This window comes from Shewanella sp. AC34-MNA-CIBAN-0136, assembly GCF_040309945.1.
Lineage (GTDB): Bacteria > Pseudomonadota > Gammaproteobacteria > Enterobacterales > Shewanellaceae > Shewanella.
This window is the reverse complement of sequence record NZ_JBEOPJ010000025.1, coordinates 1-53423: the sequence shown is the minus strand read 5'-3', so window position 1 is coordinate 53423 and position 53423 is coordinate 1. Positions and strand designations below refer to the sequence as shown.

Genomic DNA, 53423 nt, shown 5'->3' with positions numbered 1-53423 from the left:
CTCAAGATACTCTTTGATCATTGCTGCGAGACGTTCATCGTCGTCGATTAGCAAAATGTTGTCAGTCGTTTTGGTCATAGGCATGCCCATATTATGCCACATTTTTTAAAACTCTCTAGCTTTACATTACTTTACGTCGCAGAAAAATCAGAGCACTGCAGTCGTGTTGTTATGACGATAGACAAGTGGGGCAACTGCCAATACCGCGATGTGCGGCCACACAAACACTATTAAGTGAGAAAGTGCGAAGTGCTGTTGGGGATTCATTCCCAATAGGTATTAAGATTAATTCCACCGATCAATTAGAAGGTGGTTTAACGCAGGAAGATCCATTAGCCGCTATCCGAATATTTGATCAAACTTCATTAGACTTGATAGAAATAAGCGGTGGATCTTATTTCCCCGGAGCAAAATATAGCTCTGATTCATCTACAAAAGACCCTTATTTTGCAGAATTTGCAGCCACAGCAAAACGCGTAACAAATGTGCCTATAGCCGTTACTGGAGGGTTTAAAACCTATACTCAGGCATTAAAAGTAATAGAATGTGGCGCTGTTGATTTTGTTGGATTAGCGCGTGCGTTAGTTATAGCCCCTGAACTTGCGAAAGACTGGTTAATTGGGACGGCAACTGACCCTAGTTTTCCTCGATTAAAGGCGTCACCTCAAGGTGGAATAACGGCTTGGTTTACCATGCTGTTAACCGCGATAGCTAATGATAGCGAGGAAAGTTTTGAGCTTGAATTATTACCTGCACTGCATCTTTATGAAGAGCTTGATGACGCTCGTTGTGATAAATGGATGCAAAAATTTGAGATTAAATAATAGTTAATTAATTTACATTATTGATATTGATACATTTTCATCACGTAATATAAATGACGCTTTTAATGGTTTGATAAGTCGCCGAGATAGGTGTTTCTCAGACGCTCAAACTACTTACCCTAACGGTTACCGACAATGTTATCGACAATGTTACCGACAATGTTATCGGTATTGAGCCAGGCAATTTGTTCGATAATTCGTTAGGGAGTTAGATAATTAGTTAGATTATTTGTTATAAAAATTCGTTAAAGAATAAATTCTAAAGCCTGATTATGCAGAACATTGTTCCAGTTGAGCCTTTTTCTTATTCATTTGCAGATAACTTAACAGCCACATCATTAAGCCGCCGGCAAATAACACTGCCGCTACATAACCTGTCTCGTTAGGCATTGCGCCTTGTGCGATAAACATGCCGCCCACCCAAGGACCGATAGCATTGGCGGTGTTAAATGAACATTGTACTAATGCCCCTATCATCGCGTGACCATTTGGCGATACGTCCATCAGTAAGGTTTGAATCAGTGTCGCTAAACCCACACTGCAGCCAATAAAGAAAATTACCGCATACAATAGCCAAATATTATGGCTGGCACTGACGTAAGCAAGCGAAAATATAATCGTACACACTAAGGCAATACCAGTGGTTTTTAAGGCTGCGCGATCGGCTGCTTTGCCTAATACGTAATTGCCTAAGGTACAACCAATGCCAAACATTACCATCGCGATTGAAATGGTGTATGCCGGCGTTTCCGTCACCACTAAAATGGTATCGGCGATGTAAGTGTAAATACAAAATACACCACCAAAACCAATAATCACAATGCCAAGAATTGACCAGACCAACTTATTCTTTAATACGCTAAACTCATTGATTAAATTTGATGGTTGGTTGTTTTCAATTTTAGGGATCACCACATATACGCACACTAATGCAATTAAGGCGAGGACAGATGCACCCGCTAAACAATAGCGCCAGCTTAAGTTTTGGCCGACTAAAGTGACAATGGGAACCCCTACAATGGTGGCTATGGTTAGGCCCATAAACACTTTAGACATGTAACTTGCACGTTTATTTTGAGGAGCAATATCGGCAGCCAATAAAATAGCGGCACCAAAATAAGCGCCATGGGGTAGGCCACTTAAAAAGCGAAATACAATAAGCTGTTCAAGTGAGGTTGCCATGGCACTTAAGCCATTAGAGATAAACATTAATGTCAGAAATATTGCCAAGGCATGGCGTTTTTTCATGTTGGCTGTGGTCAGCATTAAAATAGGGGCGCCGACAACAACGCCTATCGCGTAAGCACTAATCGCATAACCACTTTGTGACGGTGTTGAGGAAAATGTTTCACTAATTAATGGCAGCATTGGCATCATTGAAAACTCTGATAATCCCAATATAAATGTGCCTAAGGCTAACACTAACAAAATGGCGGTAGTATTCAGTTGGCTTGGTAATGCTGCAGCCGGTGTCATAAAAAATCCTAGTGGTGATAATAAAATACGGTGAATTTAACAATTGATGTCGGGCTAAACCACTGAGCTAAGCCCGTTTGTGCATGACAAAAACTAACGTGCTAATTACGGCATATTAGTCTTGCCAGCGCTGCTTAATGTATAAAATACTGGGTAAAGATTGCTGAAATAATGTCACTAATTGCGGGTCAAAATGTATGCCGCTTTGGTCATGTAAAAATGCCATGGCTTTGTCGACAGTCCATGCTTCTTTGTAAGGGCGTTTACTGGTGAGAGCATCAAATACGTCGGCAATTGCCACAATACGTCCTTCAATAGGAATATTTTCACCTTTAAGTCCATGAGGGTAGCCGCTGCCATCCCACTTTTCGTGGTGAGTCATGGCGACGACTTTGGCTAAGGCGATCAAATCTGAATCTGATTCACCTAGAATTTCGGCGCCGATTTCAGGGTGCTTTTTCATGATGGCAAATTCTTCATCGGTGAGCTTACCCGGTTTAAGCATAATGCTGTCGGGAATACCAATTTTACCAATATCGTGCATTGGTGCTGCATGGAGTAAATTGTCGGCGGCCGATTTTGATAAACCATAGGCGAGGGCAATGATTTTAGAAAAATGGCTCATGCGCATCACATGCATACCGGTTTCGTTGTCTTTGTATTCTGATGCTCGGCCCAAGCGTTGAATGACTTGTAAACGAGTACGGCGCAAATCGTCTGCCTGCACTAAAGACAAATGAGTACGAACACGTGCTTTAACCACCGCTGGGGACACGGGTTTAGTGATGTAGTCTACCGCGCCAACATCAAAGCCTTTGGCTTCATCTACTTCGTCACTTAACGCCGTAACAAAAATGACCGGTACTGCTTTGGTGCGTTGCTCTGTTTTTAGTTGCTGACAGACTTCAAAACCAGTCATACCTGGCATCATCACGTCGAGTAAAATCAAATCAGGCAGGTCGCGTTCAATTAAACGCAGAGCTTCTTCGCCACTTTTAGCAAATATCAGCCTGTACTGATCCTCAAGCATTTTCTTTAATACTCTGAGGTTAGCGGGCTCGTCGTCGACAACTAAAATTGTCGGCATACGGTCTTGGTTGTTATATATCATTCAATTCAGTCTTTTTACTGTGCAGTAACATCGGACTCAAGAGTATTGAGTTGTGTTATTGCTTGTTCGAATTCAAAGTCGTCTAGAGCATGTTGTATGTTGATACATTGCTGTCGGTATGCCGCCGGAGTGGCTGCAATTAGTGTGTCTACATCGTGCTCATTGTATTGGTTTTCTTTTGCAGCTAAGCGAATAAGGTTAATGATTTGGATGAACTCATCGACGCTCATAGGATCTTTTTCTGCGGCTTTATCTGGGTGTTGACTGATATCTTGAGTGCTAAGATAGGCTGCGATGCGCGCAAAAGCCTGTTCAATCTTTGGCAACAAGGTCAGTAATTCTGTGCTGGATTTTGTCATGGCTGAGCGTTCAGCATCGCTAAATAACCGTGTCAGTTGCATTAGAGCTAAATTGCCAGACAGCCCTTTGAGTCCATGCAGTTGTTGACTAATAGCTGGCCAGTCGGCAGTTTGTATTAATTGTTTAAGCTGTTGGTTGCTATCGTGTTGTTTAGTCATAAATAGGCTGATTTCTTTCACGAGAGTCATTTGATCTCCCCACATCGAAGCGCCTTTTTTCTCATTAACCACTTGCCTGTTGTCGATATCAACAGCGGGGTTATCGACGGCCACATTGCTTTGTTCAAGTTTCAATACATGGGCAATTTCATGATTAAGCAGCATCATATCGATAGGTTTGTTGGCAAAACCATCCATGCCGGCATCCAAGGCTGCTTTTTTGTCTTCAGGCAATACGCTGGCCGTTAATGCAATAATTGGCATATGCGGTAACTGTTCATTTTGCTCTTGTTCACGACGAGTACGCGAGGCGGTTAATCCGTCCATGATAGGCATTTGCACGTCCATCAATACAATATCAATTTTGTCGCTGCGCATCCGCAGTAGGGCTTGTTTACCGTCGCGGGCAGTAATGATGCTATGACCTTGGCGCTTCATCATAATGGTGAGCAAATCAATATTTTGCTGAATGTCATCAACAATCAAAATGGCCAATGGTTTAATGTGACTATTTGTTAACGGGGTCAACGTGCTGTTGATGTGTTTGGGCGCGGTTAATGGCAAGGCAAAACCAAAACAACTGCCTTGGCCAAATGTGCTTTTGGCGGTAATTTTGCCACCCATTAATTCAACCAATTGTTTGCTGATGGTCGTACCAAGACCTGTGCCACCAAAACGACGATTCATGCTGGCATCTGCTTGAGCGAAGGCATCAAACACTAAGGTTAATTGTTCTGGCGTCATGCCAATACCGGTATCGTTAATGGCAAATTCAATGCAACCGCTTGGTTTAACGCTCACATCGATACTGACACCCCCTTCGGCGGTAAATTTAATCGCATTGCCAATTAAATTAGTCAATACCTGACGAATTCGGTCTGGAGCACCATGATAGGACATTGCCACATCTGCTGATACATTCACATTTAAGAACAGACCTTTAGAGCTAGCTTGTAACCATAAAGTCGATACCACCGAATCAATTTCTTCAATAACAGAGAAATCGCGTAATTCGAGATCGAACTTGCCTTTATCTAACTTAGCACTATCGAGAACATCGTTTAATAGGTGCAATAAAGACTTAGCAGACTGATTAATGGTACGTAAATGCTTTTGCTGTTCAGCGGGTAGCGAATCGTCGAGTAAAATGTCGCTAAAGCCAATAATGGCGTTCATTGGGGTGCGAATTTCGTGGCTCATGTTCGCTAGGAATGCCGAACGAGCTGATGCTGCTTGTTCCGCTTTGTCTTTGGCAATTAATAAAGATTGCTCCATTTCTTTGCGATCGGTGATGTCCATAATAAAGCCGTCGAGCCATTTATCTTGTACATCTATCCCGTCAACATGAGCACCATAACCGAGCAACCAGCGAATATCGCCGTTGGCATTATAGATACGGTATTCCAGCTTAAACACTTGCTCTGTGACGACTTGATTACCTATTTGCTCAAGGTCATCTGGGTGTACGTGTTGGTAAAAATGACGTTTTGGTGTTGCGCCTATATAGTCGCTTGCTGGATAACCGGTGATCTTTTCAACCGCGTCGCTAATAAATACCATCGGCCAGTTTTCAGTATTTAAACAGCGATAGGCGATACCGGGAATATTGGCGATAAGTGAGCGAAACTGGGCTTCGCTTTTAATTAGTGCACGTTGCATTTCAATACGGTGACGTAAGTCGCTTATGTACATCACAAACAGGCTTTTACCTTCAATACATGCATGACCAATAGATACCCTAACCGGAATGACCGTACCGTTAACATGTAGCGCTTCTACATCGCGGCCAGTACTTTTTTGCTGCGCTATGTTGTGGTTAAAAAAACTGTCTAAACGGGCGTTAAATTCTTCGATAAATGGGCCTGGTATAAAGTCACGAATATTTTGGTGACACACATCTTCAAGTCGCCAGCCCAGGAGTAATTCTACCGCTTGGTTGCCGCTTTCAATACGCCCTTTAGCGTTAAAGGTAATGATACCGTCAACGGCGGTACTAATGGTCGCGCGGTAGCGTGCTTCAGATAATTTGGCTTGGTGTAACGAGGTTTGGTATTTAATCAGCATGTTGACGCCTAACACCAATAAAATAATCACCACCGTAATCGTGGCAACGGCAATGCCTAAATACAGTGACATTTTTGTGGTTTGTTCAGAAAATTCAAATCCTGGTGGGCGGACAAAACGAGCCGCAGCCATACCGATGTAATGCATGCCGGAAATAGCGCAACCCATCACCATCGCCGCAATCGCATTTTTATGTAATTCACTTAAGGTAAAGCGACCTAGATGGTTCAAGCTAAAACGTATCCACAGTGCGACAATGGCCAAAATAATGGCAATAACTATTGATAAGCCAAAATAGAATAAGTCGTAACGTAGTAGGGGAGCCATTTCCATAGCCGCCATGCCGACGTAATGCATGGTGCCAATACCTGCACCGGTCAATATACCGCCCACCACAAACTGGCTTAGTTTTGGTTTGGCTGTTGATATGACATTTAAGGCTACCCAAGATGCGGCAATACTCGGAATAAACGATAACGCGGTTAAGCCGATGTCATAGCTCACCGGAGTGCATAAACTGAACGCTAACATGCCAATAAAATGCATCGACCACACACCGCCACCAAGTGCAATACTGCCGCAGCTGGTGAGTAAGTATCGTTTATATTTATTGAGCGTTAATACCGCTTGCGACGCGACTTGTAATGCCATAAACGAGGCGAAAACCGCGATAGCGATAGAGATGAAAACGACTATAGGTTGAAAGTCACCAACGACTAAAAGGCTTTCATCTGTAACGGAAAAGAGTGTGCGAATTGTCTCAAGCATAATAATTAGATGAATGTCACTTTTAGATAAGTATAAGGAAGCTATCGGCTTGGAATTAAAAAACATCAGTATTTGTTCGATTTTTAACTAAAGCTTGCGCTAGATCAACGTTTAAATGATTTAGTGCGGGTTGTGGTTAATAGTTTTGTGTTTTTCAATTCCATTCTGTAGTTAACTTACACGATATTGTTGTAATAATGTTAATAGTTGGTGTTTAGGTGTTTAGGTGTTTAGGTGTTTAGGTATTTAGTTTGGGCTATGGTTAATTTTTCGATTTCGTCTATCGTTTTAATTATTGCTCCGGTTATCACTCCAGTTCGTCGTTCACTTTTGTTTATTGTTTTTAGGGGGCGTTAAAAAGTCGTTTTAATAAGGTTGTTTAGACATCATCATCAAACCGTTACTGACAAAAATGAATGCGTTACTGTCAATATTAGCCTTTGCTGTAAACATTACTCACCATGCCTCTTTAGTCTAATGTAGTGCTTTTTTACTTGTGAGTCAGGCCGTTAATTGGTTAGCTTGAGCATGACGAAGCACATGCAAGGAGGCTTTAATGGTCAATCAACATCAAGCACAACTACCGCTTACTCAAAGTGAATATCATGGTGTCACTTCAACGACGCTTACCGATAAAACCATTGGTCAATATTTTGATGATATTGCCAGTGCTTACCCAGACAATCTTGCGGTAGTCGTTCATCATCAACAAATCCGCTGGAATTACCGTGAGTTTCAAGCAAAGGTTGATGCACTTGCCACCGGCTTATTAACGCTAGGTATTCAGCCCGGGGATAGAGTCGGAATTTGGTCTCCTAACAACATTGAGTGGTGTTTAACCCAATTTGCTACGGCTAAAATTGGTGCCATTATGGTGTGTATTAATCCGGCTTATCGGCCTGAAGAGCTGGAATACTCTTTGAGTAATGTGGGCTGTCGAGCAGTGATTTGTGCCGATAAATTTAAGTCCAGTGATTACTTACAGATGTTAAATGAGTTGCTGCCAGAGTTAAGCACCAGCACTGCAGGTAAGCTCACTACACTCGCACTGCCTGAACTCGAGTATGTTATTCGAATGGGCACCGACCGTACACCCGGCATGCTCAACTTTAATGATTTGCTGCTGGAGGTTAACGACGAAGCTCAACATGTGTTGGCCACCATTGCTGACGCTCTCAATACTCATGATGCGATTAATATTCAATTTACCTCAGGTACTACAGGTAGCCCTAAAGGCGCGACGTTATCACATCACAATATTTTAAATAACGCTTATTTAGTGGCTGACGCCATGGGCTTTACCTCAACTGACAAGTTATGCATGCCGGTTCCTTTATATCATTGCTTCGGCATGGTGTTAGGCAGTTTAGCCTGTGTTATTCATGCTTCAGCAGCTGTGTATCCCGGTGAGTCTTTTGATCCTCTTACCACGTTACAAGTAATTGCAAATGAGCGCTGCACAGCTCTACATGGCGTACCAACCATGTTTATTGCCGAATTAGAACATCCACAATTTAACCAGTTTGATCTTAGCTCATTGCGCACAGGCATTATGGCGGGCGCCACATGCCCCGAAGAAGTCATGCGCCGAGTACAAGAGTTAATGTATATGAAAGAAGTGCTAATTGGTTACGGACAAACCGAATGCAGCCCGTTAAATCACATTACTGAAATTGACTCCCCAATCGAAAAACAAGTGCTCACCGTTGGCAGAGCATTGCCGCATACCGAAGTGAAAATCATCAATGAGTTTGGCGACGTGGTTGCTATTGGTCAACCCGGTGAAGTGTGCAGTCGAGGTTACTGCATCATGCAAGGGTATTGGAATGATGCAGTCAAAACGGCTGCAACCATCGACAGCGCAGGCTGGTTACATTCGGGCGATATCGGCCAAATGGATGAATTAGGCTATGTGCAAATTGTTGGCCGTATAAAAGACATGATTATCCGCGGCGGTGAGAATATATATCCGCGTGAAATTGAAGAAAAACTTTATAGCCATAAGGACGTGCAGGATGCTGCCGTGTTTGGCGTGCAGAGTGACAAATACGGCGAGGAGGTATGCGCGTGGATTAAGGTCCGTGCCAATGCCGACATCACCGAAGACGATATTCGTCACTTTTTAACCGAAAAGTTTGCCTATTTTAAAGTACCGCGCTACATCAAGTTTGTTGACCAATACCCAATGACAGTGACGGGGAAAATTCAAAAATTTAAGATGCGTGAGTTGATGTATCAAGAGTTACATGAAGCCATAAATTGATATTTTGCGTGTAGTCATTAAAGCCCAGTGTTGAGTTATCGCACTGGGCTTTAATATTGATGGGCAATCTATTTGCAAGTGAAGTTGATATTACACGCACAGACAAGTAACGCATTAAATAGCTGTGTCATAAGCATTGGCAGAATTGAAACAGCCTTACTTTCGATAAATACTTTAGTTTTAGTTTTAGTTTTAGTTTTAGCTTTAAGTTTAAGTTTAAGTTTAAGTTTAAGTTTGAGTTTAGATTTGAGTTCAAGTTCAAGTTCAAGTTCAAGTTCAAGTTAGACACAGTTGCAAACAAATGATGTTTTCTCGATAGCATATGGTGAGTGATATCATTGCCGGCTTATATTTTTATCGGCTGAGTTCGTCAGCTTTTCCGCTTTTTCAGCTGGATACAATCGACCCATTGTTGGAGTTATTTTGAATAATACTAAAGGTAGTCTTTTTATGGTTGCCGCGATGGCAGCATTTTCTATTGAAGACATGCTGATTAAATCGGCAGCCGAAACCACTTCTATTGGTCTGATTTTAGCGTTATTTGGATTGGGCGGAATGTTGATTTTTATGCTGCTGACTTGGCGTAAAGGGCAAACAATTTTACACCCAGCGATATTGTCTACGCCAATACTCATCCGTGCGGTGTGCGAAGTTATTGGTCGTTTCTGTTTTGCATTGGCTATCACGCTAACGCCTTTATCAAGTGCATCGGCCATTTTGCAGGCCACCCCGTTAATCGCAATGATAGGTGCCGCTTTATTGTTTGGTGAACAGGTTGGTTTTAAACGCTGGATTGCCGTATTGATTGGTTTTTGTGGCGTGTTGATGATTATTCGCCCTGGTCTTGATGGCTTTGAAGCAACGTCTTTATTTGCGGTTGTCGCGACCTTAGGTTTTGCGGGTCGTGATTTAGCAACTCGCGCAGCTTCACCAGTGTTGTCTAATATGCAACTTGGGGTGTATGGTTTTTTTGTGCTAATTCCAGCAGGCATTGCCATACAATTATACCAAAACGAGCCATTACAACTTGGTTCCACTGCAGCAGCGCAAATTATCGGTGCAATTGTGTTTGGGGTGATGGCGTATAATGCCCTCACAATCGCTATGCGCGCGGGCGATGTATCGGTTATTTCTCCTTTTCGTTATACCCGTTTATTATTTGCCTTAGGTTTGGGGATATTTATATTTGGAGAATCGCCAGATTTAGCAACCCTACTTGGAAGTCTGCTGGTGGTATTAAGTGGTGGATATACCCTAATTCAAACCCGTAAAACAGTCTCAGCAAGTTTGATAAAAAATAGCGCATGAGCAGAGTGAATTGATTCACTCTGCTGTAAGGCATAGCAAAGTTAAACACTATAAGATTAGAGATGACCAGGTTAGAGATTATTAGATTAGAGATGACTAGGTTAGATATTAACGATAGACATTAATGATAGATAAGATGTTTCGCATAAGCTTGATGACGGATAAAAAGCGACTAACGTTAAATTAACGGTGCAAGGTTCATTTTTGTAAATCGGAGGTTTTTGATCTAAAGCTCATACTCTGTAGCGTGAAATTTCATACTTTGTTGCGAGACAACGGTAGCAAATAAAAGTGGCTACTCACTAAATACTTTCATTTATTAAACGATAAAAATCAATAACAAAGACCTAAGCTTATTTTCCGTTATACTGCCTTACCCGCTACAACCCCATATTTAAGAGGTATCAAAAATACCATGGATATCAAAGGAACCTGCATTTCATCTACAGCAGATGAGCACGGCCCCATTTATGTTTATCAAACAAGAAACAGCCGCATTCTCAGTTTTGATGGAAAAATCTATCAAAGTTGCATGAAAATCAATGATATTAATGGATTACATCTAGGCTACACCCAAGCCATGATGGCAGGTTTATTTTTTATTCCCGCAGTAACAACAGCCACAATCATGGGGCTGGGTGCAGGTTCAATGACTAAAATATTGCTCAGTAGCTTCGCCGATTTGAAGGTACACGCGGTTGAATACCGTGAAGCCGTCGCGAAGGCCGCGAAAGAGTTTTTTTACTTACCTGAAACTGATCGTCTTGCTATTCATATAGACGATGCGGTGAATTACATTAAAAATACCGACATAAAAAGCGATATTATCTTTTCAGATCTATACAACTCACAAGGTATGGAGCCGAAACAAGTACAATCATCCTACTTACACGATTGTAAAAATGCGCTTAATCAACAGGGGGTTTTGGTGCTCAATATCTGGCATACGTCAGCTGAATTACGCCAAGAGTTAGATGAATTACTCGCGCTCGAATTTGAAAATCGATTACTCAGTTTTGACGTCGAAAGCGGCAATACCATCGTGCTCGCATTCAAAAGCGACATTCCTGCGATAAAAAGACACGATCTACTGGCGAAAGGCAAAGCGTTACAAGAGCAAATGAGTATTCCGATGGAACGTTACGCCAACTTACTCTGCGATGCACAAGGTTGATAGGCTATCGATTGTTATCTTAGATGATTGTTATCTTTGATGACGTTTAACTTAGATGATTTTTATTTTCGACGACGTTTAACTTAGATGTCTTTTATTTTAGACGGTTGTTAGTTCATATTCTGAGGCGAAATATTTTAATGTTGTCGCCGCGAGTTTTGATGACTGGCTTATCAAGCCAGCCTTATACATTGGCCCCAAAAATAATTTCTTGTTTTGAGTCTAACCACATTGGGTTTTGTACCATCACCTTGCTGAACATTCGACTCTGTAAATAGTGATTAAGCCATTGTCGTAATTTTGGGTAGGGTGATTGTAAATACCATTGTCGCTCAACTCTGGCAAACTGACGAATAAACGGCATTAATGCTAAATCTGTCAAACTTGGTTGGTCAGACATTAAATATGAGTGCTGGCAAAGCCTTGATTCCAGATCCGCAAGATAACGCTCACATTGTTGTCTATCTTCTATAAGCGACGGTTCATGGTAACGTTTAGAGCAGCGGTATTTCTCTAAATGTCCTTTGAATTCATTATCAAATATCGCAATAACCGCCAACATTTCAGTTAACGCGTTTGGCGTTGCTTTTTTAACATAATCGTCAGGGTCTGTTTGTGAAAAAGCCCATAGCATGATGGATAAACTTTCATCGATGACCTGATTATCTGTGGTGACTAAAACTGGCACTGTACCTTTGGGCGACACCGTAAGCATTTCTGCAGGTTTGTTGCTTAACACTAGGTCGCGCAGGTTTACTTGCTGTTTGGATGCATAAATAGCCAGTCTAGCGCGCATTGCGTAAGGACAATTTCTCAACGAATAGAGTACAGGTAATACCATGATGTTGTTTATTATCTCTCAGTCAGGTAATGCAGTTAGCAAAATAATCCTGTTCATTTTATCACTAATACCTAACCCTTTAAATATTGATTACGGGAGTCTTTTTTGAAGATTCAAATGTATTGTTTGAAGCTCATTTTTCTAGGTTAAGTGTTAAATGATTAACTTCAGAACAAGAGTATTAAACGATTAAAAATCAGTTTTTATAGAGTATTCATTACCTTGATATAGGTAACGAATGACGCTACGAGATATAAGAAACTGCGCCTTGTTATCCAATACTTATGGCGCGATTTTTCGTTTAACGTTAGGTCTTGAACCACAAACCTCTGGCGTAAAAGACAGCTGTATTACATACTTTAACGACTGTTCAATTATGCGGTTGTTTATTCATGCAGGGTTCCTCTATTGAGAAAACACTTGAATACAAAGGTCATGTTGTTTTTAAAAAACTTACTATTCCAGCTTTTAAGCGTTTTGCTCGAGAATTTGCATCTAACGAAGCATGTTTTGCTTTTTTTACCGAAGGTGAGTACCAGGTGCGTACTGCAACAGGAGTATTGACGGTAAACCGTGAGATTGGCTTACTTGCCAAATGCGTCAATTATTTCTATGAAACCGTAAGTGGCCAGTTAGAGCAAGGCCGTGGTGAGGTGATTGGTGTTTTCTTGTTTCCCGATATTTTTCAACGTTTATTTCATTTCGATTTCACCCAATCGGACTATCAAGTCGATTACGACTTAAAGCAAGTAGAAGTGGACCAATTGTTGACACATTTTCGGGACAGTATTTCTATATTGCTCGACACACCTGATTTGGCAACGCCCTTGATGATAGAAACCAAGTTACGTGAATTTGTGTTGTTGATGACCCAAAAGGTGTCAGCCCCATCAGAATTAGATTTTTTAGCATCGATGTTTAAGCCTAATTTTGTCAAATTCGAACAAGTTATCCAGCATCACTTATTCAGTGATGTAAGCATCGAAGAATTGGCCGCGTTGTGCCATATGAGTGTGTCGAGCTTCAAACGAAAATTCAACGAGGTTTATGGACAGTCCCCTAAAAAACATATCAGCCAATTAAAAATTGATAAAGCCATTAGTTTGCTAGACGAACCAAGCTCTCGGGTTTCCGACATTGTTTTTCAAACAGGCTTTGAATCTATATCAACCTTTAATCGTGTGTTTAAAAAACATATCGGTTGCTCGCCGTCTGAGTATCGCCAACGGCAATCCCCTTAATATGTAGCAACGGCAATTCCTTAAGAGGTCGCGTTAATTCGTTTTGGACTAAAGTGACCATCAACTGAGCTTTTCTGATAAGTACCCATACAAGTTGTTGCGTAGACTAGCCTCATTAAATGTAACTAACACTTTGCAAACGAAGCAATGAGCATGGGCAACAATTTTAAAAAACGATATGGTGACCGGGCATTGTGTAGATAAGGTTTTCGTCAAAGTGTTAATCTGTCGCCACTATGTTTGAATACTGTAGAACTTAACGATTAATAAAAGAGAGAATGTCATGATTAAAGTCAGTGTATTGTACCCAAATAGTGAAAGTGCTACTTTCGATATGGATTACTACTGTAAAACCCATTTACCACTTGTTGCAGATTTAGTCGGGGAAGCACTTCTTTCAGCCAGTGCAGACCTTGGCCTTGCTAGTGTTGTACCCGGTGAGCCTCCTATGTACATCGCAATGGGTCATCTTACATTTGAATCTGTAGAAACATTTAAACAATCATTTGGCCCACATCAAGCTGTGATAGCGGCAGATATAGTTAATTTCACAAATACCCATCCCGTGATACAAATTAGTAACATTGCTCAATAATATTATGCCTGTCTAATGTACGTTACCCTAGCATTGCCATTTTAGCGTCTTAAATGAATAAAATCATTTAGGACGCATTGGTATTAACCTTACCGTCTAATTCGCGATGCGACTGTTGACTATAAATGCGTATCACCGCAGCTTTATTCCAAGCCCATCTATTGGTGAAGTTACTATCGATGCTTACATCGAAGTGACAGTTCCAAAACGGTGGTTTTTATTCAATCTGCAACTTGTACTCCACTTATGATTTTTGTTATCTAAAGTGTGTATTTGACCATTAACAATGCGCACCAAACTTAAAATGATTTGGTATCACTTTGTAGGTATTTATTGTTATAGGTTATAAAAATAAATAATTATTTAGTATGATCTATTCGTTAAAATCACCCTGTTTTCGCTTCAATATAACCTTTTGGTAGTATCTAAAACGTGGTTTTTGTCTCCATAATATCATCCTCTGATTCATTTCGATGTTACTCGTCAATACAGCCTATTTCGTCCGATCTGGCTATTTTTATTTAGGTGTCATTCTAAAGAATTACGAAGCTAACCTATTGAGTAGTAACGATGAAAATATGACTTTTTATTGATCTGACCCCGTATTATTTTAATAGATTGATGTTGAAGGATTTCCCCCGCCAAAAACGTGTTTAGCGTTACTTTTATGATTTTTTGCCTCTTGAATTTAACCATGATTTTTCTATGGTTAATAGCAGGCGCATAAGTAAATATCTCGAGTGCTGTAAAAGTGAGACATAGCATTATGTAGCCGTAAAAATAACCTACTACTTATTACTTACTTGTCATTCATTTTATCATCGAATGACGACCTGTTTGTTAATTTGCAGTGCGTGTAGGTGTTGACACTGAGCTGACGTGTTTTGGTTAAAAATAAATCCAGGAGGTCGTTATGTCTAACTAGTTTAACCCCAACAATAATTACAGGAGGTTGTTATGTTATTTGTTAAATACTTTAATAAAAGGCCGATTGCCCTTGCTATCTCTTTAGCATTGCTGGCCTCAATAGGAAGTGCGGTGGCTTATGAATCGCCAGTGCATGTGTTTTCTGTTAATGACGTACTGGGAGGGTTGAATGGAGTGACCTTCGCAGACGACCAAACGATCATTTGTGGCCTTGGCCCAGTGAGTTGTCCTGATGATAATCCAGCGCTTCTCGACAAGTCGGGGGTGATGTTATATCCAGTGGATAGCGAGTTTGGCTTTTATGTGGTTGATTTTCTAGGCGCGCAGCCCAAAGCGCGTAATGGCGATTACCTCGAAGGATTCGTTGGTAATATTGACGAAGGCGGAGGGGTGATTGGTATTCAAGTTGCCAATGCCGCCACCGAAAAATACAAGGTAAAACCACCATTAGGAACATGGTGTCAAGGGCTCGGTGGCACCTCGGTAAAATGTGAAACAGAGCATTATACTGTTATGGAACATGCGCTTAGTTGTTATGAGACCATCCCATACTTTTTTGCCAGCCCGGACGGTACCCAAGCCATTATATCAACCCCAGACGGCACTCTGTCGTATGACTGCGCTGGCGCGCCACTAGATGATAATGTTCAAGTGTTAGTGGATGGACAACAAGCCTATCGCTTAACCAATGCGATACCCTGTGAAACAGATGGCCAACCTGAAGGGTGCCAGATGTTTCCTAACGACAAGACCAACATGCTCGATAACATCGCCTTAAGCAGTGATTATTCCGTGCAGCTTAAAGATGATGGTAAGCCACTTTATGGTTGGGGTGGAATACATAAACGGCCGAACGATATCCGCATGTATGCCCAGTTGGCGCTTCCTGAAGAATGGAAAACATCCACAGAAAACTTTGTCGTTACTCGTGCAGAGCTTGTGGTTAATCACTGGATCACCAATAACCCTAATGACCAACTTCGTCCAGAAGACTTGGAAAATGAAGCTGCAACAGGGCGTAAGCCTTCCTATAGAATTGAAGGTGATGGTGAAGCAGCCGTATGGAAAAGTACTGTTCCGTGTTATGAAGGCGACAGCGATATAATCGATACTGAAAGTGGCGCTTTCGATCCATCCTTTATCGGTGTCGGTACAATATTAAAGAATACTCCTAAAGCACTGGACCCTTTGGCTACACCAGGTGAAAGCGCTGCAGAGCACCCTTATGCATTCTCATCAGATCTCGCTGGTGGCTATTCTAATGCTTACTATACCACCATCAATCGTGACCCCTTTGAATGGTCTTATGATGCCAATCCTGACCCAAAAATTCAGGATTTCATCGGTAGTGCACTGCCAAATGCGTCGCTCGGTGAGCTTGTTTCAGGCCCTCGCTGGAGACTTAAACCTAATAAGTTTGGTCAAGACTTGCCAGGACTTGAGATCCCGTTGATTGAATGTAGCGCGCCGCCTTTTGCCAAAGAAAACATTAAGTATGAGGTCGGTACGCCAACGACCACAGTGATCAATTTACTGGATTGGGAAGAGGGAGAAATATCTCCGCTGGCAACCAGTAGAGGTTGGGTTGATGTGACAGCAAATGAGTATGTCACTATTGTCACTGAGGACGGCGAACCGGCGGTTACCAGCAATGGTTTACCGATGACGTCAGATTTTGACCTTGCGGTTTACATTAAGGGCGATAGTAAATCAACAGCCTTATATAACGCACAGCTCATTATCGAATATGAAGGCGAAGTTCCTGTGGTGAATACTGATGTCGATGTTGCACTGACTGCTTTTGCAGCATCAGCTACAGTGTCCTTTAATCAAACGGTGGCAATGGTTGTCGATGTGAGCAATCTTAAACCCAGTAGTGTCAGTGGTGAGGTAACCATTACTGGAGTCACTAACCAAGGCGTGGTTATTGAACTGCCGCCGATGGCTTTCAGCGATTTGGATGAAGGAGATACGATTTCATTAAATGCAAGTTGGACAGCCAACATCATCAGAACGTCCGCTGTTAGCTGGACGGCGACGGTGACAGCAGAAGGCGATCTTAATAGTGATAACGATACTGCCACCGCAACAACAAAAATCCGTAGATGATAATTAAGGATTAGCAGGTGAATCAAAGGGGAGAACTTTTGTTTCTCTCCTTTTAACCTTATTGATATTGTTATTAACGGTCTTTACAGACTTAGAAGATAGGAATAGCAAATGCGCATCATACGAATAATCTTTGTCTCGGCCATTATTTTATCCTCGGTGATTACCTCGTTATTCGCTGAAGAAAACAGCGATCCAATCCAACCGGCAACTACCATTCTACCGGCTACTGCAACCACGCCGGTGCTAGTCACACCAGCTGTCACGCCAGCTATCAAAACTCCGGCAGTAACGTCGGCAGTAACTTCGACAGAGCCAGTCACGCCAGTTATAGCAAACCCTGCAGTAACCCCGCCAGCGCCTAAACAAAGTGCGAAAAAACCGGCAATGGGTCACGATTACCAAAAAAATATGCCCAAGCTTGGCAAAGGTGATCCCAATTATCGTGGCGGGAAGGAGGTTGTATCTGATGCTCAACCCATAATCAACAACCAAGAGAGTCAATCAAAAGCGCCATCAATCATAGATAACCAGCGCAAAAGTGGTGCAGATGTAGGTTTTCCTGGCTACCGCGGCGTGGGAGACTCGGCTTACCCACAACATCAGCAATATCAAAATCCGCCACGCTTTCCGGCTGAATCAATAGAGACTACTCCAGCTGATACGTCTCCAGTACAGACTAAACCAACCGAACAAAATAGTGATGTACAGACAAATAAACCATCGGTTGATGCTTCAGCAAATAAGGTCAAAACACGTGCGATGATTAACCAACAGCGCAAAGGAATACTTCATGCAGCCGCATTTGGCGACGAGCCAGCGGTAAAAGCATTACTCAAGCAAGGATCAAGCCCAAATGCCAGAGCAAAAGACAGAATAGGGCGAACAGCATTAATGCTAGCGGCATTGAGTGGTCATGAAAACGTGGTTAATACACTGCTTAAACAAGGTGCCAGTGTGGATTTAAAAGATAGAACCGGCCATACCGCACTTAACTGGGCGGCAAATCGATCGCACCTAAACATAGTCACGTTATTACTCAACCATGGCGCTGATATAAATATCAAAGATAATGGCGGCACCTCTCCTTTGTTATATGCAGTTGCCACTAGCAATGTGGCAATGGTGAGTTTATTGCTTTCACATGGCGCTGAAACTGAGTTACAAAGCGCTGAAAGTAAGATGACGCCACTATTACTAGCCATTGAGCATAACGATATTGAATCGATTAGCCTTTTATTAGATAACGGAGCAGATGTTAATGGCACAAACAGTGATGATTTTTCGCCATTAATGGCTGCGGCAGAACAAGCTCAGCTCAAGATAGTGCAAACACTCCTCTCCCATGCTGCTGAGATCAATCGATATGATAATAAGCATTTTACGCCATTGTTCTACGCTGCCGACAAGCAACACATCGACATCATGCAGCTGTTATTAGCCCAAGGTGCAGATGTCAATTTACGCGATAATAAAGGCCGAACCGTTTTAATGCGCGCCAAGCAGCAAGGGCATGCAAACGTTGTAGCGTTATTATGCACAAAGGGAGCTAAATATAACGCCGATGGATGTTGAGATTGAAAAGGATATCGAGTTTAGTTTTTGATCGGATTTATAAAATTCACGTTTTGTTTTTAGATACAAAAAAGCCTGTAAGCATTTTATGCGTACAGGCTTTTTTATTTTTAATTTGGTCGGTATGAGAGGATTCGAACCTCCGACCCCTGACACCCCATGACAGTGCGCTACCGGGCTGCGCTACATACCGAAATTACTTCGTTTGACTTCAGAGATAATGAAAATATCATCATAAATGCCAATCACTTAGCATGGCTGTGAGCCTTGGGGTTACTAAGTGGATAATTACTGTATCAATTGCGATTTGTTTACGCAAGTAGTTAGTTATCAGTCGGTTATCGATTGATTATAAACTATCCATTTAATAAAATCGTCGACCTTATCTATGCATAAGCAAGCATAAGCAAGCAGATGAATAGTTCGCTCGTTTACAATATTTTAAGCTAAATATGTTATTAGTAATAAAATATCTTATTGATTATACAGTCTACGGCCTTCACGCATGACTTGGATTAATTCTGGTGCGCTCATTTTCTTATCTAAACGTTTTTTATAGTCTAAATCGTAAATGCGGTATTTACCGAAACGATCCAATACTGTTATTTCAGCTTTTTGGTAAATGGCAAAGCGGCGGCTGTCGCCTATGTAGACCCAGGTTTCATTATTAGGTTCTAACAAACTGCGGCCTGAACTGTAATCTGTACTTGGATTGGTGCAACCTAACACATGGCTTAGCAAGGTTGGCGCTATGCCGTAATGGCTGGTGCGGTAATTCACTTTATTACCATGGCTGTCGGGCCAATGGATGATCAGCGGCACTTTAACATTACCTGGCGATAAATCGCTGCGGGCGTCGCTGGTATTACTGGTAAAGACCTGGCCGTAAGTGCCAGTGATGAGCACAATGGTATCATCACTCACGTTATTGAGTAGGCTAGCCAGTTGTTGGTCGATAAAGTTAAGTGATTGACGATATTGATTAAACAGCACCTTTTGCGCAGGCTTTAATGGCATGTGCGGTTTGATGGTTTGTACACCTAAAAATCCGACTGGGGTGTCGTAATCTTTTGGTGCGGTAAGATTCACTAAGGCAAACCACGGTTGTGTTTGTTTTGGCTGCCAAGCATTCACCGCATTAATGGTGTTGATATCGGCATCTGCGCTGCCATTATCGCCTTCGCTAATATGAATGTTTATACCGCTGAACATGGCGCTATTAGCAGCGTATTGATCATTTTCAGGCGCAAACATGGCTAATTGATAGCCTTGTTGTGACAGAGTGTTGGTTAATATTGGGCTGGTGCTATCAAACTCTTTGCGATCGCTGTAGTTGCCTTGTAAGCCATACATGAGGGTAAACATGCTGGTTTCAAAGTCGGTGCCACCGCTATAGTGATTCATAAAGCGCTGATTTTGAATACGATACTGGCTTAAGAACGGCATAGTGACACTGTCGACCATGTCTGCTCGTAGGCTGTCTATGCTGATAACCATAATATTGGGTTGGCTGTCTGCAGTACATTGCATCGGACTGATGGGATAGCTCAGCTTACGTGATTTAGTGTTGCGAGACTCTGTTGACTGCATGCTGCTGTCAATGCCGTGATTTTCCATGAACGAGCGTGCAGTCGCAGGATATGACACTGGATAGGCGTCGTCAAAACGGGTGACTTCAGTCATATTGGTCGCGTCGGCCCAAATATGAAATAAATGGCTGCTGACAAAACAGATACCGACAAACAGCACCACTTTGTTGCCCCATTGTTTTTTCTGAATTTTGTCGATGCGTTTCCACAAATAATTGGCCGCAGTAAGCTCAACAATCACAATGACGATAGGCGTCACTATGTATGAGGTGCTGTGTAATAGCGCGTTGAGATCTTGCCAGGCTAAGTCGAACGCAAAAGGACTTAAATGGATACCGTAGTCGTCATAAATAATGGTGTCATACAGTAGGGCATATAAACCAAGTGAGGCGATAAATGCAGCAAAACCACGTAAAATTTTGGAGTAAGGTAATAATAAGGTAATCGGGAAAATAAAAATTAAGTAACCGATAAAGGCCAAAAAGGTAAAATGACCTATGGTGCTGATTGACAGGTAAGCCCAACCAATAATGGTTTCTGGGTAGCCGACACTGCCAATATATCGAGCGCCAATTAACATCGCTAATATGCCATTAAAGAAGGCAAACCAGTGACCCCAATTAACTAAGCGTGACACTTTATCACGCGTCATTTGCTGCTTTTTGCGCTCGATCATGTTAACTCGTATTCCTACGTTATTATCACAGACTGTTTTCAGTGTAACTGATTGTTAGCATTAGTGATAAATTTTATTTAGTCGATTACTTAACCGACTGTGTTAAGGCTTTGGCAAATTGCTCAGCAACTTTTTGGCGTGATTCACCAGGGACTTTTTTGTCGAGTAAATGGGTCACGCAATTGCCCAATACCATTAGGCTTAAATCGGTTGGTGCTTGATGCTTAGCTAGTACTGCAAGCAGCTCGCTGATAAGTGCTTCAACTTGAGTGTTTGTGTATTTAGATTGAATTGCCATAGTCAGAAAACTTCAATAAATAATGAATTAGCTGCACATAATAACGGATTTAGCCGTCGCTCGCCTCAAGTTTTATTCGCTGTATGTGAGGAATATTGTAAACCCTTGTTCGATTTATACGGTTGGTCTGATATCATTCTTTTTTAAATTATCATCTGCGACAGACTAGGATTAACAAGGTTTATGAGCATTAGTATTGAGCAAGCAATTATTCACGAAATTTCTCAAGACAGTCAGGGGCAAATGCGTTGTCGTTTACGCCCGCAACCGTTGTTGAATACTCACGCCGTTGAAACCATGTTAGAAGAGTTACATCAAACCTATTCGGGTAAAGCGGGTAAGGGGTTTGGCTTTTTTGGAACCCATGGTGATGATGGCGAAGCCAACAGTGAATTTTCTGATGCACTAACCGGTTATCGCAAAGGCGATTTAGGTTTTGTTGAGTTTAGTGGTCAAGCGAGCCAGCTGTTGCAACAAGAACTGGCCAAGTACGATTTTAGCCAAGGTGGTTTTTTGTTGATGTCTTGCTATACCAGCATGACGAGCGACTATTTATTTGTGGCGTTATTAAGCGCTAAGTCGTCGATGACAGTATTAGATGACATGGAATTGTCGCAAAACAACCATTTAGATTTAAACAATATTCAATTAGCTGCGCGCATTGATTTAACTGAATGGCAGGCCGATAAAAGCTCGCGTAAGTATATTTCGTTTATTCGTGGTCGTGCTGGCCGTAAAGTTGCCGATTTCTTTTTAGACTTTATGGGCTGTGTTGAAGGCGTTAACATTAAGGCGCAAAACAAAACCCTGATCCATGCAGTTGAAGATTTTGTCGCAGGTAGTGAGCTTACCAAAGATGAACGCCAAGATTGTCGTAACAAGGTATTTGATTATTGTTCTGAACGCGCAGGTTCCGGTGATGTGATTGAAGTTAAAGATTTAGCCGATGAGTTAGCAGATTCTGGTATGGATTCATTTTATGATTTTGCGTGTGGCGGCAGTTATGAGTTAGACGATGAGTTTCCGGCCGATAAAGCCAGTCTACGCAGCTTGAAGAAGTTTTCAGGCACAGGCGGCGGAGTTACCTTGAGCTTTGATGGCGGCCATTTAGGTGAACGGGTTATTTATGATCCGATATCTGACACTATTTTGATTAAAGGCGTGCCAGCCAATTTGAAAGACCAATTAGACCGTCGCTTAAAAGGCGAATAACTTAAGCTTATTTGGTGTTGTTACAACAGCGTCCTATTTGGGCGCTTTTTTATGAGCGAAGATAATAGCGAGTCTAGGTTTAACGCGTGCTATGCTTTGGTGAGTTAGCGAGTAAAGCGAGCTAACATGTTGTTGGATCTAGTGTTGCGTGTGAACTTTGGGTTCAATAGCGTGCAGAGTGACATTAATTTACGCAGATTTTTATATCAATTTACTGATGCTTAAATCGTGTCAATGGCGGTGAACTTTGCAACGTTTTATTTGGATTTATATAACGGCTTAGCTCATGGCTTATTTAGCAAATTACCGATCAAATTATCTAACTGGTACGATTTTTGGCGCAGTTGAATATTTTACTTTTCATTCATTTGTAGTTGAGTAAACTAGCGCCACTTTTTGAGTGTTTTTGTTTGTTATGCTTGTAATAGCCTAACGGACTTTGGGGGAGCGATGATCACTGCATACGCCTATCAAAATAGAGAATTAATCACCACCGAATTGAGTGTGGGCGATAAAGTGCCTGAGTCGACATTGTGGTTAGATTTATTAAAACCCGACGACGACGAGCGTCAATGGTTGAGGCTATTCTCTGCTGAAGAAGTACCTGACGAAGAAGATATTAAAGAAATTGAGGCTTCGGCGCGTTTTTACCAAAACCAAGACGGTTTACACATTAACTCGTTGTTTCCACAGCGGGTGAGTTCAGATGTACGCGCAGTGAACGTGTCGTTTAACTTGCGAGAACGTTTTTTGCTAACAATACGTGAAGAAGATGTCGGCCTTATTCGTTTACTGCGTAATTACCTACGTTTAGGGCGCTTGGATATTACCACTCCACAAGGCTTATTGTTAGAGCTCTTTACTTTGAAAGTTGATTATCTATCTGACTTAATTGAAGATATTTATAGTATTTTAGAAAATGTTGGCGAGCAAGTATTTAATGACGAAGAGCTTGATGGCGTTTTTAAACTGATTACCTTACAAGAAGATTCGAACGGTAAAATTCGATTGAGTTTGTTGGATACTCAGCGTTCATTACGTTATATGCAACGTTATTATCGTGACCGATTGTCAGATGAAAACTTGAAAGACATTCGTGAGATGCTATCTGACATTGAATCATTGATGCCACACAGCCAGTTTATTTTCGACAAGTTACAATTCTTACTGGATGCAGCGATGGGATTCAGTGGCTTGCAACAAAACAAAATCATTAAGATATTTTCGGTGTCGGCGGTAGTATTTTTACCCCCTACGTTAATTGCCAGCAGTTATGGGATGAACTTTCATATTATGCCAGAACTCGACTGGCGGTTTGGCTACCCAATGGCAGTGGCATTAATGCTAGCCAGTGCAGCAGGAACCTACTTTTTCTTTAAACGGAAAGGTTGGTTGTAGCAGTAGCTTATTTTAGACAAAATAATGCCATCAATTGTTGCCGATTGATGGCTTTTTTATGCCTCAAATACTTGAGTTGGCTAGGGTAAATAAACTGAAATGGTGTTATGTAAGTCACTCATTAAAGAGATGAAATAGACTATTCAACATAGACTATTCAACATAGACTATTCAACATAGTCTATTTTATCTGCAGCACACTAGTTTTGGCCAATACCTAAGCTGATTTGTTCTCTAGGATTGAGGTATTTATGGATTTTTTCTGGCAATGCTGCGGCAGGTAGACTGCGAACAATAGTTAAGCCTTCATCTTGTAAACTGATGATGGGGGCTAAATCTTTGGGTACCAGTTGGTCGTAAACCACAATGTTAGGGCACAATAGCTTTTGCAAGTTTACCGACATAACCATGGCAAATTGGCCACTGGATAATTCAATAATGCTGCCAGGCGGATAAATACCTAACATTTTGATTAACATGCTAATATATTCAGTATTGAGTTTGTTTTTATAGTTTTTATACAGTAACCCCAAGGCGATACTTGGCGGTTTTCCTTTGGTTTGGTTGGTGCCATTACTCAAATTGTCGTATTCGTTAACCACGGCGATTAACTGCGACAGCTTGTCTAATTTGTCGGCTTTTAGCCCTTGTGGGTAGCCACTGCCATCTAAAAATTCGTGATGATTAGCTATTAACGGTTTGGCTTCGTCTGGAAAGCTGTCAGCGAGTTTAAGAAAGTTAATGCTCATTAATGGATGCTGTTTAATGAAGTTTTCTTCTGGTGTGGTAAGAGGCACTCGCTTATTGATAATGTTACTCGGAACTTTGAGTTTACCTATATCGTGAAATAACCCACCAATACCAATCGTTTCAACTTCTTCGCGGCTCCAACCTAGCTCTTTTGCCATTAACATACACAACATGGCGACGTTGAGTGAATGGTGATAAATATGCTCATCATTTTTGGCATCGCCCATTAAATGTAAGGCTAAATTATCGCTATTGAGTAGCATGGTGGTCATGTTGCTGATGAGGTCTTTCGCTTCACTGACCGCATTGAGTGGTCGGCTACTGATTTTAGAGACCATTGAACGCATCATCGACACTGAGCGATTAAATTGTTGTTCGGTTTTCTTTAAATCTCGTTTGAGCTTTTGTTGCTCATCTATTTTGGCCGACTTCTGGTTAATCATTTGCTCTTTTAGTGCGTTGAGGGCCTGCTCGTCGGGTTTAGAGGTGTTGGCATTCTCGGACGTTACAGGCTCAATATCGCTTTTTTCGGGATCAAAAAAAACATCTTTTAGCCCTAAGCCTTTGATAAGTTCAATTTGTGCAGCGTCTTTAATTTTAAAACTGCTAAACAGGAAAGGGTGGTCTTTCCAGGAAATTGGCAAGCGGATAAAGGTACCCACTTCTAATTGTTCTACAGCGATTTTTTGGTTTTTTTTCATATTCAATCGATAGTTACTTTGAAGAACAATGAGCTATGTTATGTATTGCCCTTTACAGGCACTTTAATTGCGTGGCAGCATACTACTATAAATAAATTAACAATAGTCACTCCCTATGGATTTTATTGAAGTATATCCCAACGCGATAAGTAATGATTTATGTGATCGCTTAATTGCGGCATTTGAAACGCATCCGAGTGTAGGGCCAGGCCATACAGGTTTTGGCGTAGATACCGAGAAAAAGCGCAGTCGTGATTTAATGTTAGATGCTTTTGATGATTTAGCTGAATTAAAAAATGAACTTTTAGCGGCGACATTTACCCATATTAGCGATTATTTTACCCAATACTCGTTAACCTTAATGGGAGCGGTTTCTGTACAAGTAGCAGATGAAAATGGTCAACCGCAAACGTTAACGCCTGATAATTTTGATTCGTTAGGTAGGCCAAGAGCAGCGGCATTAACTAAATATTTGTATCGCAGTGGTACGATTAATGTGCAGCATTATCAGCAAGGTGTGGGTGGATATCCGCATTGGCATTCAGAACAGTATCCACAGAATGGCCATAATGAGGCGCTTCATCGGGTGGTGTTATACATGTTTTACCTGAATGATGTTGAAGAGGGCGGCGAAACAGAATTTTATTATCAACAACGTAAAATAAGCCCTAAAAAAGGCACTATGGTGATTGCTCCAGCCGGTTTTACACACAGCCATCGTGGCAATGTGCCCATTAGTAACGATAAATTTATTGCGACTTCTTGGGCGATGTTTAATCGTGCAGAGCAACTTTATGCGCCATTAAGTTAGTGATTACTGTTGAGTAAAACCAGTTGTGGCTTTATATGCTTATTTGATTGATGACTTTGTTGCTGCGTGCTTATGCCGTTGCGGGGAGCTGAATGACAAAAGCTGCTCCGCCAAGCTCGCTAGTACCAATGGTCATTGTGCCGCCATAACTGCTAACGAGCTCATGGCATACTGCTAGACCAATTCCTTGTCCCGACGATTGAGTGTCGGCTCTCATACCGCGTTGGATTATTTTTTGTTTAATGGCGTGGTCTACGCCGGGGCCGTCATCTTCTACACTGAGTTGGATGAGATTGTTATCGAGGCTCGCGGCGCTGATCATGACGTTATTGCCACATAAGCGAAATGCATTTTCCAGTAAATTACCCAATAGCTCCATCACATCGCCTTTGCTGAGTGGGAGTTGCAATGATGCTGATATGTTTAGGGTGAATATGACATGTTTGTCTCGATATATTTTATCGAGCATTTGCGCAAGTTGTTGAGCAATCGGTGCGATAGCGGTTTGTTGTTGACGTAAGCCTTGTTGGCCTAACATGGCACGTTTGAGTTGATACTGTACTAAATGATCCATGTCATTTATTTGTTCAAGTATTTTTTGGTGCTGTTGCTGACGATCTAATGCGTCATCGTCAATGATGGCAATACTGGCGGCGAGACGCGTTTTTAAGCTGTGAGCAAGGTCGTTCATGGCATTTTGATAGCGCGTTTGACGTTGATCTGTTTGGTCCATAAGTTGATTTAATGCTGTGGTGATGCCTTGTAATTCAACGGGGTAATCTTGTGAGAGGCTTTTTTTATGTCCTTGTTGCAGCTGTATCAACTCTTGTTTCAGCTTCGTTAACGGCCGCATTCCCCAGTAGGCTGCACTCACTAGCAGTAACAGTGCAATAGCCATTACCATTGCCAATCTAAAATAAGTGAGTCGATTAAATTGACTGAGTTCAGTTTTCAATGTGGTGGCGTCTTTTAAAATCAATAGATGATACATTTCGGTTTCAACGTCAATGCTGAGCAAGTAAGCAAAGTAACTTTGTTGGTCATTAAAATTGAGGTAGAACGGTGGAAAATCATCTTTTATATCAAGATATTGTTCACAAATGTTATTCAAGTTTAAGCTGATAGCGAAGTCAGAACGCCATAAGGTGTTATAGCTGCTATTGCAGGTAGCCATAATGTATTGCGTGTCGACGTCGTCACCTTCACGGGCCTGGGTGATAGGGATTAGATTGTTTTCGCGAAACTCAGCGGCAATGATGGGTAGTTGAGCTATTAAGGCGCTGGTGGTTTGGTTATAGCGATTTTGGGCATGGAGCAAGGTAATTAACCAGGCCAGACCAAATCCTACTAACGCGATAATACCCAAGGAGGTTAAGAACATCCTGGTAAGCAGACGTTTTTTAGGTCGTAAAATTAGTCGCATGGGTGGTTAAATTTATATCCTTGGCCGCGAAGGGTAATGATGGACTGTTCTATTCCACCTTGAGCAAGTTTCTTTCTTAATCGGCTGACCATCACTTCAATAGTGTTGGGATCGCCTTCTTTGTCGGCATAGACCACATCCAGTAAACGCTGTTTAGCGACAACCTCATGGCAATGGCGCATCAAGTATTCCAGAATAAGGTATTCAAAGGCAGTGATGTCTAATGGTGTTTGGTTTAGCGTTACATGTTTTGCCGCGACATCTATTTGCAGAGCACCGCTGGTGATGGTTGAGCGAACAAAACCACTGCTGCGGCGCACTATGGCATCAAGTCTGGCGATGAGTTCTTCTTTTTGAAATGGTTTAACTAAGTAGTCGTCTGCACCAGCATTGAGCCCTTCGACTTTATCTTGCCACGTTAGTCGAGCGGTTAAAATTAGAATCGGCGCTTTAACATCTGCATTACGCAGCATTTTGATTAGACTTATTCCATCTTGATCGGGTAAGCCTAAATCAATAATAGCAGCATCAATAGGATAATTAGTGGCTTGATAAAATCCTTCTTTTGCGGTTAATGCCACTTGCACTTGATTACCTTGATCTGATAACTGCACCTGTAAATGGTGTGACAACAGAGGGTCGTCTTCAATAACCAATATGCGCATAATCCATCCTTGTTAAGCCGTCACTTTATGTGAAATGTGCTTGGCCAATATTACCCTACAAGTTGGTAAGGTTAAATATTAACCAAACTTTTTATGATGGTTATATTAAAACTTATTATCATTATGGTCATCGTAGTAATTATTCTTGCTAACATTTCACACTGAATGGGCTTTGTCGGTGTAATCAGGTATCAGGTAAGTTAGAATAGGGTTATTGACAGACTAACTTTTAAGATTGAGATGAAACTAACACATTTATTATCGGCTAGCTTTTTAAGTTTATTTTCGACAGTTGCATTAAGTGCAACGTTTACCTTTACGGCTATCCCTGATGAAGATGAAAGTCAGCTTCGGACTCGCTTTGATAAAGTGGCTGATTATTTAACCGAGCAGTTGGGCGTGGAAGTGAAATATATTCCGGTAAAGTCATATTCTGCAGCGGTAACAGCATTTCGTAATAACCAAGTACAACTTGCTTGGTTTGGTGGTTTATCTGGTGTGCAAGCGCGTCGTTTAGTGCCCGGTTCTGAGGCTATTGCCCAAGGTTTTGAAGATCAGTTTTTCAAGAGTTATTTGATTGCTCATAAATCTACTGAAATGGCTGCTTCAACTAATTTTCCTTCATTGAATGATTATACCTTTACCTTTGGTTCTAAAGACTCAACTTCAGGCCGTTTGATGCCACAGTATTTTATTGAAAAAAATACCGGTAAGCCAATTGAACAAATTTTTAAACGCATTGGTTTTTCTGGCGACCATAGCCGCACTATCAGCCAAGTTGAAGCAGGTGTTTATCAAGTCGGCGCGGTTAATTACAAAGTGTGGGACACAGCAGTTGAAAACGGTGAAGTTGATACCAGCAAAGTGAAAGTTATTTGGGAAAGCCCTACTTACCCAGATTATCAATGGACGGTGCATTCGGGTGTTGATGAAACGTTTGGTGCAGGCTTTAAAGAAAAGCTGACTAAAACGTTAATTGGTATGACGGATAAAGATTTGTTAGCCAGCTTCCCACGTGAGTCGTTTGTACCGGCTAAAAATAGCGATTATGAACCGATTGAGCGCGTGGCAAAAACAATTGGAATGCTCGATTAATGTTGTCGTTGGTTGATGTTGATTTAGGTTATAACCAGCAAATTATATTACCTAAAGTGAATTTGTCATTTAAGGCAAAAGAGCATGTGGCTATTTTAGGCCCTTCAGGCGTGGGTAAAACCACGCTGTTGCATCACCTTTATCAACAATTGGCCGAGCAGACCTGTTTGTGCTCACAAGCACAGGGGTTAGTTGATAACCTGTCGATATATCACAATGTGTTTATTGGTGGGTTAGCGCGTTATTCCCGTTGGTATAATTTGGCTAATTTGTTGTTGCCGTTTAATAAGCCGCAACAACAAATCGGCGCTATTTGCCAGCAACTAGAACTAACCGTGCCTTTGCAACAGAAAGTCAGTGAGTTGTCTGGTGGTCAGCGCCAACGTGTGGCCTTAGCCAGAGCGTTATTTCAACAACAATCAGTGTTTATGGGCGACGAGCCCTTTTCTGCATTAGATCCGCTAATGGGCTTACGATTACTAAACTTGATTAAGCAAACGCATCAGAGTGTTATTTGTGTGCTACATGATGCCGAGCTAGCGTTAGCAAACTTTGAGCGTATTATTGTCATTAGTGATGGCAAAGTAGTACTGGATGACAAAGCGAGCCAATTATCTCTGGCTCATTTATCACAGCATTATGCATTAGCCGATTTACCAAACCATTCAGTGGCATAAATATGAACATGTTGATGCTGCTAAGCGATTTATCTTCATTCTATCCCCGTTTTTATAATGCCTAAAATGATGACTCACAGTCGCTACTCTTTTGTAGGGCATTGGCAGAAAATCACTCTGTTGCTTTTACTCATGGTCTCCGTGTGTTGGTTTTTTGCTGATACCGAGGTGATTGCACTCGATCCTTGGTCTGAGCTTGGTCGCATGTGGCAAGGCTTTGTGCACCCTGACTTTTTCGCGACAGAGTATTTACTTGATGCGCTGTGGCAAACCATTAGTTTTGCGCTGCTTGGGATTACGATTGGGTTGCTATTGGGATTTCCATTAGCATTGTGGTATCAACATCCTGTAGTGGCGGCAATGTGTGCATTTATCCGTGCTATCCATGAGATATTTTGGGCATTGATATTCTTACAGATATTTGGTCTTTCAGCCATTACCGGTATTTTAGCCATAGCGCTTCCTTATGCTGCTACTTTTGCCCGTGTGTTTGCTGATATTTTACAGCAAGCGCCAATGCATACCTTATTTTCACTGCCTAAGGGCACCGATAAACTGTCGGCATTTATATATGGTCGATGGATGCACATGTATCCGCAGATTGTCGATTATATTCGTTACCGTTTTGAATGCGCGCTTCGTAGTAGTGCTGTGTTGGGCTTTATTGGTATGCCGACATTAGGGTTTTATTTAGAATCCGCTTTTCGTCAGGGGCATTATCAACAAGGCGGTGCACTATTAATCTTATTTGTGTTGTTAATTGGTAGCATACGTTTTTGGGCTAAACCGATAATGCTTTGGCTGTATTTACCGCTTGCTGTGTACTTCTTACCTCCCATTCCTGTTATCGACTCGCAACTTATTTGGCGTTTTATCAGTGTTGATGTTTTACCACCGATGCTTCAAGGACAACCCTTCTTGAGCTGGTTTGACACAGATAACCTATCGAAGCTCGTTAACTGGAGTTATACATTAATCAGCCAGCAAGTGTTTCCCGGGATGGTTGCTACCTTGGTACTGGCTTTTTGTGCCTTGGGGTTAACTCATGTGTTGACGTTGGTATTATTGCCTTTTAATACCCGCTTGATGATGCCAAAAGTGGTTATTTTAATCATGAGGGCGGTGAATTTAATATTACGTTCATTGCCTGAATATTTATTGGCTTTTGTGTTTATGATGCTATTAGGGCCCTCGATGTTGCCAGCGATTATCGCGTTAGCGCTGCACAATAGCGGCCTGATGGTCTTTTTAATGTCACGTCAAGCTGACAGCATTAGTGTGCCGTTGACATACAAGCCTAGGATTGATCAGTACAGTTATCTAGTGCTACCTGCCATATACCCACATTTTATGGGACTGCTGTTTTATCGATTTGAAGTGATTATCCGTGAAACGGCTATCTTGGGCATGCTTGGGGTGATGACGTTGGGTTTTTATGTCGACAGTAATTTTTCTGAAATTCGCTTTAGTGGGGCATTGTTGCTGTTGTTTTTCACTGCGGGTTTGAATGTGGTTGTGGATTATTTAGCACGTCGATTATTGCATTATCCTCGCAGCCGTTTACAGGCTTGCTAAAGTCTCTTGGTTTAAAGCTATAAACGGGTAAGTGTCGTGGCTCAAACAGGTAACTGCTTGATAAAAATAGTCAGCTTATTCATCTTTTTACTTAATCGAATTTAATCATGTTTAAAACTGACCGATAATTTGATGAATTATGTTATTAGCAATCGTGACTGCAACGGCAATAAAAATAATCCCAACGAGTAGATCTATAATGGTATTGGCCGCGAGTAATTTTTGTTGTACCCGAGGTTTAGACAAGATCAGTGCGAGTAAGCTAAACCACACCAATGACAACACAAATAATAATACCGTGGCGGCAATTTTAGTTGAGTAATTGACTTGCGGCGTAATTAATACGGAAAATAAAGTAATAAAAAAGATCAGCGCTTTAGGATTCAGTAGGTTGGTATATAGTCCAACTTTAAATCCCTTTAATGACGATATCAGCGCCGCTTTTGCCACATTAGGTTGCGTTGATGAAATATCTGAATTACGACGTTTGCTAATCATACTGGTGATAGCTGACTTGAGCGCCCCATATCCCATCCATGCTAAATAGCTACTGCCAATTAGTTGTACGGTCATAAAGGCAACATGAGACTGTTGTATCATCACACTGATGCCCATCAACGACAAAAAGGTGTGAATTAAGATAGCGACAGCAATGCCGAAGGCACAATAAAGTGCGGTTAAGCGTGTTTGCTGCGTAGCCATTTTAACGATAATGGCAAAGTCAGGTCCTGGGCTCATTAATGCCACAATGTGAATAACCGCTAAACCCGCCAATAAAGTCATGTCCATATTTATTCCGTTTTTTATAAGTTAAAGCTGGCTAGATTTTGTTGATATCCATTTGTTGATATCTATGAGAGCTTATTTCAATGTAAGTTGATGATAATGGCACATTTATGTAGGGAAAAGATAATAAAAAAGCGCTAAATTAGCGCTTTTTTATATAAGGTGAACTTAAGTGTTATTTTTTGGCGTTAAGCACTTGTTCTTCAAAACTTTTGGCTGCTTTACCTGCTTGCGAATCGTTGAAGACTTCTTCATTAAATTCGCCTTCTGATTTGGCAATGATCACCGTAGCCACTGCATCACCAGTGACGTTTACCGCAGTGCGGATCATGTCTAGCATTCTGTCTACACCAATAATTAAGGCAATACCTTCAACCGGTAAGCCTACTTGGTTTAACACCATTGCCAGCATAATAAGGCCGACACCAGGCACCCCCGCAGTACCGATAGATGCCAATGTTGCCGTTACCACTACAGTCGCGTAATCCATGATGCTCAGTTCAATACCAAATACTTGGGCAATAAATACCGTTGCAACACCCTGCATAATGGCGGTGCCATCCATGTTGAGAGTGGCACCAAGTGGTAAGGTGAATGACGCGATTTTGTTGTCGACGCCCATTCTGTGCTCTGCGGTTTCAATGGTTACCGGCAATGTTGCATTAGAGCTTGCAGTACTAAAAGCAAACAGCTGTACGTCGCGGATTTTACGTAAAAACATCAACGGGCTGAGTCCCGAGAACAATTTTAATAGAGTAGGGTAAACCACTAAGCCTTGGATAAATAAAACGGCAACCACCAGGAGGAAGTATTTGACAACACTACCGAAGGTTTCTAAGCCCAACGTTAAGCTGAGGGTCGCCATCAGTGCAAACACACCATAAGGTGCTAACTGCATAATTAAGGTAACCACACGCATAATTACATCATTTAAGTCGTTAAAAAATGACGCTATACGCGTACCTCTTTCACCAATATGTGAGATGGCAAAGCCAAAAACAACTGCAAATAGGATAATCTGCAACATATTGCCTTCACTCATCGCTTGCATAGGGTTTGTCGGTACAATATTAATAATGACTTCAGACAGGCTAGGCGCGTCTTTTGCCGAGTATTCTAATACGTTACCGGCCAAACTGGCATTACCTGGATGGATTAACACGGCTGCTAGAATCGCAATAGTGAGCGCAATAGCGGTAGTGAATAAATAGAAGGATATGGTCTTGCCACCAAGACGTCCCAGTTTAGATGGATCGCTAAGGGAGCAAGTACCGCATACTAATGAGATAAATACCAAAGGTACGACAAGCATTTTTAAGCTTGAGATGAAGATAGTACCAATGACATGTAAGAATCCATCGGTAATGTACTCTTGAATAAATTGACTACCAGGGAAAAAGTTTCTCAATGCTAGGCCAAATATAATGCCTAATGCCATGCCAATTAAAATTTTGCTCGTGAGTCCGAGCTTGTATTGATTACTCACAGAGTGTTCCTTCTCATCATATTATTTTATGTCTTTATTGAATGCGCTAAAGATTAGCAGGTATCGGCAACTTAGGAAATGGCATAAAAGTGAAAGTTTTCGCCAATAAATAGCGAATAAAATAGTAGAGTTATGCTAAAGTTATAAGATGTTTGCGTATTGTTAATGTATAAGTAACTATAATAATTATTTAGTTTAATCTTAATGTAACAGGGAGCCTGACAATGAGGTCAGCATATAAAGTTTATTTTGCGCTTTTATGTTCAATTTTTCTCTTCGCGTGTGGTGGAGGAGGAAGTATTACTGATGATGGAACTGATTCTGGAGGCGATGGTGGAATAACAGAAGTTTTATCTATTTCACTGAGTACTTCATCGAACGATATATCAGCAGCTTCGCCTGCAATTCTAAAAGCAACTGTTTCGAGTTCACTTAATAATTCAGTGGCGAACAAGGTTGTTACTTTTTCTTTATCTGATAGTTCATTTGGGGTTTTTACTCCGACGTCAGGTACAGCCAAAACTAATGCTGATGGTGTTGCTGAAGTAACGTTAAGTACTTCATCTTCTCAAGGGGCCGTTACTGTTACTGCATCTCTTGATTCTGGTGAATCGGCATCTACAGGTGTAACAATGTCTGGTGATGGTGCCGTGACAGGTGAGAATCAAATAAAGCTTTCTTTAAAAGACACCGCCGGTAATGAGATTAGTAATATTAGTTTTTTGACGCCTGGATATATTCATGTTGATTACCAAGACCCCGCTGGCAATCCAATAGTTAATCGTCTTGTGAGTTTTGAACTAAACGATACAGCCTTAGCGACTTTTATCCCTAATAGTGGAACTGCGTTAACAGATGCTGACGGTATGGCTATGATTAAAGTCATAGCAGCCAACAAAGAGGGTGCTGGCACAGTTAATGTTACTATTGATGAACAAGAAACTATTGGGATTAATTTTTATTCTAAAGGTGATGCTGGTGTTTCAGGCTCTTCAACATTAACAGCCAAATTACTTAATGCTGCGGGTACTGCAATAACTGAAATTTCAGATGCGCAACCGGGCTACATAGAGGTTGCTTTGGCGGACTCTGCTGGAGTAGGTATTGCAAATCAAGTCGTTTCATTTGCTTTAAATGATAGTTCTTACGGTACATTTGAGCCTGCTAGTCGAACTGCGCTTACTAATGCTACAGGAATTGCAAAAATTAAATTGCGTACAGCTGATGTGGAGACTGCCGCAACAGTCACTATTAGCTCCGCATTAGGTTTAACTACGTCTGTTAATTTTTACATGTTAGGTGATGGTGTCGCAGCAGGTACCAATAGATTATCGTTAAAGTTAGTTGATAATAGCGGTAACCCAATCTCTATAATAAGTAATTCCACTCCAGCTAAAGTGGAAGCTACATATGTTGATTTAAATGGATTACCTCTGGTTGGTAAATTAGCAACGTTCTCTTCTAGTTTAGGGAATCTATCCCCTATCATAGGTACAGTTGTTACTGACATTAACGGTGTTGCATCAATTAGTTTGACCGCTGGTAATGTTGCGGGAGCGGCTAAGTTATCTGTTGAAATAGAGACTTCTAAAGTAAGTATCTATTTTGAGACCTTGGGCGATGAAGTCATTATTAAGCCTATCGATTCTTATACTCTAAATCTTACAGTATTCGATTCATCGAGTAATGAATTACGAAATATAAGTAAGACTTCGCCAGGAACAGTAATAGCTTCGTTATTAAAAGATGGAATAGCTGTGCCGAATGCATTAATTAATTTCTCTCTAGTTGGTGAGGGGGTGATTAATCCAACGTCAGGTAATGCACTAACTGATGCGAGTGGTTTTGCTAAAGTGACTCTATTAACTGGTACGGTGGATGGTGCTGGTACTATTCAAGCAACCTTTAATCTAGGCAGTGAGTTATTGGTCGAAACATTTAATTATAGTGTGGCTGGCGATGCTCCTGGTGGCGATGGTGAAAACAATTCATTATCTATAAGCTTATTGGATGGTACTGGAAATCAGGCTTCTAGTATTAGCCAAGCATCTCCAGGCCGTGTACAAGTTTATCTACTTGACCGAAATAACAACCCATTAAGTGGAAAAGTTGTATCATTTTCTAGTAGCTTAGGTGAGTTTTTACCTTCAGTAGGGACAGCTCTTACTGATGGAGCAGGTAAAGCTGAATTAACTATTACAGCAGGAACCGTTGAGGGGGCTGCAACTGTCACTGCTAGCTATGGTTTAACGTCGGCAACAGCTAGTTTTACCACGGCTGGTGATGATATCGATCCTGTCGCAGCAGACCCATCTATCAGTTTTGAAATTTATGACTGTAATGGTGTTGCTGGTTTCGATAAGGTATTGAAAAATTTCGAATTATGTCCTATTACAGATAATATTACCAATCAACGGCCTGGTATTTTAGGGGCAATAGTTAAACTTGATGGTTCTAATCAACCTTTAAAACAAGTCTTAGTAACTGCTGGTACAACATTAGGTGCAATTAGCCCTAATTCAGCAACTGCAATAACAAATGCTGACGGTAAGGCTGTTTTAGATCTATATTCAAACGGTGATGTTGGTGCCGGTGAAGTGTCTTTAAAAGTTAAACAAGTGACTTCTACCAAAGCGTTTGAGATCGGTCGTGTAGATATCTCTCTTGAAGTTAGTACCTATATAGGTACTAATACTTTACCTGCTGGTGGTTCTACTGTTATTGAAGTGACCGTTAAATCTCCGGATGGAAGTATTGAGACAAGCCAACCATTTACATTAGAGTTTTCTTCTCAATGTATGTCGGCAGGTAATGCAGTGGTTGATTCTCCGGTGATAACAAATGCGGGTAAAGGTTTTGCTACCTATCGAAGCATTAATTGTCAAGGTACGGATACTGTTACTGTTTCAGCAATTACAGGAGCATCAAGTGTAAGTGCAACTGCGGATATCACCATTAGCCCCAATGCGGTCGGTGCAATTCAATTCGTCAGTGCATCACCAAAGGAGCTAGCCATTAAAGTATCTGGAGGTCTTGACGGTGCTGGTGCTCGTTCTGAAACCTCAAATGTTGCTTTCAAGTTGCTTAATGAGATTGGTCAGCCAGCAAGTTCTGAAAGAGTTTGTTTTGAACTGTCTACTGATGTGGGTGGCATGGTATTAACGCCAGCACCATTAGCTGATGATTTTATAAACTGCCCTAATTTTCCTAAAATGGGTGACGCTGAGTATCCTAGCGATATTACAACCCCTAATAAATATGCAGTAGCTTATACGGATGTTAATGGTAATGTATCTGTTACTGTTCGTTCAGGAACAATACCAACGCCTGTTAAAGTTTTTGCTCTGTGGCAGGATGCTACAGATCCAACAAGTCTTATAGTGTCAAATGTGTCTGATAGTTTAACCGTGACAACAGGCTTAGCAGACTACAACAGCTTCTCGTTGTCAGCTACAACGTTAAACGTAGAAGGTTGGAGTCATGATGGAGAATCATCGACGATTACCATTCGTTCAGCAGATCATTTTAATAATCCTGTTCCTGATGGGACTGTGATCAACTTTAGAACTGAAGGTGGCTCTATCGGCGCCAGCTGTGAAACGGCTGGTCGAACAGGGGCTTGTTCTGTAGATTGGACTAGTCAGAATCCACGCCCATTTGATGGAACATCTGTTGTTTGTCCTGTTGCTTTCAATGGATCTAATGTTCCACCTTGTACAGGTCCACTATTATCAGCTTACGTTGATGGGACAGGCTCGGTGATTGTTGAACCTCGTCCTGGTCGTTCAACTATTACAGCTTATGCGATAGGTGAGGAAAGTTTTGTTGATTTAAACGGTAATGGACTTTTTGATACAGATGAGGATTTCATTGATTTATCTGAAGCGTTTACCGATGATAACGAAGATGGGGTTTATCGTGGTTCATCAGTGCCTTTAGGCGCTGTGAATGAAGAGTTTATTGACTTTAATGCCAATGGTAGCTTTGATGGTAAAGATGGTTTGTATACTGGCCTTTTGTGCGCAGCATCTTCAGCAGCTAATTGTACTCAAACCGGAGTCAATAACACTCAAGCACAGCTAAATGTATTCAGGAATATGCCGATTGTTATGTCGGGCTCTGTGCCATACGGTCGTTTAGTTGATATTGACAGCTTGGGGAACATTACCCCTGTAGTCGATATAGATTTAACTGCGGCAACAGGTGTATCCTCAAAAACTGTTTATTTATTTGTCTCGGATCTTAATAATAATACCCTTGCCAATGGTACTGATATTTCTGCAGCCACTGATAATGGAGCGTTATCCACATCTACATCGTCTTATATTATCGGCAACAATACCTCCAATAAACCATTATTGTATCCATTTACTGTAACTCGAGAGGCTAGCCCAAATCAAAAATCAGTTGGATTATTATCTATTACAGTTAAAACTATTTACGGCGATCCGATTTCATACAGTGTTAATGTTCGAGATGATGGTTGATAATAAGTAGGCTTATTATTTTGAGATACTTTGATTTTACGAATGCTTCATAAGTAGTAATTTAATCGGCCACAAAATTAATTGTGGCCTTTTTTATGGTGTAATATATTGTTCTTTATCGAAATAAAAAATGCTGGTTAGGCTGATTTATCTTAATGAAGGAAACTAAAGAACGGATTGTTAAGACGCTAATAATTTACCTATATAGGTTGTGTTTGGTGGATTAACAAATTAGATAATAGCTATTTATCAATTTGTTAATAACTAAAGATGATGGGATTTATGTCAAAGGTGAGTTACATCTGATAGGTTGAGTTGTTGCTACCATTTAACTTACTGGTGCTAGCAATAGTGTAAAAATGTCACTAATCATAAAATTAGTGACATTTACAAACATAATAAATTTATAATTTACCAAAAGCTTAATTAATAGCCTATTGGTTAACGTTATCTTTGGAACTGATACACGCTGCCTAACTTTAATATTTGTGTGAGTTCATCTAACGCGGTGCGTGATTCAATAATTAATTGTGGATCTGCTAGATCGCTTACAGTGAGTTGGTCACGATAATGTCTATCTACCCAGGTATTTAAGCGCGTAAATAAACCGTCATTCATTAATGTGTTTTGATTAACTGCAGCGACTTCTTGTTCGTTCATCGCGACTCGTAAACGTAAACAGGCTGGACCACCACCGTTTTGCATACTTTGCTTAACATCATAATAGCGCACTTGTTTGATCGGCGTGCCTAAGGTAACAAGTTCATTTAAGTAAGCAAATACCGCAGGGTTTTCCTGACAATTTGTTGGCGCAATAATGGCCATTTCACCTGAAGGTAGGGTGATGATTTGGGTATTAAATAAGTAACTACGAACGGCATTATCAATGGATACTTGCTCTGTGGTGACTTTGACAAAATGCATATCAGAGTTCATTTTACGGCGAATTTCATCGAACTTTGCTTCGGTATTTAAAAACGCTTGTTCGTGGTAGAACAACACATTTTTGTTACCCACTGAAATAACGTCATTGTGGAATACACCTTGATCAATCACATCTGGATTTTGCTGCATAAACACGCAGCTTTCATCTTCAAGTTGGTGCAACCGCGCTACTGCTTGAGATGCTTCCAAAGTTTGGCGAGCTGGATATTTTGTTGGTTTAGGGGCGTTAGGGTTAGTTGCTGTTTGACCATAGACAAATAATTCAACGCCAGCATGACCATATTCAGAACATAGTCGAGTATGATTAGCTGCTCCTTCATCACCAAAGCTTGCGTGTTCTGGCAAATGTTGATGATGCTTAAAATAGCGGTCGTTATTAAATGTCGCCTGCAAAATATTGCCGGTAGTGACAGGTTCAATACTGCGGTGTAATTTATCAACTAAATTAGCTGGGGTGAAGTGAACTTTACCGTCACAGGTGTCTGCACTGGGTGACACTGTAGCCGCGTTAGCTGTCCACATACTTGATGCACTGCAACAAGCATTAAGTAGCGCAGGAGCCTGCTGAGCAGCTTTTTGTAAAACTTCAGCGTCAGACCCAGAAAAACCAATTCGACGCAATGTGTATAGGTCTGGGCGCTCCTGTGGGGCTAATACCCCTTGCACCATCCCCAAATCTGCTAATGACTTGGCTTTTTGCAAACCTTGTTTCGCTGCCGCTTTAGGATTTGATGTCTGGGCCGCATTACTAAATGAGGCCACATTACCAAATGATAATCCGGCATAGTTATGGGTTGGTCCAACCAAGCCATCAAAGTTCGCTTCAAAATGCTTCATTCGTGATCCTTGAGAATTTTAGTGAATAATTATTATTGTAGTTACACTCATTTGTGTTACTTATAAAAAAGGAACGTGATTGTTCATGTCAGTTAACGCTAATTTAACCCCAGTATACTGAAGCTATAAGGGTTAACAAGGTGTGGTTAATTTGTACAAATGTGTATAAATGACTAAAAATGCACTGAAGGTGCTCGCAAGTATCATTAAGTGAAAAATTACGTTTAAAAAACGCATATTATTTTTTACATTTTTTATTTTTGATTCAATTCTGATTAAAAAATGACTTACTAGCCATGTAAAAGAGGGTTTAACTTGAAACTATTGTCTCAACCCTCTATATATGGAATCAATTTTCTTTTTTTCGAGACTTTTTGGCGCAAATAAAACTATGGGTAAATCGCTAGTTATTGTCGAATCGCCGGCCAAAGCCAAGACAATTAATAAATATCTTGGTAAAGACTTCATTGTGAAGTCGAGTGTAGGTCATATTCGTGACTTACCAACTTCGTCTACTTCTGACGGTACAACTGTGACTAAAACCGCAGCAGAAGTTAAGAAATTATCTCCTGAAGAAAAAGCTAAATACAAGCTGATCAGAGACAAACAAGCGCTTGTGGCGCGAATGGGTGTTAACCCAGATAAAGACTGGGCGGCTAAGTATCAAATTCTGCCTGGTAAAGAAAAAGTTGTTAAAGAATTAAAAGCGTTAGCAGAAACTGCTGACCAAATATATCTCGCAACGGATTTGGACCGTGAAGGGGAAGCCATTGCCTGGCATTTACAGGAAATTATTGGTGGTGATCCTTCACGGTATCAGCGAGTTGTGTTCAACGAAATTACTAAAACAGCGATTCAAGATGCGTTTAGTAAACCGTCGGTACTTGATACCAATATGGTTAATGCCCAGCAAGCTCGTCGCTTTTTAGACCGTGTTGTTGGCTTTATGGTATCACCATTATTATGGAAAAAAGTCGCTCGTGGTTTATCTGCTGGGCGTGTTCAGTCGGTAGCAGTGCGCTTAGTTGTAGAGCGTGAAAGTGAAATTAAAGCGTTTGTTCCAGAAGAGTTTTGGGATATCCATGCTGAGTTAAATACACCTACCGCCGCTAGCTTGAAAATGCAGGTGATGAAGTATCAATCTGCTGCATTTGAACCGATTAATGAAGCGCAAGCTAAAGTTGCTGTCGATGCATTACGTGATGCAGCATATGTTGTTACTGCACGTGAAGATAAAGCAACCTCAAGCAAACCTTCGGCACCTTATATTACGTCGACATTGCAGCAAGCTGCCAGTACTCGTCTTAGTTTTGGTGTTAAGAAAACCATGATGATGGCGCAGCGTTTGTACGAAGCTGGCCACATTACGTATATGCGTACCGATTCAACCAATTTGAGTAAAGAAGCGGTTGAAAACTTACGTGAAATGATTGGTGCCGAGTTCGGTGACAAGTATTTACCGGCAGAACCTATTCGTTATGGTAGCAAAGAGGGCGCTCAAGAGGCGCATGAAGCTATTAGACCGTCGAACGTGGCTGTGCAGTCCGCTTCGTTAACCGATATGGAAAGAGACGCTCAGCGCTTGTATGAGCTTATCTGGCGTCAATTTGTGTCATGTCAAATGACACCTGCTCAATATGATGCAACACGTTTAACGGTAACCGCGGGTGATTACGAATTAAAAGCCAGTGGCCGTACCTTACGTTTTGATGGTTGGACTCGTGTTCAGCCACAAGTGAGTAAGAAAAACGAAGAAGATAAGACGCTACCAGTCGTTGCAAAAGGTGACAAGTTAGTGCTTGAAACCTTATCTCCTAAGCAACACTTTACCAAGCCTGCGCCGCGTTACAGTGAAGCGTCTTTGGTTAAAGAGCTTGAGAAGCGTGGTATTGGTCGTCCTTCAACGTATGCGACGATTATTTCAACCATTCAGGATCGTGGTTACGTTAAAGTTGATAACCGCCGTTTCTTTGCTGAAAAAATGGGTGAGATTGTCAGCGAACGCTTAGTCGGCAGTTTTAAAGAATTAATGAGCTACGACTTTACCGCCAGCATGGAGCAAACATTAGATGATGTTGCTCAAGGTAAGCTGGACTGGAAAAAAGTATTAGACGGTTTTTATGGCGACTTTACCAAGCAGTTATTGTTGGCCGAGTTAGATCCTGATGAAGGTGGTATGCGCCCTAACGAGATGGTATTAACAGACGACATTAAGTGTCCAACCTGTGGCCGTCCAATGGGTATTCGTACTGGTTCAACAGGGGTGTTCTTAGGCTGTTCTGGGTACGCGTTGCCACCAAAAGAGCGTTGTAAAACGACGCTTAACTTAACCCCAGGTGAAGAAGCGGTTAGCGACAATGAAGATGGCGAAACGGAAGCGTTACGTGCTAAACATCGTTGTGGTAAGTGTGGTACCGCGATGGACAGTTATCTCATTGACGAAACACGTAAATTACATGTTTGTGGTAATAACCCGTCATGTGATGGTTACGAAGTTGAAGCCGGACAATTTAAGATTAAAGGCTATGAAGGTCCAATTATTGAGTGCGATCGTTGCGGCAATAATATGGAACTTAAAAACGGTCGATTTGGTAAGTATTTTGGTTGCACCAATAGCGAGTGTAAAAACACCCGTAAGTTGCTGAGAAGCGGTGAAGCGGCGCCACCAAAAGAAGATCCTATCTTTCTACCTGAATTAAAATGTACTAAATCGGATGCTCACTTTGTGCTTCGTGATGGTGCTGCTGGCATATTTTTAGCCGCCAGTACTTTCCCTAAATCGCGTGAAACACGTGCGCCGTTAGTGGAAGAGTTAGTGCAGTATCGTGATTTGTTATGGCCTAAATATGCGTATCTTGCCGATGCGCCAGTCGAAGATGATGAAGGCAATAAAGCCTCGGTTAAATTTAGTCGTAAAACCAAAGAGCAGTATGTTGCTACTGAAGTTGACGGCAAAGCTACCGGTTGGTCTTCTAAGTTTATCGGCGGTAAATGGGTTAGTGAATCAACTAAGAAAAAAGCTAAGAAATAATTTTTAGTATTGATTGATACATAACGCTCTTTATAAACGCTACCCAATTGGGTAGCGTTTTTGTTTGTGCCATAAATGACTTAATTATTTTTTGTATCATGAACCGCATAGGGACATGCTTTTGCAAACAGGCAAACAGGCAAACAGGCAAAAAAACAAAAAATCTAAGACATCAGACACTAAAAAAGCACCGATAAATATCAGTGCTTTTTTAGTGGTCATTTATTGTAAATTCACAACGATATTACACTGAAGTGCCTGACGTTATTTTTTCTCACTATTCTGTGCAGCTTGAATCGCCGTTAACGCAATGGTGTAGACAATATCATCGACTAATGCGCCGCGTGATAAATCGTTAACCGGTTTACGCATACCTTGAAGCATTGGCCCGATGCTGATTAAATCAGCACTACGCTGTACCGCCTTGTATGTGGTGTTACCCGTGTTTAAATCTGGGAACACAAATACGGTTGCTTTACCTGCGACAGGGCTGTCAGGTGCTTTAGAGAGCGCTACGTTAGGCATGACTGCTGCATCGTATTGCAATGGACCATCGATAATCAAGTCCGGACGTTTTTCTTTAGCGATTCGTGTGGCTTCGCGTACTTTATCCACATCTGAACCGGTGCCAGAAGTCCCAGTTGAGTAACTGATCATCGCAACGCGAGGCTCAATACCAAAGGCTTTAGCTGATTCAGCTGACTGAATCGCAATATCGGCTAGCTGTTCAGGACTTGGATCTGGGTTAATCGCGCAATCACCATACACTAATACTTGATCTGGCATCAGCATGAAGAAAATCGATGACACTAAGCTAGAACCCGGTGCCGTTTTGATCAACTGCAATGGTGGGCGAATAGTGTGTGCCGTAGTATGAATAGCACCAGACACAATTCCATCAACTTCATCTTGTGCCAGCATCATGGTACCAAGCACCATGTTATCTTCCAGTTGTTCACGGGCAACAACTTCTGTTAATCCTTTGCTGCGACGTAATTCGAGCATAGGCTCAACGTATTTTTCACGCACAGTTTCTGGCTCAATGATTTCGATGCCTTCACCTAAAATAACATCTTGTTGCGATGCAACGCGTAAGATCTCTTCGCGGTTACCGATTAACACGCAACGAGCAATACCCCGTTCTGCACAGATTGATGCAGCCTTAACGGTTCTAGGCTCTTCACCTTCAGGAAGCACGATAGTTTTACGGGCTGCACGGGCTAGTTCAGTTAACTTGTAACGGAATGCCGGAGGAGATAGACGGTGTTCACGTGGAGAATCCTGGGTAACACTTTCAATCCAGGTTTGGTCGATATGGCTGGCCACGTATTCTTGCACTTTTTCAACGCGCACCGCATCATCCACAGGCACTTCATGATCAAAACGTTGAATATTGAGTGAGGTCTGCCATGTATTGGAATCAATTAAAAATACTGGCAAGCCTGTTTCAAAAGCTTGTTCACATAACTTCATGATTTCTGGTTCTGGCGGGTAGCCCCCAGTAAGCAACAACGCGCCAATTTTAACGCCGTTCATGGCTGCTAAACATGCAGACACGATCACGTCGGAGCGATCGCCAGAAGTCACTAACAATGAATTTGTTTTGATGTGAGTAACCATGTTAGGCAGGCTACGGGCACAAAATGTTACACGGCGCATACGACGAGTATGCATTTCACCGGCATTAATGATTTTGGCATTTAAGTGCTTAGCTAAATCAGATGCGCGCGGGGCAATTAGCTCTAAATTGTATGGCACACTGCCTAATATACGCAGCGGACTTTTACCCGGAAGTTGGAACATTCCCGAGCTATCAACCGCGTTCATATTTTTATCATCAAATACTTCAGATAAATCAGGACGAGTGCGACCTTCGTTGTCAACGGGAGCACCAATTTTATTGATGATAGCGCCAATTAAACGTTTGTTTTTCTGTCCACCCCAAGAGTTAAAGGCGATTTCTAATCGATTCATTAATCCATTAGGCGTATCGTTTCCAGGGGTTGCGATGAAAATAACATCGGCGTCTAATGCTTTGGCAATTTCATAGTTAATGTCATCAGCAAATGGATGGCTACGTGTTGGTACTAAGCCTTCAACCACTAGGATTTCAGTATTACTGGCGCATTCTGCTGCGCGGGCAATAATCTGTTCTAGTAGGACATCAGTTTGCTCTGAACGGATTAACGCTTCAGCATGGACCATTGAATAAGGTTCCAACGGATTAACAGTTGGAGACGTGCTTAAAATAGTGGTTGAACGTTCTGGACCAGTATCACCTGATCGAATTTGCGCAATAGGTTTAAAAAATTGCACTTTAACGCCTTTGCGTTCAAGTGCACGAACCATACCTAAGCTTAGTGATGTTAATCCCACTCCAATACCGATTGGAATAAGCATAATATTACGAGACATGACGACCTCTTGTGTGCGTATTGTTCATGTTAATTAACCGAATATAAGACCGAATAAGCTGCTTATTTAGCTGTGATCAGCTTAATAGCATCTTCGGCAATAACCCACTCTTCATTTGTTGGTATGACCATAGCAATAGGGCTACCTACTTGAGTAATGATGCCTTGCTGGCCAAAACGAGCCGCTTTATTCAAATTATCATCGACTTTGAAGTTAAATATTGCCAATAAATTAAGGACTTTCTCGCGAATAAGGTCTGAGTTTTCGCCAATACCGCCAGTAAATATAATGGCGTCTAAACGCCCTAATGGCACAGTGTAAGAGGCGATATATTTGGCTAAACGATAGCAGAAGATATCTAAGGCTAGTGTGGCACCTTTGTGACCGTCTTGATAACCTTCTTCAATCCCACGACAATCGTTGGTGAGTTCTGAAATACCCAATAAACCACTTTGCTTATTCAGTAGGTTATTGACTTCATCAAGGGTATAGCCAAGTTGTTTAACTAAATGGAAAATAATTGATGGGTCTAAATCGCCGCAACGTGTACCCATAACTAAACCTTCAAGCGGAGTTAAGCCCATTGACGTGTCGACACTTTTGCCACCTTTAATGGCCGTTACCGATGCACCATTACCTAAATGTGCACAAATAATATTGGTGTCTTTAGTCTCTTTGCCTAATACTTTGGCTGCTTCACGACAAATATAGATGTTGCTAGTACCATGCATGCCATAACGGCGAATACTATGTTCACGATACAATTTGTAGGGTAGGGCATAAATATATGCCTTTTCGGGCATGGTTTGATGAAATGCGGTGTCAAATACTGCAACTTGTGGCAAATCTGGGAATGAAGCGAGCGCGGCACGAATACCAATTAAATGCGCAGGATTATGTAGAGGCGCTAATGACGCACAATCTTCAATACCCTGAATGACATCCGGTGTAACAATAACCGAGCGAGTAAACTTTTCACCACCATGGACGATACGATGACCAACGGCTTTAATTTGTGCCGCAAGTTCTGGATGGTCTGCCAAAATGTTATTAACGATGAATTCTACCGCTTCGCGATGCGCAGTAAAGGCACCTAATTTGGCTTCATTCTTGCTGCCATCAGATTTCCACTTAATGCGTGAATCTTCTAAACCAAAACATTCAGCTAATCCAGAAACTTTATCATCGCCTGATTGAGCATCAATGATGGCAAATTTTAATGATGAGCTACCGCAGTTGAGCACGAGTACTAATTTGTCTGACATGTTAACGCCTTTTAAGTCAATGAAACTAAATAAAATAGTAAAATTCCATTTTGATTAAGGTTTATGATTATTCATTCATAAACGCCACACTTCGGTGTTCTTACCGTGATTTACGACTGAAATTTAAATCAGTATAGGCGTAAATTCTCCAGTGCATTTTGGGCATGACACTGTATTATGTTATCGTTATACTCATGTCCCAAGCTGTAAAGGTAGCCGTATATTGAACATGAATTTGGTTAAATTACTTGGCGATGGTCAACGTTATATGAAGACCTGGCCAATGGTTAGGCAACTTGGGTTTTATTTCCCTGAGTACCGTGTCGTCAAAGCGACTCAATTAGCGATTATTGCAATGCCTGTGTTGGCATTAGTCGTTGCGGCTAGCCAGCTGTATATATTTGGCTGGGATTATTTACCGCAAGCATTAACGATGTTGCTCTTTTTTATCAGCTTGCCACTACAAGGCTTATTATGGTTAGGTTGGCGAGCGAGCCATCCGTTACCGTTATCATTATTTGATTGGGGCAACCAACTCAGCTCAGCATTGACTGAGATGGGTATTTATTGCCAACCTTTAGGCGCAAAAGCCTGCTATTCTGATATGGCCACCATTTTGAAACTGGCTTTTGAACGTTTAGATCAAAGTTACTGGGACGAATTATAATTCATCTTATGCATAAGCCGATGCTAATTTACATCTGTTTATTGTTATTGTGACTAAAATGTAGCGTTAATACCTCGGTCAACAAACACCTGCTGAATTCTCTGCATGATTTCTGTACTTGGCGGTGAAATATGCGCCAAAGTATACGTTTCGCCAAAAGCTTGCCATTTATGTTCCCCTAACGGGTGATAAGGCAATAATTCAACTTTTTCAACATTGCTCATCGGTTTAATGAACTCAGCTAATGCGATGGCTGATTCGACATCTTCAGTAAATCCAGCGACAACCACATAACGGATCCAGGTTTTAATATTTCGTTTGGTAAGATATTGCGCAAACTGTAGTGTTCGATGGTTACTGACTTTAGTCAGTTCGATGTGTTTGGCATCGTCCATTTGTTTGATATCAAGTAACACTAAGTCGGTATTGTCGAGCAACTCATCTATTACGGGTTCGTATTTACGCACAAAGCCGTTGGTGTCTAAGCAAGTGTGTATACCCTGACTTTTGCAGGCTTTAAACAGTTCGCTGACAAATTGAGCTTGTAAAATTGCTTCACCACCACTGGCTGTAATGCCACCACCGCTGGCGTCTAAAAAGGGTTGATATGAAATGACTTGGCTCATTATTTCATCAACAGAAACTTCCTTACCGCCATCTAGATCCCATGTATCACGATTATGACAATATTGGCAGCGCATAAGGCAACCTTGCATAAAAGCGATGTAGCGAATTCCTGGACCGTCAACGGTTCCGAATGATTCCACTGAATGTATGCGACCTAACGTCATTGTTGTTCCTTAAAATGGGTATAAAAAAGGCTGTATCGATAAGATGTTACACATCGATACAGCCAATTTTAGCAGAGACTACATACTTTTAGTAAATGTACGAGTAATCACGTCTTGCTGCTGCTCAGGGGTGAGCGCATTAAAGCGAACGGCATAACCCGATACACGAATAGTTAATTGTGGATATTTATCCGGATTAACAATCGCATCTTCTAACATTTCACGGTTCATCACGTTAACGTTTAAGTGTTGACCACCTTCACGGTTAGGCTTGCTTAGGAAGTAGCCATCCATCAATGACGCTAAGTTAGTACGACGACCCGTATCATCTTTACCTAATGCATTTGGCACGATAGAGAAAGTATAAGAAACACCATCTTGTGCGTGGGCAAAAGGCAGTTTAGCCACTGATGTTAATGAAGCAATTGCACCATTTTCATCACGACCATGCATCGGGTTGGCACCAGGCGCAAACGGAGCGCCTGAACGACGACCGTCAGGAGTGTTACCGGTTTTCTTACCATAAACCACGTTTGAAGTGATGGTTAAGATTGATTGTGTTGGAATGGCATTACGATACATTTTTTTAGTGCGAATTTTCGCCATAAAACGTTCAACTAAATCGCAAGCAATGTCATCGACACGAGCATCATTGTTACCAAATTTTGGATAGTCACCTTGAATGTCAAAATCAACCGCAATACCATTTTCATCGCGAATAGGCTTAACTTGAGCAAACTTAATCGCTGACAATGAATCGGCAGCAATTGACAAACCTGCAATACCACACGCCATTGTACGGCGCACATCGCGGTCATGTAATGCCATTAACGCAGACTCGTAAGAGTATTTGTCATGCATAAAGTGAATCGCGTTAAGCGCAGACACATACTGCGTTGCAAGCCAGTCCATTAAGCCATCAAGACGTGACATAACATCATCAAACTCAAGTACATCAGCAGTGATTGGGTCCGCTTTTGGTGCAATTTGGGTTTTAAGCTTTTCGTCAACACCACCGTTAATGGCGTATAACATGGTTTTGGCTAAGTTAGCGCGAGCACCGAAGAACTGCATATGCTTACCCAAAATCATTGGGCTAACACAACAAGCAATGGCGTAATCGTCTGACTCAAAGTCTGGGCGCATTAAGTCATCGTTTTCGTATTGAATTGAGCTAGTGTCAATTGATACTTTGGCACAGTAACTTTTAAAACCTTGTGGCAATCTTGTAGACCATAACACGGTAATGTTTGGCTCTGGGCTTGGGCCCATGTTGTACAAGGTATGCAAGAAACGGAAGCTTGATTTAGTCACCAATGTGCGACCATCAAGACCCATACCAGCGATAGATTCAGTTGCCCAGATTGGATCTCCTGAGAATAGTTCATCGTATTCAGGTGTACGCAGGAAACGGACCATACGTAGTTTCATCACGAAATGGTCAACCATTTCTTGTGCTTGCTGCTCAGTAAGAACACCATTTTTAATGTCACGTTCAATATAAGCATCAATGAACGTTGAGGTACGACCCAGTGACATTGCCGCGCCATTTTGGCTTTTTACTGCAGCAAGGTAACCAAAATAAGTCCATTGAATGGCTTCTTTAGCATTTTTGGCGGGTACAGAAATATCACAACCGTATTTAGCTGCCATCACTTTCATTTGGCCTAAAGCACGATGTTGCTCAGAAATCTCTTCACGTAATTGGATCACACTTGATAAGTCATCACCAGCTTCAAATTGCGCTTGCAGTGAGCTGAATTGGGCAAACTTATCTTTCATTAGGTAATCGATACCGTACAAAGCAATACGGCGGTAGTCACCAATAATACGACCACGACCATAGGCATCAGGTAAACCTGTTAATATACCTGATTTACGGCAAGCCATAATTTCTGGGGTATAAACATCAAACACGCCTTGGTTATGGGTTTTGCGTAACTCAGAGTAAACGTAATTCACATCGCTGTTAAGTTCACGGCCATAAGCTTTACATGAACCTTCAACCATACGAATACCACCGTTGGGCAGCATGGCACGCTTTAATGGCGCTTCAGTTTGTAAACCAACGATAGTTTCAAGGTCTTTATTGATATAGCCAGCATCATGAGAGGTAATGGTTGAAACCATTTCAGTGTCGAAATCGACTGGAGCATGAGTTTGGTTCTCTTGCTTGATGCCTTCCATTACTTTGTCCCACAAAGTTAATGTTGCATCTGTTGCACCTGCTAAGAATGATTCATCACCCTCATATGGTGTGTAATTTTGTTGGATAAAGTCACGTACGTTAACTTCAGTTTTCCAATCGCCAGCTACGAAACCTTCCCACGCGTTGGCAAATAGTTCGGTTTTATCTGTCATTTACTTAACCCTCTGGTTGATTTTCTACGGATGTCATCACAATTAACACAAAGTGTTGGTATCCGTTGAGTGTTTACATTCTGTCGTCTAGGTAGATTCGCTAGACTGAGCCGTTTACATCTTCTGCGACATTGATGGCAGAAATGTTCCGCCTGGCTTGTGTAATGACGCTAATCGATATTGTTTCTGCTAATAAACCAATTGGTAAGACCAATTATCCATGGGTTAATAATAGCACAGCATATTGACGATATCGGCAGCTTTCGCTAACGGATTATCAAAAGTGTTAACTGGCTAACATATCTGTTTATAACTTGGAGTAGCCCGCGGCAATTTTTGGCAAATAAAAAGCGAAACCATTGCCGATCTCGCTTTTATATTGATGGTATTACCGAACATGACTAGATTATAGCAACGCTGGAATCCCTTCGATCATGCCTACTGCTAACATCGCCGCCAAACAAATCACAAAGGCTAGGCTTGGGATAACGATACGGTCTGCAAATGACAAGGTTTTAGGACGCTCTTTATCACCAATTAAGCCATTATTATCAAGTAACATGGTTAACGCCCAAGCTAATACTGGGTTGGCAACAAATGCAGCGAAAATACAGATACCTGCGGCTTGGCTACTCGTCGTGTCTTTAACCATCTGTAAACCTGCCTCTAATAACGGTAGGAATACGCCAACTAAAAGCGCAATCGACATAACAGGGCGCCACACCGTGATATCCATAGGATAACCAATGATAGCCACAATAATACACAAGCTACCGAGTAGGATAGCGCCAGCTGGAATAGGGCGTTTGGCAATAGCCGCTGGGATCATGTAAGTTCCCCACGATGAGGTAATATTACCGCCACCGACTGCAGTACCAACGATCTGTCTTACTGAGCAAGTTGTCATCGTGTCATCAACATCCATCAGTACTTTTTCAGCGCCTTTTGGATAATTTAATTCTTGGAAAATACGATGACCAAGAAAGTCTGGTGACCACATGGCAACAGCCAGAATTGCGAATGGTAATGATGCAATAAAATGAGCTGCATTTGGTAAGCCTAACTGCCAACCATGTTCAGTTGAACCCCACCAAAAAACCGGATTGAGATTTGGGATGCCTGGAGCGGTAGTAAATTGTAAATCTAAGCCTGCGCCTAGGCCAAATGCCAGAGCAACTGCTGCAATAGAACACAATGGAATCGCTAACCAGCGTTTACCGTATTTGGCTAATGCTGCATAAATAATGACATTGATTAACAAGATGGTAAATGCAACATAACCGAGTGAATAGTCAAGACTGTGCTTGGCTTGCAGTCCTCCTGCCCAGTCAAATAACGAACCTATCTGACTTTTAGCTCCCATAAATCCTAAGAACACCAATAAACCGCCGGCCACACCGCTACTGGTGAGGTTAACCAGTTTCGATCCCCCTTTGAAATAACTTAAAATCAAGCCAAATATACCAATGAGGATTGCTAACGCTAATGGATGAGCACCAGCGAGCGCGATGGTACCAATTAACGGGATCATTGGTCCATGGTTGCCGCCAAGGTTTGCTCTTGGATTAATAAAACCAGAGCTAATAATACAGAAGAGTAAAGCTGGGATGAGCATTTCTACACGGACAATCTGGATAGCAAATTCTGCCCCAAGATTGACGTGATCCCATTTTCACTTAAACCTGCAGCCCAAGCTGCCATTACTGCAGAATACATCACAGTAATACCAATAGTTCCTGCGATGGCTGGGACTAAGTCTTCCCATTCAAAACGAAAATCACGTCCAGGAAGGTTGAGTCCCCAACGTTTGGGCTTCATTATCTTGAGTTCATTTTCTAGATAGGCATCGCGAGTGTCAAACTCGCTAGCAGGACGGTGAAGCTCGCTGTAGCTTGCTTCTTGAGCGTGTGTATCTGAATTGCTGACTGTGTCTGACATAATTTCTCATTCTCCGAAAAGAACAGGTTAATCCATCAAATGATGAAGTTTGAGTGTGTTCCGTTGAAGTGATGGCTATGTCCGTAAGAGCAGCTTGCCGGTGAGCCGCAATGGCTCTTATCACTTTGCTCAGCTGCGATGCCTTTATTAGGGAAGCATTACAGTGATGTCCTTATTACGATCTTTTTTGGTAAGACCAATTTACCTTGTGGATTTTAGCATAGCGTTGAGATTGCATCACTTGGTATCAAGAAAGTTGATGTTTTGTTTACTAGAAGTGAGAGCTGGATAACAAGTTAACAGCAAAATTAGATCAGTAAATTTGCCTAATAACTCACCTCGTAAGCAATACTCATTTCAGAATATCGTGTCACATCAATATAATTGATACTGGGTATAATTATTATTCAATTATATTTAAGACTTGTCGACGGGATTATTAAGAATTATAGAGAAATGACCTCTGCAGTAGCTACCATGGTGGTTACAAAATAAATTGGTCGAGTGCTGGCTGAAGTTTTAGTCATTATGGCAGTCGTTAATGTATGAATGCTTATTATGGGTGAAGGAAAGTAAGATTGGCTTTGGTGGTTGATAATGTCAGGGTAATCTCCCCATTTTTAGCTGAAATCAAAAGTAGAGACTTAGGCCACTAGTGCCAGTTTTTGCTTTGGTGGGACACCACCAATTGCTGTATTGGGTCTTTCATTGTTATAAAACCATAGCCATTGTGTCGCATGTTCCTGTACC

At 41.5% G+C, this 53423-nt stretch carries 33 protein-coding genes, 1 tRNA gene and 1 pseudogene; 17 read left to right on the top strand and 18 right to left on the bottom strand.

The genetic code is table 11. The features are described from left to right. Nucleotides 1–185: 185 nt before the first annotated feature. A complete protein-coding gene (locus AAEY94_RS19140; protein ID WP_350979669.1) occupies nucleotides 186–824 on the top strand; it encodes a beta/alpha barrel domain-containing protein in 639 nt (212 codons plus the stop codon). A gap of 270 nt (nucleotides 825–1094) precedes the next feature. Here the strand turns inward: AAEY94_RS19140 and AAEY94_RS19135 are convergent, their stop codons facing one another. The 3 genes from AAEY94_RS19135 to AAEY94_RS19125 form a co-directional block, all read right to left on the bottom strand. Then, nucleotides 1095–2300 (bottom strand): MFS transporter, encoded by a 1206-nt coding sequence (locus AAEY94_RS19135; protein WP_123882708.1) that lies wholly within the window; start codon nucleotides 2298–2300, stop codon nucleotides 1095–1097. Between the two features lie 115 nt (nucleotides 2301–2415). Beyond that, a complete protein-coding gene (locus AAEY94_RS19130) occupies nucleotides 2416–3411 on the bottom strand; it encodes a response regulator (RefSeq protein ID WP_174839634.1) in 996 nt (331 codons plus the stop codon). Between the two features lie 14 nt (nucleotides 3412–3425). Next, nucleotides 3426–6761, bottom strand: coding sequence for an MHYT domain-containing protein (locus AAEY94_RS19125; protein WP_350979667.1), 3336 nt, complete (start codon nucleotides 6759–6761; stop codon nucleotides 3426–3428). Nucleotides 6762–7317: 556 nt separating this feature from the next. Here AAEY94_RS19125 and AAEY94_RS19120 point away from each other — a divergent pair. From AAEY94_RS19120 to AAEY94_RS19110, 3 genes are all read left to right on the top strand, one after another. Then, nucleotides 7318–9024, top strand: a complete 1707-nt coding sequence (locus AAEY94_RS19120; protein WP_350979665.1) for an AMP-binding protein — start codon at nucleotides 7318–7320, stop codon at nucleotides 9022–9024. A 423-nt stretch (nucleotides 9025–9447) separates the two neighbouring features. After that, a complete protein-coding gene (locus AAEY94_RS19115; protein WP_242445193.1) occupies nucleotides 9448–10332 on the top strand; it encodes a DMT family transporter in 885 nt (294 codons plus the stop codon). A 415-nt stretch (nucleotides 10333–10747) separates the two neighbouring features. Continuing rightward, on the top strand, nucleotides 10748–11506 hold the full coding sequence (locus AAEY94_RS19110; RefSeq protein WP_162022769.1) for a spermine/spermidine synthase domain-containing protein: 759 nt from the start codon (nucleotides 10748–10750) through the stop codon (nucleotides 11504–11506). Between the two features lie 184 nt (nucleotides 11507–11690). Here AAEY94_RS19110 and AAEY94_RS19105 read toward each other — a convergent pair whose 3' ends face one another. Continuing rightward, a complete protein-coding gene (locus AAEY94_RS19105) occupies nucleotides 11691–12347 on the bottom strand; it encodes a glutathione S-transferase (RefSeq protein WP_162022770.1) in 657 nt (218 codons plus the stop codon). Between the two features lie 392 nt (nucleotides 12348–12739). Between AAEY94_RS19105 and AAEY94_RS19100 the strand changes: the two genes are divergently transcribed. The 4 genes from AAEY94_RS19100 to AAEY94_RS19085 all read left to right on the top strand — a co-directional run bounded on the left by AAEY94_RS19100 (nucleotide 12740) and on the right by AAEY94_RS19085 (nucleotide 18794). Further along, nucleotides 12740–13588 (top strand): helix-turn-helix domain-containing protein, encoded by an 849-nt coding sequence (locus AAEY94_RS19100; protein WP_350979662.1) that lies wholly within the window; start codon nucleotides 12740–12742, stop codon nucleotides 13586–13588. Nucleotides 13589–13871: 283 nt separating this feature from the next. Continuing rightward, nucleotides 13872–14183 carry an EthD family reductase gene (locus tag AAEY94_RS19095; protein ID WP_101088005.1) on the top strand — a complete coding sequence of 104 codons (312 nt, stop codon included), beginning with the start codon at nucleotides 13872–13874 and terminating at the stop codon, nucleotides 14181–14183. A 957-nt stretch (nucleotides 14184–15140) separates the two neighbouring features. After that, nucleotides 15141–17219 (top strand): hypothetical protein, encoded by a 2079-nt coding sequence (locus AAEY94_RS19090; protein ID WP_101088009.1) that lies wholly within the window; start codon nucleotides 15141–15143, stop codon nucleotides 17217–17219. Between the two features lie 111 nt (nucleotides 17220–17330). Further along, nucleotides 17331–18794: an ankyrin repeat domain-containing protein gene (locus AAEY94_RS19085; protein WP_350979659.1), complete on the top strand. Its 1464-nt coding sequence runs from the start codon at nucleotides 17331–17333 to the stop codon at nucleotides 18792–18794. Nucleotides 18795–18910: 116 nt separating this feature from the next. On the opposite strand, the gene AAEY94_RS19080 is transcribed toward AAEY94_RS19085, so the two are convergent. The 3 genes from AAEY94_RS19080 to AAEY94_RS19070 all read right to left on the bottom strand — a co-directional run bounded on the left by AAEY94_RS19080 (nucleotide 18911) and on the right by AAEY94_RS19070 (nucleotide 21357). Further along, nucleotides 18911–18987 (bottom strand) — tRNA-Pro (locus tag AAEY94_RS19080). Between the two features lie 281 nt (nucleotides 18988–19268). Next, nucleotides 19269–21059 (bottom strand): DUF3413 domain-containing protein, encoded by a 1791-nt coding sequence (locus tag AAEY94_RS19075; protein WP_350979657.1) that lies wholly within the window; start codon nucleotides 21057–21059, stop codon nucleotides 19269–19271. An 85-nt stretch (nucleotides 21060–21144) separates the two neighbouring features. Beyond that, nucleotides 21145–21357, bottom strand: coding sequence for a YejL family protein (locus tag AAEY94_RS19070; RefSeq protein ID WP_011637946.1), 213 nt, complete (start codon nucleotides 21355–21357; stop codon nucleotides 21145–21147). Between the two features lie 183 nt (nucleotides 21358–21540). On the opposite strand from AAEY94_RS19070, the gene yejK reads away from it, so the two are divergent. Both yejK and corA read left to right on the top strand, forming a co-directional pair. Further along, on the top strand, nucleotides 21541–22569 hold the full coding sequence (yejK, locus tag AAEY94_RS19065; RefSeq protein ID WP_101088015.1) for a nucleoid-associated protein YejK: 1029 nt from the start codon (nucleotides 21541–21543) through the stop codon (nucleotides 22567–22569). Between the two features lie 450 nt (nucleotides 22570–23019). Then, complete coding sequence (gene corA, locus AAEY94_RS19060; RefSeq protein WP_350979655.1) at nucleotides 23020–23967, top strand: magnesium/cobalt transporter CorA; 948 nt, start codon at nucleotides 23020–23022, stop codon at nucleotides 23965–23967. 200 nt (nucleotides 23968–24167) lie between these two features. Here the strand turns inward: corA and AAEY94_RS19055 are convergent, their stop codons facing one another. After that, nucleotides 24168–25418, bottom strand: coding sequence for a cyclic di-GMP phosphodiesterase (locus AAEY94_RS19055; protein WP_101088019.1), 1251 nt, complete (start codon nucleotides 25416–25418; stop codon nucleotides 24168–24170). A 115-nt stretch (nucleotides 25419–25533) separates the two neighbouring features. On the opposite strand from AAEY94_RS19055, the gene AAEY94_RS19050 reads away from it, so the two are divergent. Beyond that, complete coding sequence (locus AAEY94_RS19050) at nucleotides 25534–26229, top strand: 2OG-Fe(II) oxygenase (protein WP_350979653.1); 696 nt, start codon at nucleotides 25534–25536, stop codon at nucleotides 26227–26229. A gap of 70 nt (nucleotides 26230–26299) precedes the next feature. Here AAEY94_RS19050 and AAEY94_RS19045 read toward each other — a convergent pair whose 3' ends face one another. Continuing rightward, nucleotides 26300–27652, bottom strand: coding sequence for an ATP-binding protein (locus tag AAEY94_RS19045; protein ID WP_350979651.1), 1353 nt, complete (start codon nucleotides 27650–27652; stop codon nucleotides 26300–26302). Beyond that, the gene (locus AAEY94_RS19040) at nucleotides 27643–28317 is read right to left on the bottom strand and encodes a response regulator (protein ID WP_101088025.1); all 675 of its coding nucleotides are present in this window, start codon (nucleotides 28315–28317) and stop codon (nucleotides 27643–27645) included. Before AAEY94_RS19040 ends, AAEY94_RS19045 begins: the two co-directional genes overlap by 10 nt. 240 nt (nucleotides 28318–28557) lie before the next feature. Between AAEY94_RS19040 and AAEY94_RS19035 the strand changes: the two genes are divergently transcribed. From AAEY94_RS19035 to AAEY94_RS19025, 3 genes are read left to right on the top strand one after another with little or no spacing between them, the layout of a single operon-like run. Further along, nucleotides 28558–29412 (top strand): putative selenate ABC transporter substrate-binding protein, encoded by an 855-nt coding sequence (locus tag AAEY94_RS19035; protein WP_350979649.1) that lies wholly within the window; start codon nucleotides 28558–28560, stop codon nucleotides 29410–29412. Beyond that, complete coding sequence (locus tag AAEY94_RS19030) at nucleotides 29412–30089, top strand: ATP-binding cassette domain-containing protein (RefSeq protein ID WP_350979647.1); 678 nt, start codon at nucleotides 29412–29414, stop codon at nucleotides 30087–30089. Before AAEY94_RS19035 ends, AAEY94_RS19030 begins: the two co-directional genes overlap by 1 nt. 57 nt (nucleotides 30090–30146) lie before the next feature. Beyond that, entirely contained in the window at nucleotides 30147–31664 is a 1518-nt protein-coding gene (locus AAEY94_RS19025) for a PhnE/PtxC family ABC transporter permease (protein ID WP_350979645.1), read from the top strand. A gap of 111 nt (nucleotides 31665–31775) precedes the next feature. Here the strand turns inward: AAEY94_RS19025 and AAEY94_RS19020 are convergent, their stop codons facing one another. Together AAEY94_RS19020 and AAEY94_RS19015 are read right to left on the bottom strand one after the other, a co-directional pair. Continuing rightward, the gene (locus tag AAEY94_RS19020) at nucleotides 31776–32453 is read right to left on the bottom strand and encodes a LysE family translocator (RefSeq protein ID WP_350979643.1); all 678 of its coding nucleotides are present in this window, start codon (nucleotides 32451–32453) and stop codon (nucleotides 31776–31778) included. Nucleotides 32454–32625: 172 nt separating this feature from the next. Further along, nucleotides 32626–33936, bottom strand: a complete 1311-nt coding sequence (locus AAEY94_RS19015) for a dicarboxylate/amino acid:cation symporter (RefSeq protein WP_277949095.1) — start codon at nucleotides 33934–33936, stop codon at nucleotides 32626–32628. A gap of 224 nt (nucleotides 33937–34160) precedes the next feature. On the opposite strand from AAEY94_RS19015, the gene AAEY94_RS19010 reads away from it, so the two are divergent. After that, nucleotides 34161–38423, top strand: a complete 4263-nt coding sequence (locus AAEY94_RS19010) for an Ig-like domain-containing protein (protein ID WP_350979641.1) — start codon at nucleotides 34161–34163, stop codon at nucleotides 38421–38423. A gap of 447 nt (nucleotides 38424–38870) precedes the next feature. Here the strand turns inward: AAEY94_RS19010 and astB are convergent, their stop codons facing one another. After that, nucleotides 38871–40205, bottom strand: a complete 1335-nt coding sequence (astB, locus tag AAEY94_RS19005) for an N-succinylarginine dihydrolase (protein ID WP_101088034.1) — start codon at nucleotides 40203–40205, stop codon at nucleotides 38871–38873. 391 nt (nucleotides 40206–40596) lie between these two features. Between astB and topA the strand changes: the two genes are divergently transcribed. Further along, the gene (topA, locus tag AAEY94_RS19000) at nucleotides 40597–43236 is read left to right on the top strand and encodes a type I DNA topoisomerase (RefSeq protein WP_162022779.1); all 2640 of its coding nucleotides are present in this window, start codon (nucleotides 40597–40599) and stop codon (nucleotides 43234–43236) included. 264 nt (nucleotides 43237–43500) lie between these two features. On the opposite strand, the gene pta is transcribed toward topA, so the two are convergent. Then, a complete protein-coding gene (gene pta, locus AAEY94_RS18995; protein ID WP_101088038.1) occupies nucleotides 43501–45651 on the bottom strand; it encodes a phosphate acetyltransferase in 2151 nt (716 codons plus the stop codon). A 62-nt stretch (nucleotides 45652–45713) separates the two neighbouring features. Further along, entirely contained in the window at nucleotides 45714–46916 is a 1203-nt protein-coding gene (ackA, locus tag AAEY94_RS18990; protein WP_101088040.1) for an acetate kinase, read from the bottom strand. 229 nt (nucleotides 46917–47145) lie between these two features. Here ackA and yfbV point away from each other — a divergent pair, with 229 nt between their 5' ends. Continuing rightward, entirely contained in the window at nucleotides 47146–47583 is a 438-nt protein-coding gene (gene yfbV, locus AAEY94_RS18985; RefSeq protein WP_162024315.1) for a terminus macrodomain insulation protein YfbV, read from the top strand. Nucleotides 47584–47636: 53 nt separating this feature from the next. Here yfbV and pflA read toward each other — a convergent pair whose 3' ends face one another. The 3 genes and pseudogenes from pflA to AAEY94_RS18970 form a co-directional block, all read right to left on the bottom strand. Next, nucleotides 47637–48374: a pyruvate formate lyase 1-activating protein gene (gene pflA, locus AAEY94_RS18980; protein WP_162022781.1), complete on the bottom strand. Its 738-nt coding sequence runs from the start codon at nucleotides 48372–48374 to the stop codon at nucleotides 47637–47639. A 78-nt stretch (nucleotides 48375–48452) separates the two neighbouring features. Further along, nucleotides 48453–50735 carry a formate C-acetyltransferase gene (gene pflB / locus AAEY94_RS18975; protein ID WP_162022782.1) on the bottom strand — a complete coding sequence of 761 codons (2283 nt, stop codon included), beginning with the start codon at nucleotides 50733–50735 and terminating at the stop codon, nucleotides 48453–48455. A gap of 406 nt (nucleotides 50736–51141) precedes the next feature. Continuing rightward, nucleotides 51142–52673, bottom strand: a pseudogene (locus tag AAEY94_RS18970) (DUF3360 family protein). Nucleotides 52674–53423 lie beyond the last annotated feature (750 nt).

Coding starts and splice junctions, on each gene's coding strand:
- AAEY94_RS19090 (WP_101088009.1), top strand. CDS start 15,141: ATGTTATTTGTTAAATACTTTAATAAAAGGCCGATTGCCCTTGCTATC.
- yfbV (WP_162024315.1), top strand. CDS start 47,146: ATGAATTTGGTTAAATTACTTGGCGATGGTCAACGTTATATGAAGACC.
- pflB (WP_162022782.1), bottom strand. CDS start 50,735: ATGACAGATAAAACCGAACTATTTGCCAACGCGTGGGAAGGTTTCGTA.
- AAEY94_RS19120 (WP_350979665.1), top strand. CDS start 7,318: ATGGTCAATCAACATCAAGCACAACTACCGCTTACTCAAAGTGAATAT.
- AAEY94_RS19025 (WP_350979645.1), top strand. CDS start 30,147: ATGCCTAAAATGATGACTCACAGTCGCTACTCTTTTGTAGGGCATTGG.
- AAEY94_RS19070 (WP_011637946.1), bottom strand. CDS start 21,357: ATGGCAATTCAATCTAAATACACAAACACTCAAGTTGAAGCACTTATC.
- AAEY94_RS19030 (WP_350979647.1), top strand. CDS start 29,412: ATGTTGTCGTTGGTTGATGTTGATTTAGGTTATAACCAGCAAATTATA.
- AAEY94_RS19085 (WP_350979659.1), top strand. CDS start 17,331: ATGCGCATCATACGAATAATCTTTGTCTCGGCCATTATTTTATCCTCG.
- AAEY94_RS19050 (WP_350979653.1), top strand. CDS start 25,534: ATGGATTTTATTGAAGTATATCCCAACGCGATAAGTAATGATTTATGT.
- AAEY94_RS19035 (WP_350979649.1), top strand. CDS start 28,558: ATGAAACTAACACATTTATTATCGGCTAGCTTTTTAAGTTTATTTTCG.
- pta (WP_101088038.1), bottom strand. CDS start 45,651: ATGTCTCGTAATATTATGCTTATTCCAATCGGTATTGGAGTGGGATTA.
- AAEY94_RS19020 (WP_350979643.1), bottom strand. CDS start 32,453: ATGGACATGACTTTATTGGCGGGTTTAGCGGTTATTCACATTGTGGCA.
- AAEY94_RS19055 (WP_101088019.1), bottom strand. CDS start 25,418: ATGAAAAAAAACCAAAAAATCGCTGTAGAACAATTAGAAGTGGGTACC.
- AAEY94_RS19135 (WP_123882708.1), bottom strand. CDS start 2,300: ATGACACCGGCTGCAGCATTACCAAGCCAACTGAATACTACCGCCATT.
- AAEY94_RS19095 (WP_101088005.1), top strand. CDS start 13,872: ATGATTAAAGTCAGTGTATTGTACCCAAATAGTGAAAGTGCTACTTTC.
- AAEY94_RS19130 (WP_174839634.1), bottom strand. CDS start 3,411: ATGATATATAACAACCAAGACCGTATGCCGACAATTTTAGTTGTCGAC.
- AAEY94_RS19100 (WP_350979662.1), top strand. CDS start 12,740: ATGCAGGGTTCCTCTATTGAGAAAACACTTGAATACAAAGGTCATGTT.
- AAEY94_RS19125 (WP_350979667.1), bottom strand. CDS start 6,761: ATGCTTGAGACAATTCGCACACTCTTTTCCGTTACAGATGAAAGCCTT.
- AAEY94_RS19010 (WP_350979641.1), top strand. CDS start 34,161: ATGAGGTCAGCATATAAAGTTTATTTTGCGCTTTTATGTTCAATTTTT.
- AAEY94_RS19110 (WP_162022769.1), top strand. CDS start 10,748: ATGGATATCAAAGGAACCTGCATTTCATCTACAGCAGATGAGCACGGC.
- AAEY94_RS19045 (WP_350979651.1), bottom strand. CDS start 27,652: ATGCGACTAATTTTACGACCTAAAAAACGTCTGCTTACCAGGATGTTC.
- yejK (WP_101088015.1), top strand. CDS start 21,541: ATGAGCATTAGTATTGAGCAAGCAATTATTCACGAAATTTCTCAAGAC.
- ackA (WP_101088040.1), bottom strand. CDS start 46,916: ATGTCAGACAAATTAGTACTCGTGCTCAACTGCGGTAGCTCATCATTA.
- astB (WP_101088034.1), bottom strand. CDS start 40,205: ATGAAGCATTTTGAAGCGAACTTTGATGGCTTGGTTGGACCAACCCAT.
- topA (WP_162022779.1), top strand. CDS start 40,597: ATGGGTAAATCGCTAGTTATTGTCGAATCGCCGGCCAAAGCCAAGACA.
- pflA (WP_162022781.1), bottom strand. CDS start 48,374: ATGACGTTAGGTCGCATACATTCAGTGGAATCATTCGGAACCGTTGAC.
- AAEY94_RS19040 (WP_101088025.1), bottom strand. CDS start 28,317: ATGCGCATATTGGTTATTGAAGACGACCCTCTGTTGTCACACCATTTA.
- AAEY94_RS19075 (WP_350979657.1), bottom strand. CDS start 21,059: ATGATCGAGCGCAAAAAGCAGCAAATGACGCGTGATAAAGTGTCACGC.
- AAEY94_RS19105 (WP_162022770.1), bottom strand. CDS start 12,347: ATGGTATTACCTGTACTCTATTCGTTGAGAAATTGTCCTTACGCAATG.
- corA (WP_350979655.1), top strand. CDS start 23,020: ATGATCACTGCATACGCCTATCAAAATAGAGAATTAATCACCACCGAA.